This is a genomic window from Parapedobacter sp. SGR-10 (assembly GCF_011030405.1).
Taxonomy (GTDB): Bacteria; Bacteroidota; Bacteroidia; order Sphingobacteriales; family Sphingobacteriaceae; genus Sphingobacterium.
In genome coordinates this window covers 115,343-173,013 of sequence record NZ_JAAJTJ010000001.1, presented here as the reverse complement: position 1 = coordinate 173,013, position 57,671 = coordinate 115,343, and the positions used below count along the sequence as shown (strand labels likewise).

Genomic DNA, 57,671 nt, shown 5'->3' with positions numbered 1-57,671 from the left:
GGAGGAGATGTCTGATGCGGTAGAGGAGAAGGTGGAAAAAACGCAAAGTATATTGCGATCGTTGTTTTCTCCTACAAAGCTATCGACCTATCTGGTGACTAGAAATCTTCCCTTTGTGGCTTTTTTGGCCTTCTTGGGGTTGGTCTATATCTCCAATCGGCATTTGGCCGAACGAACGGTGAGGAAGATAGATCGATTGGGTAAGGAGGTGAAGGAGCTGAGCTGGGATTATAAATCGTTGTCTGCGGAGTTGATGAAGTTGACCACGCAGACTGAAATAGCCAAAAGGGCGGATACATTGGGCCTAAAAGAGCGCATGGAGCCGCCAATTAAATTAGAGGTGTTAAAAGAGAAAAAATAATAACTGTAACGTGAATATTAGAAAAACCATATTGGTCAGAGTGTACTTGGCTTTTGGGCTTATGGTATTCGGTGCGTTGGCGGTATTTGCCAAGCTCATTCACTTGCAATATATAGATGGGGGCGAGTGGCGTGCTATTGCAGACAGTCTGACTATTCAGGAACGCGTGGTTGAGGCGGCCAGGGGAAATATCTATTCCGATGATGGCAGTCTGTTGGCGACCTCTGTTCCGGAATACGAACTTCGCTTTGATGCGATGGCTATTCCGGAGGAGTACAACGATGTATTCAATTCCAGGGTAGATTCGTTGGCCTTTCGTTTGTCCGATTTTTTCAAGGATCGTTCCTCCCGGCAATATCTGGCCCTTCTGCGTGAGGCCCGGGCCAAGAAGCAACGTTATGTGTTGATAAAGAGGGCTGTTTCGCATCAGGATTTAAAAATCGTGAAAACATTCCCTTTGTTCAACAATTTTAGAGAAAATAAAAAGCGGTTTTCCACCAGTTTGGTGGCAGTGCGTCAAAACAAGCGCATATTGCCATTTACGAATCTGGCGGCTCGTACGATAGGTTACAAGACGGATGAGGTTCGGGTGGGATTGGAAGGTGCATACGGAGATTATATCGATGGCAAGAGCGGTGCGCAGATGATGCAGCGTATAGCAGGAGGAGTGTGGGTGCCTCTGAATCGGGAAATCGAGGTCGCTCCTGTGGATGGATCGGATATCATTTCGACCATCGATGTCAATATGCAGGATATGGCACAGCGGGCTTTGGAAAAGCAATTGAAAATCAGTGATGCTGATCAGGGCTGTGTGATACTCATGGAGGTGAAGACGGGAGAGGTGAGGGCTATCGCCAATTTTACGCGGGATAAGGAGGGTGTGTATCGCGAGAAGTATAATTATGCCATCGCGCATGGTGCGGATCCGGGATCGACGTTCAAACTGGCCTCTTATATGGCTGCTTTGGACGATGGTTATATCGATACCAGTACGGTTGTAGATATTGGCAACGGGACTTATAAGGTGCCTGCGCATACTATCCGGGATTCGCATGCGCCAAAGAAATCGCAGATCACCGTCAAAGAGGCTTTTGAGGAATCGTCGAATGTGGCGATTACCAAGTTGATCAATACGCACTATGGCAATCAGCCTGCACGGTTTACGTCAAAATTGCACAGTTGGGGATTGCATCAGCCTTTGGGATTGCAGATCCCAGGAGAGGCTCATCCTATCGTGAAGACGCCTAAAAGCAAGAGTTGGAGCAAGCTGTCCTTGGTACAAATGGCGTATGGCTATGAACTCAAGTTGACTCCCTTGCAGACGCTGGTTCTTTATAACGCTGTGGCAAACGATGGAAAGATGGTTGCGCCTTTGTTTGTAAAAGAGATACAGCATTTGGGCAATACGGTGCAACGCTTCGAGGCGCGCGTGATCAATAAGCAGATTGTCTCCAAACAGACGTTGGGAAAAATCCGAGGCATGCTGGAGGGTGTAATGATTGAAGGAACGGGTAAGAGATTGAGCAGTCCGTTGTATACGGCGGCGGGCAAGACGGGTACGGCGCAGATGGCGGATGATTCCAGAGGGTATGGTGCGAGGAGATATCAATCTTCGTTTGCAGGGTATTTTCCGGCAAACAATCCAAAATATTCGATGATTGTGGTTATTCGTAATCCACGCAACGGTTACTATGGAGGTTCTGTTGCGGGTCCTGTATTCAAGGAGCTAGCCGATATGGTGTATGCCAATGACTTGTCTTTGCAAGGAGGATTTGCACATCGAAAAGTAAATTTGGCCGGTGAAACCATGCCGTTGACCTTGGTCGGATCCAAGGAGTCTTCCACCAAAGTCTACGAAGCATTGGGGTACACGAGGTTCAATTGGAACTTGCTGGCGCAGGGAGTGTCGGATTCGACCAAAAGAGGGATGCCATTTGTGGAAAGAAATATCAAGGAAGGGGTGGTGCCGAATGTGATCGGAATGGGGCTGGTGGATGCACTGTTTGCTATGGAGAATGCAGGATTTAAAGCCCAAGTGTATGGCAAAGGAAAGGTCGTATCCCAATCCTTGATACCGGGAGAAAAATTAAAATCGGGAACTCAAGTAGCCATTCAACTGAATTAAAAAAAATGATACTAAAAGAACTATTACATGCTGTTCCGGTGATACAGGCCGAGGGTCCTCTGGATATAGAGGTTGGCTCGCTGTGCTTTGATTCCCGGCAAGCAAAAGCCAATAGTTTGTTTGTAGCTGTCCGGGGGGTACATACGGATGGCCATTTGTATGTTGAAAAAGCTATTTCTTTGGGTAGTACCGTAGTGGTCGTTGAAGAATTGCCCGAAAAACTTGAACAAGAGGTAAGCTATATCGTAGTAGCGGATACTTCCTATGTATTGGGGATATTGTCGGCCAATTTTTACGATAATCCGTCCAAGGAGTTGAAATTGATAGGTGTAACGGGTACAAACGGAAAAACCACCGTAGCTACGCTGCTCTTCAATCTATTTCAAAAATTGGGATATGGTGTAGGATTGCTTTCGACGGTAGAAAATAGGATAGGAACGGAAGTTGTGCCAGCTACATATACGACACCGGATCCATTGGCGTTGAATGCGTTGTTGAGAAGGATGGTGGATGGTGGATGTGATTATTGTTTTATGGAAGTGAGCTCACACGCTATCGTACAGCAACGTATTGCCGGACTGCGTTTTGCAGGTGGCATATTCACCAATATCTCGCACGACCATCTTGATTTTCATCAGACATTTGACAATTATATTAAAGCGAAGAAGAAGTTTTTTGACGATTTGGACAGGTTTGCTTTTGCTTTGACCAATCAGGATGACAAGAATGGGCAGGTCATGCTGCAAAATACCTTTGCTCACAAAAAGACATATGGGTTGCAGCATATCGCCGATTTTAAAGGCAAGGTAATAGAAAGCCATTTTGACGGCATGCTGTTGCAGGTAGACGGACAGGAAGTATGGGTCAAATTGGTGGGCAGTTTCAATGCTTCCAACCTATTGGCCGTGTACGGTGCAGCTATATTGCTTGAGCAGGAAACGATGAAGGTGTTGACGGCCATGAGTGAGATTTCCGGTGCAGAAGGACGCTTTGAGGCTGTACGGTCGAAGACGGGTATCACGGGAATCGTTGATTATGCCCATACACCGGATGCAGTGGGAAATGTGCTGGAAACCATCAAGGACCTGTGTATTCCCGGACAACAGATCATTACGGTATTGGGCTGTGGTGGAGACCGGGATAAGGCCAAGCGCCCGGAAATGGCCAAGACGGCTTTGAAATATAGCGATAAGCTGATCATTACCTCCGATAACCCACGTACGGAAGATCCTGCACAGATTATCCGGGATATGGAGGCGGGTATAGCACCTGAGCAAAAAAAGCATGTCTTTAGTATTTCGGATCGTCGGGAGGCCATCCGTGCGGCATGTCACTTGGCAGCGAGTGGAGATATTGTCCTGATAGCCGGCAAAGGGCATGAAAAATATCAGGAAATCAATGGTGTGAAATATCATTTTGATGACAAAGAAGAATTAGAAAATTCATTTAACGAACAATAGACGGTATGTTGTATCACTTATTTACATGGCTACAAGAGCATTTTCATATCCCAGGAGCTGGATTGTTCCAGTATATCTCCTTTAGGACAGCTATGGCCGTTATTGTTTCGTTGATTATCACGACGGTGTACGGCCGTCAATTGATCAATCTGCTGCAACGTAAGCAGGTGGGCGAAACGGTAAGGGATCTGGGCTTGGAAGGTGAAAAGAAAAAACAAGGTACGCCTACGATGGGTGGTTTGATCATCATTGCCGGTATCCTTATCCCTACACTGTTGTTTGCCAAATTGGACAATATCTATGTTCTGGTCATGATCGTGACGACGGTATGGATGGGAGCTATTGGTTTTTTGGATGACTATATCAAGGTGTTTCGTAAGAATAAGGAGGGATTGGCCGGACGGTTTAAGGTGATTGGACAGGTCGGTCTGGGTACGCTGATAGCCTTTACCATGTACTTTCATCCGGATATTGTGGTACGGGAACAAGTGACGAACCCTACTTCTTCAAAGCCTGTGGAGATTGTCATTAATCCGCAGACGGGAGAGCGAACCTATGCAGAGAATCTCAAATCGACAAAAACGAACATACCTTTTTATAAGAACAATGAGTTTGATTATGCCAAGGTGTTGGATGTTTTTGGACTAACGAGCAGTACGGCGACATTCATCTTGTTTTTGGTGGTGGTTGTATTTATTGTGACGGCTGTGTCCAATGGTGCAAATATCACAGATGGTATTGATGGATTGGCCACGGGGACGTCGGCTATCATCGGGATTACTTTGGCGATATTGGCGTATGTGTCGGGCAATATCATCTTTTCGGACTACTTGAATATCATGTATATCCCCAATTCGGGTGAGCTCGTGATATTCGCAGGAGCATTTGTAGGAGCTTGTACGGGATTTCTGTGGTACAATGCCTATCCGGCACAGGTGTTTATGGGTGATACGGGTTCTTTGGCCATCGGGGGTATTATAGCGGCATTTGCCATATTGATACGCAAAGAGCTTTTGATCCCGGTATTGTGCGGTATTTTCTTGATCGAAAACCTATCGGTCGTCATGCAGGTGTCCTATTTTAAGTACACCAAAAGGAAATACGGCGAGGGCCGGCGTATCTTTTTGATGTCACCCTTGCACCATCATTATCAGAAGAAAGGCTATCATGAGGCCAAGATTGTCACACGGTTTGTGATCGTGGGAGTCATTCTGGCTATATTGACCATTGTGACGTTGAAGGTGAGGTAGAGCGAGGTTTGGGTTGTGAGGTGCGAGATCGGAGAATTTGAAAATTTGGAAATGAAGTAATTTGAAAAATGTTGGTCTAAATACTAACATCTAAATACTAAAGTACTAAATAAAAAATGGGAAACATAGCAAATACATACTATCCGCAATCAGGACGTCTGGTTATTCTAGGCGCAGGAGAGAGTGGTGTGGGTGCAGCCATCCTGGGAAAGGATAAGAGCTTCGATGTATTTGTGTCCGATATGGGGATGATTGCGGAGGCTTACAGGGTACAGTTGGAGCAGGAAGGGATTCTTTTTGAAATGGGCAAACATACCGAAGAACAGATATTGAATGCTGATTTGGTTGTAAAGAGCCCCGGTATTCCCGAAAAGGCTCCATTGATCAAAAAACTCCGTGAAAAAGGAACTCCGGTGATTTCGGAAATAGAGTTTGCGGCGCAATATACAGATGCGAAACTGATCTGTATTACGGGTTCCAACGGCAAATCGACCACCACGATGCTTACATACTATATGTTTCAAAAGGCAGGTGTGAATGTGGGTTTGGCAGGCAATATCGGAAAGAGCTTTGCCTTGCAGGTGGCTCGTGAGCAGTTTGATGTGTACATATTGGAGATGTCGAGTTTCATGTTGGACGATATGTACCATTTTCGGGCGGATGTGGCTGTGCTGCTGAACATCACACCGGATCATCTGGACAGGTACGATTACGATATGGAAAAGTATGTGAATTCGAAGTTCCGTATCATCCAGAATCAGAGGAGCAGTGATTATTTTATCTATTGTGCAGACGACGAGGAGACAATGAAGGCATTGCCCCGTTTTGACAGCAAAGCGACACAGTTGCCGATGTCGCAAAAGAAAATTTTGGCACAGGGAGCATCATTGGACAAGGACCATAATATTATCATTCATATACCTAATAGAGAAGCATTTGCTATGAACATTGAAGAGTTATCATTACAAGGAAAGCACAATACCTACAACAATATGGCCTCAGGCTTGGTGGCAAAGGCTCAGGAATTGCGCAACGAAACGATGAAGGAGAGTATGGGATCGTACGTGAATATAGCCCATCGGCTGGAACACGTGGCCTATATCGGAGGGGTGAATTATATCAATGATTCAAAAGCCACGAATGTCAATTCTGTATGGTATGCTTTGGAAAGTTTTTCGCCGGATATTATCCTGCTGCTAGGTGGTGTGGATAAGGGCAATGATTACGAGATGTTGCGTGATCTGGTACGGCAGAAGGTCAAAGCGATCATCTGCATAGGCAAGGACACATCGCGTATACACGATGCACTGGAAGAAGAAGTAGAGGTCATTGTGAACAGTGCATCGATGGAAGATGCTGTGCGTATAGCTTCGCATTTGGCAAAGAAAGGGGATACGGTACTGCTTTCACCGGCATGTGCCAGCTTTGATTGGTTCAAGAATTACGAAGAAAGGGGAGATAAGTTTAAAGAGGCGGTGATGGCCTTATAGTAAGTGGACAGTCGTCAGTTATCAGTCGTCAGTGGAGAGCTGATCACTGACAACTGATCACTGATAACTAAAATAAAATGGAACAGGTATTTTCAAAATTAAAGGGCGATAAGTGGATATGGATCATCGTGATTATTTTGTCGGGATGGTCTTTGTTGGCAGTATATAGCTCGGTGGGTACCTTGGCTTACAAAGAGGGCAAGGGTACGGAACTTTATTTGGTCAAGCACTTTTCCATTATCGTGGCGGGATTGGTGTTGATGTACTTGTCGCATAAGCTGGACTATAAATGGTATGCGGGTATCTCCAAGCTGCTGATGATTATTACGATTCCATTGCTTTTGTACACATTGCTGTTCGGTAGTTCAGTCAATGAAGCCTCGAGGTGGGTTACGATCCCGGTCATCAACCAGACTTTTCAAACCTCGGATTTGGCCAAATTGGCGTTGATTACGTTTTTGGCACGGATGCTGTCCCGCAAGCAGGAAGAAATCAAGGACGTCAAAAAATCGTTTATACCGATTATGGGGGCGGTTTGTCTGGTATTTGTTCTTATTGCATGGGCCAATTTGTCTACGGCACTGATGTTGTTTGGCGTCAGTATTTTGTTGTTGATCATCGGCCGTGTCAGTATCAAGCAGATCGCCATTGTATCCGCAGGAGGTTTGGTATTGTTGATGATGGTCATGCTATTGGGCCCTCGGAGAGCGACATATATCAGCCGTATAGAAGGATTTTTTAAGACCGAGGAAGTCACGACATCGAATGTGCCTTTTCAGGAAGATAAAAATTATCAGGCCAACAATGCCAAGATTGCGATTGCAACGGGTGGCTTGTTTGGTAAAGGTCCGGGCAACAGTGTGCAGCGCAATGTATTGCCACATCCGTATTCAGATTTCATCTTTGCGATTATCATTGAGGAATACGGTACGGTTGGAGGAGTCGTGTTGCTGTTCCTTTATCTGGCACTGATGTACCGCTGTATCCGTATTGTGACGATGAGCCCCCGGGCATTCGGGGCATTTTTGGCGGCCGGATTAGGGTTTAGTCTGACCATTCAGGCACTGGCCAATATGGCTGTAGCTGTAGGTTTGGGACCCGTGACAGGTGTGCCGCTACCTTTGGTCAGTATGGGAGGGACATCTATCCTCTTTACCAGTGTGGCTTTGGGCATTATCCTGTCCGTGAGCCGCAGTATCGAAGAATTGAAAGGTAAGCAGCAATTGGAGGAGGAGCCAAAGGTCAAAAAAGTAGTGATCGGAACGGTGGCGTGATGATGTGGAAATGAGATAATTTGAGAATTTGAAAATGAGTGTAAGGTTTAAAGTTTGAGTATACTGATCACTGACGACTGATCACTGATAACTAAAATATATGGGACGTAAAATAATCATAAGCGGTGGTGGTACAGGAGGTCATATCTTCCCGGCGATAGCTATTGCGAATGCTTTGCGTCGTATAGAACCTGATGTTGAAATCCTGTTTGTTGGTGCTCTGGGCCGGATGGAAATGGAAAAAGTACCGGCGGCTGGTTATGAGATTGTTGGTCTGGATATACAGGGGATCAACAGGCAGTCTCTGCTCAAGAATATTGTTCTTCCGTTCAAGATGCTCAAAAGCTTGTGGAGGGCCCGAAAGATTATCAAGGATTTCGGAGCAGAGGTAGCCGTAGGTGTAGGAGGTTATGCTTCGGGCCCACTGCTGATGATGGCGAATATGATGGGGATTCCTACATTGATACAGGAGCAGAATTCATATGCGGGCAAAACGAACAAAACACTGGGGCGAAGGGCGCGTAAAATCTGTGTAGCATACCCTAAAATGGAGCAATTTTTTCCTTTGGACAAAATTTTGCTGACCGGGAATCCTATCCGTCGATCTTCGGTAGATATAGAAGGTAAGCGGAGGGAAGCACTTGCGGCTTTTGGATTGGAAGAAGGTAGAAAGACGATTGTAGTCACAGGAGGTAGCTTAGGGGCCAAGACGTTGAATGGGTTTATGCTAGAGTCCATAGACAAAATTGCTTCGCGTTCTGATCTGCAGGTGATTTGGCAATGCGGAGGTTATTATTACGAGCAGATGAAAGAGATCTTGGCGCTTGAGCGGACGATTCCGGACAATGTAAAGCTGATGCCCTTCTTGCAACGTATGGATTATGCATATGCTGCGGCGGATGTCATTATTGCCAGGGCAGGGGCAGGGACTATTTCAGAACTCTGTGTGATAGGCAAGCCAGCTATACTTGTGCCATCGCCCAATGTGGCCGAAGACCATCAGACAAAAAATGCACAGGCATTGGTCGATAATGGTGCAGCCGTATTGGTGAGGGATTCTATTGCCCGGGATAGCCTATTTGATGTTGTTACAGAGCTTTTGGCCGATGAGGAGCGTTGTGCTATACTCGGTGCAGAAATAAAAAAAATGGCTTTGCCGGATGCGGATGAAGTCATTGCAAAAGAGGTGTTGGGGTTGATTGTTTGAGGGATTTGAAAATGTGAGGATTTGAAAATTTGGAGATGGAAATGAGTTTTAGGTTTTGAAAGTTAGAGTTGGGACTGATCACTGACAACTGATCACTTACCACTAAATAAAATAAAGAGATGAATGTTGATCAAATAAAGCGGGTATATTTAATCGGTATCGGAGGTATCGGCATGAGTGCTCTTGCTCGTTATTTCCATGCATCAGGATGTACTGTGTACGGATACGACAGGACGGAGACTGAGCTGACGACCGCGTTGGTCGATGAAGGGATTGCGGTGATATACGAGGATAATGTGGACTTGATCCCTGCAGAGTTTGCTCAGCCATCGGTAGAGAGCTTGATCATTTTCACACCCGCCATTCCCAAGGATCTGAAGATTAAGAACCTTTTTGTCGATCGTGGCTTTACGGTATATAAGCGTTCAGAAGTTTTAGGTTTTCTGAGTGCCAATCGCTTTACTATAGGTGTGGCAGGGACGCACGGCAAGACCACTACCTCGACCATGATCGCCCATGTTCTTAAAGATTCGGGTTATGACTGTTCCGCTTTTTTGGGCGGAATAAGTTCCAATTATAATACGAATGTGCTTTTCGGGCAGAATAATGTGCTGGTTGTTGAAGCTGACGAGTACGACCGCTCGTTCTTGACCTTGCATCCTAATATTGCTGTGGTGACTTCGGCAGATGCCGACCATTTGGACATCTATGGAGACCAGTCGCATCTGATCGAATCTTTTGAGCTGTATCTGGATAGAGTGGTTGAAGGCGGGACAAGCATTGTCAAGATAGGTCTGCCCTTTGTCGGAGATATCAGCTATAGCCGGGATTCGTCCGGAGCAGATGCTTATGCCATGAATATCCAGGTGATCGATGGGGATTTCTACTTTGACTATGTCCAGGGCGAAACCTGTATAAAGGATATCAAGTTGGGTATTCCCGGCCTGCACAACGTCGAGAATGCGGTAGCAGCCATCACGGTTGCTTTGCTGTTGGGGATAGACCAAGAGAAAATTGTACGTGCGTTGGCCAACTTTAGGGGAGCCAAGAGAAGATTTGAGTATATTGTCAAGGGTGATCGGCATGTGTATATAGATGACTATGCACATCATCCGGAGGAATTGCGCGCATTCTTGAGTTCGATGCGTAGGCTCTATCCGGAGAAAAAACTTACTGCTATCTTCCAACCTCATTTGTATAGTCGTACCCGTGATTTTGTGGATGACTTTGCTGAGGTGCTGGGGATGGCGGATGAGCTGTGGTTGATGGAAATTTATCCGGCACGCGAACTGCCAATAGCCGGTGTAAATTCAAAGTGGCTTTTGGAAAAAATCAATTTGGATACTAAATATTTAATGACACTGCAGGAAATATTGGATAGGATAGAAAACGAAAAGCCTGAGCTTATAGTCACCATGGGTGCGGGCGACATAGACCGATTGGTAAAGCCAATCAAAAAGATTTTGGAGAATATATAGAACATGAAGCGCATAAGATGGCATATCGTATGGTACACGTTGGTTGGGATTTGTTCCTTAGCCGGTCTTGTGATGCTCATGGGACTTGTTTCCAGAAAGAGCGATGCACAGCTGTGTACATCGCTCAAGGTCATTGTGGAAGGGAAAGAAACATTTATCGATCAACAAGAGATTATGCGACTGATCAATGACAGTTATGGTGCTGTCATCGGAAAAGAGCTGAAAGGGATTCCGGTAGAAAAGATCGAAAAAACATTGAAGCAATTGCCTTATGTGGCCAGTGCTTCAGTACATACAGATATGGATGGGCTCATGCAGGTGACGGTCCGGCAGCGTGAAGTCGTTCTACGGGTTATCAATCGGAACGGAAAGGAGTATTATGTTGATACTCAGAACAAGAAGATCCCTGTCACACTCAAGTATGTGCCACACGTGTTGGTAGCCAATGGAAATATCAAGGAGGGCTATGGCAAACCATTGGAACCCATCGAATCGACTTTGGTCAAAGACCTGGTGAAAATCGTACACTTTGTCAAAGGCAATGACCTGTGGGAAAACCAGATTGTACAGCTCTACGTCAATGATCATCGGGATATCGAACTGATCCCCAGAGTAGGAAAGGAAGTGCTGTTGATAGGCAATGCAGACTCCCTGGGTTACAAGTTGGGTCGGTTGGAGGTCTATTACAAGAATATCTTGCCTAAAGTAGGTACAGAGGCTTATGAGAGGGTCAATGTCAAATATGATGGACAGATCGTATGCGAACGTAGAGCAGGATGGTTTATGGACAGTTTACAAATGAAAATCAACGCAAATAATTAGAAATACAGCAAAAAATACAGCATATGAAACCAAGAATGACAGAAAATGAGAAAGAGAATCCAATCATAGTTGGGTTGGATATCGGAACGACGAAGATTTGTGTCACTGTGGGACGCCGTAGTGGGACGAACAAAATCGAATTGCTTGGCGTGGGCAAGGCTGAGTCGGTCGGTGTGCACAGAGGTATGGTCGCCAATATACAGAAGACCGTTTCCAGTATCCGTGAGGCTGTGTCCGGAGCAGAAGGACAGTCTAATGTGGACATCAAAGTCGTCAATGTGGGTATTGCCGGACAGCATATCAAGAGCATTCAGCACAGGGGTATGTTGACCAAAGGGGATGACGATGAGATCATACACGGCGATATCGAAAAATTGATTTCGGATATGTACAAATTGGTTTTGCCTCCTGGCGAGGAAATTATTCATGTGTTGCCACAAGAGTTTACGATAGACAACGAGCCTGGTATCAAAGAGCCTGTGGGTATGGCTGGACGTCGTATCGAAGCCAATTTTCATATTATTTCGGGGCGTGTGACCGATATTCGCAACATCAAAAGGTGTGTGGACAATTCGGATCTGGAAGTATCCTCATTGGTGTTGGAGCCGTTGGCTTCATCTGAAGCTGTATTGGATGAAGAGGAAAAAACGGCCGGTGTAGTATTGGTCGATATAGGTGGAGGTACCACAGACGTAGCCATCTTCCACGAAGGTATCATTCGTCATACGGCTGTCATTCCGTTGGGTGGAAATATCGTGACAGAGGATATCCGCCAAGGCTGTGCTGTATTGCGTAATCAGGCCGAGCAGTTGAAAGTCCGTTATGGTTCCGCATTGGCCGATGAAAATAAGGACAATGAGGTCATCTGTGTGCCGGGCATCCGGGGTAGAGATGCCAAGGAAGTTTCTGTCAAGAACCTGGCCTTTATCATACAGGCTCGTATGGAAGAAATCATTGAGCACGTCTATTACGAAATCAAATCTTCGGGGTATGAAGACAAATTGATTGCCGGAATTGTTATTACGGGTGGAGGTGCACAACTGAAGCACTTGCGCCAGTTGGTAGAATATATTACGGGAATAGAATGTCGGATCGGATATCCAAATGAGTACCTGGCAAAAACGGACCTGTTGAACAAGCAGACTTTTGAGGAAATGCAGAGCCCTATGTATGCAACCAGTGTAGGCCTATTGATCAAAGGTATCCAGGATTATGAAGAGGATGAGAAGTTGCAAGAGGAAAAAACATCCAAAAAATCACGTAAGGAGACGGTAAAGGATATTGCAGAAAAGCAAAGCAAAAGAGAAGGTTGGTTTACAAAAATTATTTCGGAATTCATCAAGGATGAAGGCCAATACGATGATGATACGTTCATCGGGAAGAAATAATTTTCAACAAGCGCATGACTTTTCCACAAATTCACAAATGTGGAAAAATCATGTGGATATTATTGGTAATATTACATTGAATTGTTGGGTTTGGACGGTATAACGAGCCCTACGGATTTAAAGAACAGGATTTATGTCGATACAATTTGAAATGTTAAAGGAACAATCGTCTATCATCAAGGTAATAGGCGTAGGCGGTGGTGGCGGCAATGCTGTCAACCACATGTACAAGCAAGGAATCAGCGGTGTGGATTTTATCGTATGCAATACAGATGCCCAGGCACTTGAATTGAGCCCTATTCCCAATAAGGTACAGTTGGGAGCTAGCCTTACCGAAGGAATGGGAGCTGGTGCAGATCCTGATGTAGGCGAGAATTCGGCCATAGAGAGTATTGATGATATCAAAAGGATGCTGGGTACCAACACCAAGATGTTGTTTATCACGGCCGGTATGGGAGGTGGTACAGGAACAGGTGCCAGTCCGGTTCTGGCCAAAGCCGCCAAGGAGATGGGTATCCTTACCGTAGCTATCGTGACGACACCTTTTGCATTTGAAGGCAAAAAACGCCGTTCGCAGGCACAAGAAGGATTGGATGAGTTGAGAAAGTATGTAGATTCTTATCTGGTGATTTCCAACGACCGTCTGCGCGAGATATTTGGCAATCTAACGATGACTGCCGCTTTTGCCAAAGCAGATGATATCCTGACCACAGCGGCCAAAGGTATTGCTGAGATCATCACGATACCGGGTTATGTCAATGTGGACTTTAAAGATGTGCGTACTGTAATGAACGATAGTGGTGTAGCTATCATGGGCAATCATGTCGCATCGGGAGACAGTCGTGCGCTTGAAGCCGTGACAGGTGCATTGGCTTCACCGTTGTTGAAAGATAACGAAATCGAGGGGGCGCGCTATATTCTTTTGAACATTACGTCGGGGACCAAAGAGGTAACCATGGATGAGGTAGCCATTATTACCGACTATATACAAGAAAAGGCAGGGTTGACCGCGGATCTGATCTGGGGTAACTGTATCGATGAGACGCTTGGTGAGGAACTGTCTGTGACGATCATTGCGACAGGTTTCCAGACTTCTGAAGAGCGTATCAAAGAGCGGGAGAATGAAAAAGTGGCCTTGCCTTTGACGCCAGAACCGACAGCGTCGTATATCAAGCCGATTGTTCAAAACCAATTTGTGGAAAAGCAACCAAGTCCAGCTGAATTTGTGAAGCCGGTACAGATGCCCCAAGCTGCACCTGTAGCTGCTCAGGCTCCACCACAGGCCGATTTGTTTTCACCGAGCAATGCACATGCGCCGCAGACAAGCCATGCGCCTGCTGCAGAGGTAGAAGATGAGGTCGTGCGTTATACTTTGGAAGACGATGCGGCTTCCGAAAACACGGTCGAAGAAGAAGACGATACGCATGGGTTTGAATTGAAGACATCTCCTTCGGTGTTTGAATTTAAGTTGCCAACGGTGTTCGATACGTATGAGCAGAACAATGCCGAGGTAGAACATGAAGTAAATAGTATTGTCAATGAGGATATGCCTTCTGCAATGGTAACCGAAAATACTGTAGAAGTGAAGGAAGATGTCAATTTTGAGGATCAGTTGCTGAAGACCAAAGAGCGTATTCTGCGTTTGAAAGAATTGAGCATGAAATTGAAATCTTCGAATGGTTTGCAGGAACTGGAGAATGAACCGGCTTACAAAAGAAAGCAAAAGACCTTGGAAGATGTGCCGCATTCATCCGAATCACAGGTTTCGAGATTTACCTTGTCTTTTGATGAAGGGGCAACGGAGATCCGTTCCAATAATTCCTTTTTGCACGACAACGTGGACTAAGGATATAAAAGCAAAAAAGGCCCGGTCATGACCGGGCCTTTTTTGCTTGATGTCAGTTACTCCACCGCGTGCAGTTTAAACAGTTCGATGAGTTCAGGAATATTATTGACTTGCAGTTTTTCGAATATCCTGCTTTTATAGGTGCTGACTGTTGACGAGCTTAGATTCAGCAAGGCAGATACATCGAGTATACCTTGCCCGCTGATGAGATGCTTTGCTACATCCATTTCCCGGTTGGATAGTTTGTACAAAGGATTGCTCATCTGTAGGTTTGATTTGTTGGAGATCAACTTTTGCACATACAGATCCTTGACAGTTTCGGACATGTATTTGCCCCGGTCTTGTATGTGTTGAATGGCGACTGCCAATTCATCCATGGCCGTGTTTTTGTTCAAGTAGCCTACCGCACCAGCCTCAATATAACGCAATGCGTAGATATTTTCGTCATAGGACGAGAATACAAGGATTTTCAGATCGCTTTGTGCGGCCAATAGTTCTTTTATGGCCTTGATATTGTTGCCTCCGGGCATATTGATGTCCAATAGTAACAGGTCAAACCTGTTCGATTTGAGGTGATCTAATATTTCGTTGTATGTGGTGGCGTGCGTGATTTCGACGTCTTTATAGGCTCCTTGGATAATGACCGAAGCCCCAAGCCTTACTATGCTATGGTCGTCTGCGATAAGTACTTTCTTCATGCGGGTATGATGTTGAAAATGTTTTTAAAGTGGAGACTGATGTGGCTGCTTTCAGTTGCTGCTTGTTAATATAAAACGTAGATGTAGTTGTATATTATGCATACTTTTTGTTGCAAATATAAAGTTTTTATCATTATAATTGTAATGAACTAATAAAAATACGCAATATGGGGTTTTTAAAAGAATTTAAAGAGTTTGCAATGCGTGGCAGCGTAGTCGATTTGGCTGTCGGTGTTGTGATTGGAGGTGCCTTTGGCAAGATCGTCACCTCCTTGGTAGATGATATTATCATGCCTCCGATAGGTTACCTTACTGGAGGTGTAGACTTTTCCAAGCTCAAGTACGTGATTACTGCGGCCAATGCAGATGCCGGTGTGGAAGAAGTGGCTATAAGCTACGGAAACTTCATCAATGTCATCATTCAGTTTCTTATCATTGCTTTCTGTATTTTTCTTGTGATCAAAGGAATAAATGTCTTGAAGCGCAAAGAGGAGGTAGCTCCGGAAGAGCCTGCTGCTCCATCGAATGAAGAGGTGCTGTTGGCAGAGATCAGGGATCTTTTGAAGAACAAATAAGTTGAATAGCCACGGGCTGAAGCCCGTGGTAATATTTGTTTTTTAATTTGAATGTTTTAAAAAAAACACTACCTTTGCATTCCTCTTAGGAACAAAAATATTAAAAATATAACACAGCGTCATGAAAAGAACATTTCAGCCTTCGCAAAGAAAAAGAAGAAATAAACACGGATTCAGAGAGCGTATGAGCACAGCTAACGGTAGGAGAGTATTGGCTTCCCGTCGTGCAAAAGGTAGAAAACGTCTTACTGTTTCTGACGAATACCGTCATAAAGGATAATTTCTTTTTGCGCCGGTGACTTCCTTGCTGTGCCACTTCCGGCCAAAATAGTCATCGATATGAAAAATACGTTTACAAAAGAAGAACGGTTGTGTAGTAGAGGTCTGATAGACAAGCTATTCCATGACGGTTCTTCTTTTGTATTATATCCTTTTCGGGTTGTCCTTCTGACCGTTGACCATGAGTTGCCCACTGGAGTACAGGTGATACTGTCGGTTTCGAAACGTAAATTCAAGCATGCCTATATGCGCAATAGGATAAAGCGCAAGATGCGGGAGGCGTACCGTTTGCAAAAGGGTGATATTTTGTATCCCGCCATCCGTTTGAAAGCGATAAATTTGCTGTTGGCCATACAGTATGTTGCCCATGAGGACCTTTCCTTTGATCAATATCAACTCAAAATGAACAAAGTCTTAAACCAGATCGTCCATGAGGTTGCTTAATACAATAGGAAGGAGTGTAGCCTACTTGGTTCAATCTGTTTTTTTATTGTTGATAAAGGTCTATCAATTGTTTATCTCTCCACTGTTGGGTGCCAATTGTCGTTATACGCCGACCTGTTCGCAGTATGGCAAAGAGGCCATCCTCAAGTATGGGCCTTTCAAGGGCGGCTGGCTGGCCATCAAGCGAATAGCCCGGTGTCATCCTTGGGGTGGACATGGACACGATCCGGTTCCTTAAACGTGAAGCTTTTATGAATACACAATATATCCTGCAAATAGACACGGCTACGGAAGTTTGTTCTGTTTCGTTGAGTGCCAACGGAGAGGTGGTGGATACTGTGCAGACGGAAGTACCCAATCAGCATGCGTCCAGACTGACGGTTTTTGTTGAAGAAATCTTGCAGCGCAATGATGTAGCTTATACAGATTTGGCGGCTATCGCCGTGAGTATGGGGCCAGGCTCTTATACAGGCTTGCGTATAGGTGTGTCTACGGCCAAAGGGCTATGTTATAGCCTCGATCGGCCTTTGATCGCAGTCAATACCTTGAAGGCCATGTACGATGGTTACCGTCGTTCTGTCCCTAGTACTTCTTGCGACTTGTATTGTCCGATGATCGATGCGCGAAGGATGGAGGTGTATATGTCGGTGTTTGACGATGAAGGTGGGTTGATATCTCCCACAGCAGCAGTTATTATAGATAGAGATAGTTTTGAGGTGTATAAGGACAAGAAAATTGTGCTGTTTGGTTCAGGTGCGAATAAGTTTGCACAATTATTTGAGGATGATCCTACCGTCACGGTCGATGCAGGATATAAACATTCTTCGGCCTATATGAGTGAGGTCGTTTGGCAGAAGTATAGGAAGCAGGATTTCGAAGATCTGATTTACTTTGAACCTTTCTATTTGAAAGAGTTTGTGCCGACTACGCCGAAGAAGTAAGTTGCCATCTTTAGCTTATGCTAGCGCACGAATCCCTTCGTGTGCTTTTATATCTGGGCACACGAAAGGATTTCCTATGGAGAGCTCGCTTCGCTCGGTTCGTGCGCCAGCGTTGGGGACCTTTTTAGCCTCTTATGCTATTTACAACCACTTTTTCTTCTTGAACCAAAAGTAGATAATGGCGGATAAAGCAATCATTAATAGCATCACTGCCGCGTATCCATATTTCCACTCCAGCTCTGGCATATTCTCAAAATTCATACCGTACACGCCCACGATAAATGTGAGGGGCATGAAGAATACCGAAATGATGGTCAGCATACGCATGATTTCATTGGTGTGGTTCGATTCGATGTTGAAATAGATGGAAAGTAGCTGTGCTGTATTTTCGGCAATGTTGCGATACAGCGTATTCGTTTTTGAAAAAAGGTCACGCAGATCCTGTGTATAGATATTTTGGTATTGTGGCATGTGAAAATAATCGACAATATCTTTGTAGTGGGTTAATACACTTCGGATCACATCGATTTGCCTTTTAATATAATAGAGTTTTTTTAGAAAAGGCTTGCGGCGGCGATGTAGAAAGACGATTTCTTCGTATTCGTCTAGTTTTACAGACATCTTGTCCAGTACAATATCTTCGAAAGTCTTCAATGCTGAAGAAGTGAGCGCATTGACCAGGCTTTTGCTTGATTGCAGTTTTTTATTGCTCTTGTCGAGGTTTTCCAGGTTCTTCAGAAATTCTATCTCTTGCCGATGGGCGGTGATCACAAATTTTTCCGAATAGAAAATAGAAATGCGTTCTGTTATTTCGATTAATGAATCCGATTCGTCATCAAAGTTTTTGGGGATGGAGCGTATGATCAGAAAATGGTAATTGTCGAACTCCTCAATCTTGGGAAGATGGCCTATTTCGATACAGTCCTTGATGGATGCTTCATGGAGGTTATATTTAGCCTTTAGTTCGGCAAAATCCTCAATCGCGGGATTGGTAATATCAATCCAATCGAAGTGATGTTCGGGTGTTTGGAGAATGGATACGATCATGGGCAAAACTTAGATACATAAAAATACGAATGCCTGCGGTAAAAAACGATTATTTCCTTATCCTAATTTTTTCCAAACCACACAACAGTATATAGGGTTATAGCTTAAAATCCAATATAAACTTCATCAAAGATACAGCACTGTTGAGCTTAAGTTTGTGCATGATATTCTTACGATGGGTCTCTACGGTGAAAAGACTGAGGAACAGCTTGTCCGCAATTTGTTTGTTGGTGAGTTCTTCTTTTATCAGTTGTATGATTTCTATTTCTCGTTTGGTGAGGTTAAATTGTTGGGCAATTGGGTTGGTATAGGCATTGTGTTCTGGCAGGTGAACGATTGGGGGAAAAGACAATTTGCCCTCCATTACGTCAGCAATCGCTCTTTGCAATTCTTCGATGCTACAGTTCTTTAAGAGATAGCCTGAGGCACCTGCACGCCGGGCCTTTTCTATGAGATGGGCGTCATTGTAGGAAGACAGCATGATGATCTTTATCGCTGGATAGACACGGTTCATGTATTTTAGGACTTCCATTCCTCCGATTCCCGGCATACCAATGTCCAGTAAGATAATATCGGGTTGTTGGTCGGAAACCATTTGCAAAACCATGTTTCCGTCGTGGGCTACAAAGATATCATAGTTGTTTTGCTCCTCTGCCAACAATGTAGATAAACCCGAAATAAATAGCAGATGATCGTCCGCTAGTAGGATGCTTGTTTTATAAGTCATGTCTTTGAGTAGGTAGTGTTATGATTATCGTCGTTCCGCTTTCGCCAGAATCGATGGCATGCGAGCCGTGAAAAAACAGTATCCTGGATTCGATATTACGTAGACCCATTCCCTTTTTACAGGTAGAGAGATCAAAACCGATTCCATTGTCTTCCACCATTATTTCGATATAGTCATCGTACGAATTGAGCTGGATGGTGGCTTCGGTAGCTTTCGAATGTTTGACAATATTCGTTGACAATTCTAGTAAAATACGGTAAATCATCAATGTTTGCTGTTTCGTAAAATATCCGTCAATTTCGTCGGCGATGAAGTGAAAACGGATATTGCCCGTTGAAGAAAGACGATTAAAATACGCTGACAACAATTGGTTGAACTCAGTTTTCTCAAATTCGGGAGGCATGATGTCATGTGCTATCCTCCGGGTCATATCCGAAGTGGTATCAACCAATATATTTAGATGGTCTGCCACCTTTCTTTCGACTTTCAACCGTTGTATGGCCACTTTCAGCGCGGCAAGGTTGCCCCCCAGGTCATCATGGAGATTTTGTGCAAATCGTTCTTTTTCCTCTTCCTCCACTCTTAGGATTTCCTGTGCCACGGTTAGCTTATGGTCTTGTAATTCCAATGAAAGGCGCTCTTTTTCTCGCTTCAAGAGATGGTACCTGTACAAAATGCCAAAGCAGATAATCATCGCTTCAATTACCATTCCCATGGCTAATGGAGTAGGTGGCATCAGGATGGTATGCCAGTCAAGCCATCCCAACGTATTGACAATGGTCAGAACCCCACCGATAAGCAGAACAAGCACGGCACACAAGAATAACCAGGCTAAACGATATCCCTGACGGATTTTTTCAATACAACTTAGGAAGATTACAAGAAAACTACAAAAATGGACCATCCTTAACACTGAATAGTGAATGTCGGACCATGCCGCGGGCCATCTAGGCACACCAAATATCCATTCCAGCAAAAAACACACCGCATTGGCTATAATAAACACGATTGTAGGCCAGTACATCTTACTGTTTTTAGCGGTTTGCCTCAAAAATCGTTGCATAATGAGCAATAGAAAGACCAAGTATAAGAAATTTGCTGAGAATCGACTTGGGTATATAAACTGTGGGTGATCTGGGAAGAAGAATTGGAAATCCATGGTAACCATGCTTGTTAGACACCATATCGCGACGATGGCGTATAAGGCATAGAGCAGGTGGATGCGTTCCTTTAGAAATAGAAAAAGAAAGAAGTTAAAAGCACCGCAAATCACAATGATGCCAATGAAAATACCCAGTGCGGTATAAGACCGATCGTTTTGCAGCTTCAATTGTTGCGGAACAAGCATCAAGGGCATGAACACCATCAATTCGCCTTTGGCATCGACTGATAGGAGGTATTCCTTGACTTCTTTCGAATCAAACTGCAAAGGAAATACGTAGGTAAAAAACGGATAGGGTCTACTGGAAAATGGATAGCCGCTACCTGTGGTGTGGAGGTGCTGTGGGCCCGATTCAGTATGGTGATACAAAGCGATCTCATTGATGGTATGGTTGCCAAAGATAAATGCTAATTCAGTCTCATGATCTGAGTCATTGGTGACAGAAAATCTCATCCATAATTTTCCTTTTGGTCTACCAAAGTTGTGATAGCGATCTCGATCCACCTCAAACCAGTCGAGACCCTCCACATCAAGATCACTCACGGGCTGATCTGTGTTCGTGGCAAATGCAAATTGGCAGCGATCCATCATGAAAAAAAGTGTTCCCTCTTTTAGCTCATCGATGTAAATCGTCTTTTGTCCATAGGAAAAAGCCGGTAAAAGGGTTGCCATGATAAGAGCAAGCAGACTTATATGAGAATTTCTTTTCCAAAAGAAAGGCATGGCCTATGACAATTTGGTTCAGGTTACAAAATCGGAAAAAAAATTGTAATTAGGGCGCGTAAGTCAACGGTATTTTATAAGATACCAACAAGGTGGTAATTCACCTTCTAAAAAAAGTATTGATGAAATTAAACCTCTAAAGAAAGCCCGGCGTGCCCGATTTGTGCTAGTGTATGCCTGCCTACCACATGCCTCCTGTGCTTAAATTGGACAAATTCTAAAAGAATAAAAGCAATAAAAAAGCAGCGTATAACTTTCTACACGCTGCTTTCAATATCTTAGCCATTCTGCCGGTTTATTTTTTCTCAGTTGTCTTTTTTGCGTCGTACTCTTTGTTCAATGCAGTCAGAACCTCTGTCGTAATATCCAGCTTCGGGTCAGCATACAATACGGCAGGATTCGTTTTCGAATAGGTCAGCACAAATTGATAACCTTTTTCTTCCGCATGTTTTTTGAGGTATTCGGTGATGGCTGTGTAGACAGCGTTGAATTCTGTAGCTTCATCTTGCGCCAAAGAGTTGGAAGCATTTTGGTTCAGCTGAGCCAATTCCTGTTGCTTGCGGGCAAGGCGTTCTTCAGTAGCTTGGCGTTCTGCTGCACTCATCGTTGCTACATTCTTTTCCGCTTCGGCTACCTCGCGTTGGAAAGCCTGTCCTTTGGCTTGCAGATCATTTTGAGCTTTTTTTGCTTTTGCTTCCAATTTTGTCCGGATATCCTTGAAATATGCGTATTGTTCAGAAAGTGTATCCGAATTTACGTAAACGATTTTTTCTTTTTTGACCACTTCCACCTTGGTGCTGTCGTTGCCCGCGGCAGGTGTACCTGAACCTGCGCCCTGATTGCACGATGCCAGGCCAATAGCTAGCGCCAATCCAAAAGCTACTTTGTTGAAATTTGATAAATATGTATTCATTGTTGTCTATTTTCGTAATAAAGCAACAAACCTACTATAAAAAAATTAAAATTCCATTTTATTCGTACACAATCCGTCAAAAAAAGTTGTTGGATCACGAGATAGCAATGTTTTTATACTTGCTAAAATCGATGATTTTTGTTACCTTTGAAAGGTAAAAATCTGATTTTTAAAATAATTGCATGAGCGAAGAAAAAAAGAATCCAGGTACGTATTCGGCGGATAATATCCAGGTATTGGAAGGGTTGGAAGCTGTACGTAAGCGACCCTCTATGTATATTGGTGACACAGGGCCTAAGGGCTTGCACCATTTGGTGTATGAAGTCGTAGACAACTCCATAGACGAGGCTGTAGCAGGATATTGTACAGAGATATTTGTCACGATACACAAAGATAATTCGATTTCGGTAAAGGATAACGGTCGTGGTATCCCGACCGGTATCAATAAAAAAGAGAATAAATCTGCATTGGAACTGGTCATGACCGTTCTGCATGCGGGAGGTAAGTTTGACAAGGATACCTACAAGGTCTCCGGTGGTCTCCATGGCGTAGGGGTATCCTGTGTGAATGCCTTGTCTACACACTTGAAAGCCGAAGTGCATCGTGAAGGAAAGATTTTCCATCAGGAGTACGAGCGAGGTAAGCCGATGTATGAGGTCAAGGAAGTTGGTAAGTCCGATGTGACAGGTACAATTGTGACGTTCACCCCGGATACGGAGATCTTTACACAGACTGTTGTCTACAATTACGATACACTCGCCAACCGTCTGCGTGAATTGGCTTTCCTGAACAAAGGTATACGCTTGACATTGACCGACGAACGTGAAACCAACGATGATGGTTCGCAGAAATCGGATGAGTTCTATTCCGAAGGTGGATTGAAGGAATTTGTCAAGTTTTTGGACGGCAACCGTACTCCGCTTATTCCGGAGCCGATTTATCTGGAAGGTATCAAACAAGGGATTCCGGTAGAATTGGCGTTTCAGTACAACGATACCTATTCGGAAAACGTGCACTCGTATGTCAACAATATCAATACGATAGAAGGTGGTAGCCATGTGGCAGGTTTCCGTCGGGGTTTGACACGTATCCTCAAGAAATATGCGGATGATTCGGGTTTGCTGAAAAACTCGAAGGTCGAAGTGACCGGAGATGACTTCCGCGAAGGGTTGACAGCCGTTATTTCGGTCAAGGTCGCTGAACCTCAGTTTGAGGGACAGACCAAGACCAAGCTTGGTAATACCGAGGTGATGGGTGCTGTAGATGTTGCTGTGGGTGAAATTTTGGGTGTATACCTTGAAGAAAATCCACGTGAAGCGAAGACTATTGTCCAGAAAGTCATTATTGCTGCCCAGGCACGGGCAGCCGCACGTAAAGCGCGTGATCTGGTACAACGCAAGACGGTCATGAGCGGTTCGGGATTGCCTGGAAAATTGGCAGACTGTGCGAGCAACGATCCAGCGCTGTGCGAGATCTTTTTTGTCGAGGGAGATTCAGCAGGTGGTACGGCAAAGCAGGGCCGTGACCGGAACTATCAAGCCATCATGCCGTTAAGGGGTAAAATCCTGAACGTAGAGAAGGCCATGGAACATAAGATCTATGAGAACGAAGAAATCAAGAATATGTTCACGGCGCTCGGCGTATCGGTAGGGACCGAAGAGGACCCGAAAGCATTGAATACGGCTAAGCTTCGTTACCACAAGATCATCATCATGACGGATGCTGATGTGGACGGTAGCCACATTGCGACATTGATATTGACTTTCTATTTCCGCTATATGCGTGAGCTGATCGAGAAAGGTTATGTCTATATTGCTACGCCACCGCTTTATCTGGTCAAGAAAGGAAAAGATTCGGAATATGCCTGGACTGAAGACCAACGCCTTGCTGCTATACAGCGTCTGAAAGGGGCAGGTAAAGAGGATAGCGTACACGTACAACGTTATAAAGGTCTTGGTGAGATGAATGCGGAGCAATTGTGGGATACTACAATGAACCCTGAGTATCGTACTTTGCGCCAGGTGACCATCGAGAATGCCGCTGAATGTGATCGCGTATTCTCCATGTTGATGGGTGATGAAGTCGCTCCGCGTCGCGAGTTTATCGAGCGGAATGCCCGGTATGCGAAGATCGATATTTAACTCGCTTTATCTAAATAGGCCCTGCCAGTGCACGAATCCTTTCGTGTGCCAGTGTAAGTGTTAATGTAAGACTTCCAAAGTTTCTAAAAACTTCGGAAGTCTTTTTTATGCAAAATCTTCACCATTATAGTTAAACAAAATTTGCTTATATAGAAAACTTTAGGCTGTAATTCTTATTAAAGTTTAATTTAATTTCCTTTGTTTAATTAATTTTTCCTACATTTAGGGAGATCAATTGTACTAGGTTATGGTTTGCAGACTGATTCCTTCACTTCTGTTTGCCCTGAACCTTCACGCTCAGACTTTCAATGCAGCTCCGTTTTTGGGTATGGGCAATACGGGATTAGGACAAACCGCAGTCTATAGTATCTCGAACAATCCGACTGGCATTGCTTCGTTGGACGAAGTGCAGGTAGCGGCAGCCTATCAATATCATTTTCTATCTTCCGAAATCCGTACACAAGCTGTTTATTTTGCGATGCCCCTTTCGGAAACCCATACCCTCGCTCTCGGTGCCAATAATCATGGGTTGCAAGGTGTTTCCAGTTTGCTGACACTGAGAGGAGCGTATGCCCGATGTTTTGGACAGTCATTTTCAGCAGGAATATCTGTCAATTATCATCGCTATTACGTCAAAAATTATGACAGTGACCATACGGTTTCTCTTGATTTGGGCTTTCAGTATGCTATAGATGAAAGATTGATACTAGGTGCATTGGCACGAAATGTCAGCAGGGCTTCTTATCGAGATGATGTCTTACAATATGTGCCGACCGAATACGGAATGGGATTTTGTTATACACTTGTGGAGGGGCTGCGTATCGCTTCAGACGTATATTACGATCCTCATACGAAGTTTGATTATCGGGGAGGTATAGAGTATGGGATTGATTCAAGGATATTCCTACGAGGCGGAGCTGCATCACATCCCTTACAATATTTTGCCGGGGCAGGCATAGTTTGGAAGAATATTCGAGCGGATATGGCTTCTTCCTTTCATCCACGGTTAGGCACTTCTCCGCAATTGGCATTGGCTTATGGTTTTTAGGTGTGGAATCTATATCGCCCTCTCGCTGTTGTGTGTGACACTACCTTGTTTTTCACAACAGGAAGCCGTGGATCTGGAAGAATTGTTGATGGAAGCCTTGCCCGAAGAGCTCTCCGAAGACGTGGATATGAGCGAAGTGATAGACCGCCTGCTGGATTATCAAAAGAAGCCCTTGAACCTCAATACGGCAGATGAAAAACAATTGGCCGACTTGGTTTTCCTTTCACCCAAGCAGATCGAAAGCCTGTTGTACCACCGGATGATAGCAGGCGAATTTTTGTCTATCCTCGAACTGCAAGGTATCCGTGACCTGGATTTTCAGACAATCCAGTTGTTGCGGTTGTTTGTGGATGTCAAACCACCTGTCCTGTGGAAGAACCTAAAAACCAAAGATGTGTGGAAAGAAGCCGATCAGATGATATTGTTGCGCTATGGGAGAATGATAGAAAAGCAGCAAGGCTATATGATCGAGGATGAGAACCGTTCCCGGTATTTGGGTGATCCCAATCGCTATTCCGTCCGCTACAGGCTGAATTATGACAACAAAATTCGTCTGGCGTTGAATATGGAAAAGGATGCCGGGGAGCCTTTTTTTCAGGAAAAACAACGTTTGGGTTTTGATTTCTATTCGGGACACTTGGCCGTCCAGGAGATAAACCGCCATGTCAAACAGATTGTCGTAGGAGACTATGCCTTACAGTTTGGGCAAGGCTTGATCCTGTGGAATGGACTCAGTTTTGGTAAAAGTGCCTGGATCAGCAGTGCGGCGCGGCAAGGTCGGGGATTGGTGCCCTATTCCTCGATGAACGAAAGCAATTTTCATCGCGGCATATCGGGTACATTCGCTTTGGGACAGTTTGAGGTCACACCTTTTGTGTCGTACAACAGGTTGTCCGGTAAGGTAGAACCTTCCGAAGAGGGAGGGGCTACGATCACGACTATCAACTACTCTGGTCTGCACCGCACCCCTACAGAGCAGTCTTACCGAAAAGCCATAGGACAGCTTAACTATGGGACGAATATTGCCTACAGCTATCAACGGCTCAAGGTGGGATTGACCTACCTGTCTACCTCCTTTACCGGAACGGTAGAACGCGGAACAAACCTCTACCAGCAGTTTGATTTCGAGGGAAAATCTCTACAGCAACTGGGATTGCATTACAATTATACCTACCGCAACCTCTATCTGTTTGGTGAAGCAGCCAAGAGCTTTGGCGGTGGATCGGCCGTCAATAGCGGTATTCTGGCGAGTCTGCACCCCAAGTTGTCCGCGGTCGTTCATTACCGGAATTATGCGCGGGACTATCGGCAGTTTTACGCCCGTTCATTGGGCGAAGGTTCGCAGGTCGGGAATGAAAAAGGCGTGTATTCAGGACTTGTCTACCATCCTAGCCGCAAGATAGAGTGGGTCGCCTATATGGATGTCTTTCACTTCCCCTGGTTACGGTACCGTGTGGATGCCCCGAGCCAGGGTACGGATTTTTTGACCCAATTTACTTACTCTTGGTATAAGAAGGGAGCGATCAAGGTGCGGTATAGGCAGAGGTTACGGCAGGAAAACCTATTGCCCGATACACGGCATGAGAATCTTCTGGCCGATGTAGTACGCAACCAGTTGCGGTTAGAGTTTCAGTACAAATGGAGCGATACATGGTCTACGCGGAGTCGGTTGGAAGGAAGTCGGTATGACAAAGAACAGGAGGAGAACGCACGTGGATGGCTGATTTACCAGGATGTGGCCTGGCGGGGCTTGCGGGGCAAGGTGCAGAGTAATGTGAGGATGGCATTTTTTGATACGCAAGGGTACAATGCGAGGATATATGCCTATGAGAGTAATGTCCTCTATGCTTCGGGATTTCCGATGTACTATGATAAAGGTATACGTGCCTATTGGAATGTACGCTGGCGGTTACTGCGGAAAATGGATCTATGGGCCCGCTATGCCATCACGAAATATGCCGATAAGGAGGAGATCGGCTCGGGGTTGGACAGGATAGACGGAGACAAACGTTCGGATATCACAATACAGTTGAGATGGCAGTGGTAGCACAAAATATATTGAGACTTTCGCTTGGTAAAGTTCCGGTTGCCAAGGTGTTGTTGCCCTATGTGTCGGGGATTCTGTTGGCACAATATCTTGCGGTGGAATTCCTCGGAGGAGCGTGGGTATGGACGATGCTGTTTTTCCTTGTGTTGATCAGTATAGGGTTGAATTTTTATAGCCGCGGACGCAAGGTATGGAAGATCCTACAAGCCCTATCTATCTTCCTTTTTTGGGGATTGCTGGGGTATTGGTCGGTCATCAAGACAAATCCTGTCTATCAACAAAACTACTTTTTGTCCATGGAGGCGGGGCAGTACACCGGACAGATCATCGATGAACCTGTCTTTCGGGAGAAAAGTATTCGGTTTCCGTTACGGATCAAGTCAGCCCAAACTGCGGATTCTTCCTTTCGTGTCACTGGCACTATTATGGTTACGCTCGCTAGAGAGGAAAAGGACAGTGTGCAGAATCCTTTACAATATGGCGATGTCATTGCCATTAAAAATACGATCAAAGCTGTGCCGCCACCTTACAATCCTTATGAATTTGATTATCGCACTTATCTGGCCAATAAGGATATCGGGTATCAATGCTACTTGTCATCCGATCAGTATAAGTTGGTTTCCACAGGAGAAGGCAATTTCCTGGTGTCTTGGTCTTTGCAGTTCCGCCAGCGGCTGATTGAGAAATTTGAAACTTACCAACAGGACAAGCGTGCCTTTCAAGTGGCCATAGCGCTGATTTTTGGTTACCGCTCGCAGATCGATGCTGCGACGTTGCGTGCGTTTACCAATACAGGGACGATCCATGTGCTGAGTGTGTCGGGCTTGCATGTGGGTTTGGTGTTTGGTTTTTTGACCCTGTTGTTGGGGTGGATGGACAGGTTTCGCTATGGCAAGGTGTTGCGCTGTACGGTGATCTTGCTATCGGTATGGTCTTATGTGATTCTGACAGGTATGGCTCCGCCGATTCTGCGTGCGGGTATCATGATTTCTTTTTTTCTGCTGTCCCTTATGGTGAGAAGGAAGCAGATCCCTCTCAATACACTTGCGGCTTCGGCATTCTTTATCCTACTGTTTTCCCCGAAGGCATTGTTTGACGTGGGTTTTCAGCTGTCTTATATGGCTATGTTGGGTATTCTGCTGCTGTATCCTTTGCTGTGTACGCTCTATCTGCCCAACAATAAATATTTGGCGTGGGTAGTCGAGTATTGCTATGTATCTGTGGCGGCACAACTGTTTACCCTACCTTTTGTGCTGTATTATTTCGGACAGTTTCCGAACTATTTTTTGCTGGCCAATCTGTTTATTGCCTTGCCGAGCACGGGGATCATGTATGTAGGGCTGTTGCTGGCCTGTTGTCCGATTGCGGTGCTTAGTGCCTTTTTCGCTAAGGTATTGGACTTTCTGTTGGTGTTTTTGTTGGAGGGTTTGGGTTGGATAGAGCGTTTGCCCTTTGCCACTGTACGAGGTATTGATTGGCCGGTTCCGCTGCTGTTAGGGGGATTGGTATTTGTGCTTGCTACGGTAGTTGCATTGAACAGCAGGAGCAAACGGGCCGTATTATTGGGGGGGTGCATGATCGTGGGAATGGTTTCGATAACGGGGTATACGTCTGTACACAAGAGCCGTTATTCGGGTATGAAAATATATAATATGCGTTCGGCTTTTGCCTTGGCGCATATCGACCGGGGAAAGGTGCTGCTGTATTCTTCATACGATTCCCTCATGCATCCTAATCTGCAATTCAGTGTGTTGCCCGATCTGATGCGGTACAGCGATGTAGACAAGATCGAGTTTGTCCGTATAGGCGGAGAGGGCAGACAGAATAGTATCATCCACATAGGCGAGTATCGCGTGGCATTGGTCGAGGATAGATGGCGGGCAGAGGGATCGGACTCGGTGGATATAGTGGTGTGGCGCAAGAATAACCGAGCCACATTGGATAGTATACGGAAAAATCTGAAGGCAGGGGGGATGGTGATTTTGGATGGTAGCAATAGTGATAAATATGTGTCGGACTTTGAAAAAAAGGTCAATGCGAAAACTTTTCGTGTGTATGGGCTGAAAGATAATTTTGCGTATGTTTGGGATAGGGATTAGCTATGGAACAGGACATACATGCCGTATTAAAACAATATTGGGGGTACGATACTTTCCGCCCGTTGCAGGAGGATATTATCCATTCTGTCTTGCGGGGGAAGGATACCCTTGCGCTGATGCCTACGGGTGGGGGCAAGTCCGTTTGTTTTCAAGTGCCTGCATTGGTGCAGGAGGGGATATGCATTGTGATCAGTCCGTTGATCGCCTTGATGAAGGATCAGGTCGAACACCTCCGTGCCAATGGTATCGAAGCGCTCGCCATCTATTCGGGCATGAGCTATAGGGAGGTCGACATTGCCCTGGACAATTGTGTTTATGGTAAGATCAAATTTCTCTATCTGGCTCCCGAACGCCTGCACTCTGATCTGGTCAAGGAGCGTATACGCTACATGAAGGTCAATCTGTTTGCTATAGACGAAGCCCATTGTATCTCACAGTGGGGGTATGATTTTCGACCATCTTATCTGCAATTGCACCAATTGCGGGAGTTGCATCCTACGATTCCTATATTGGCCCTGACGGCTACGGCAACCCTTCGCGTCGTGGACGATATACAGCAGCAGCTTCACTTTAAGGCTCCGAATGTATTGAAAATGAGCTTCGCCCGCCCCAATCTGGGTTATATGGCCCTGGATGAGGAAAACAAAATGGGCAGGATGTTGCGTATCGTCCATAAAATGGGCGGCACAGGTGTGGTCTACGTGCGCAACAGACGGGAGACACAGGAGGTAGCCCGCTATCTGCTCAATCACGGTATACCATCCGATTATTACCATGCGGGACTTTCTATCAAGGATCGGGAGCAAAAGCAAGATGCCTGGACAAACAACAAGATCAGGGTCATTGTGGCCACGAATGCGTTCGGCATGGGGATAGACAAGGCTGATGTACGTTTTGTGATCCACCTGGACATCCCCGATTCGTTGGAGGCCTATTACCAGGAAGCCGGACGTGCCGGACGGGATGGCAAGAAGGCTTTTCCTGTATTGCTGTATCAGCAGGAAGATAGGGACAGGCTCTGGGATTCGTTGCAGTCCAGTTTTCCGCCCGTGCTCTTTATCCAGCAGGTCTACCATCATCTGCACAATTATTATCAGATAGCTTATGGCGCTGGCAAGGATCTGACATTTGACTTTGATCTGGTCGCCTTTGCGAAGAAGTACGATCTTGATGTGCTGGAGACGATCAGTGCGTTGAAGTTTTTGGAGCGTGACGGTTGGCTGTCCTTGTCGGATGCGGTGTACATTCCCTCCCGTCTGAAGTTTGAAGTGGATTTTCAGGAGCTGTACAAGTTTCAGGTGCAGTCGGTCAAATACGACCCGTTGATCAAGGCTATTCTTCGCACTTATGGAGGGGTATTTGATTTCTATGTGCCGATCAATGAGTACGAGTTTGCCAAGAAATTGCATGTTTCCTATGAAACCATCGTCGGTATGCTCAACAGTTTGCAGCAGCAGGAGATCCTGTCCTATCACAAGAGTACGGATCAGCCACAGTTGCAGTTTTTGCAGCATAGGGTGGATTATAAAAACCTGTATATAGACACCGATTTCATCCGAGAGCAGAAGGATATCAAAGAAGAGCAGCTCAAGGCCATTTACCACTATCTCGATACCAAAGACTGCCGAAGCCAAGCCTTATTGGCCTATTTTGGAGAAGAGGATGCCGAGACCTGTGGCGAATGTGATCTTTGCCTCGTGCGAAAGCATAAAGCCGATCAGGAGCTGAAGATAGAACAACAGATACGGGTGCTTTTGTCGGAAAAGCCTCTGCATCTGCACGATTTGATCGATTCGATCTCTGTTGGGGACGAAAGCATACGTATACAGATCCTACGCCGCTTGGTAGACGATGGCAAGGTGGAGGTGGATGAGGAGGTGTATTCGTGGATTCAGCCTGTTTAGGATTCGATGGATACCCGGAACCAGCATGGGCTAATTGATGGTATAGCCGATAGCAAGGTCAATTTTTTGCAGGCGATGCTGATTTGAGATTGTCTTTTTGGCGTCGGGAGAACCGCCTTGTTGGTCAATATCGGACGTGTATTTGATTTCGGTACGTATCCTCTTGCCATGTCGATAGCCTATGCCTCCAGATAAGATGAACGAAGAGGATTGGTAATTTCCGTCATAAGTATGCGTAAAAGAAGAGGAAGTATAGCCTTTTTTGTGCAGTTCTCTCTTTGTTCCGGCAAGAAACCGAATGCCAAACATCGCAGTCGTGTATAAGCTACTCGCGCTATTGATGTGGTAATAATATCGGCCTCCCACAGGCACATTGAGTCCCTTGTATTTGTATGTGGCATAAAGAAGGTCGCTGGCTTTGTTTTCGTCATTAGCCATGGAAAAATTTGGATCTACCAATACACTGAATTTTTTGTGGAGTCTCGGGAAAATATATTCGACCTCAATACCTGCCTGTGGAACAAAAAACTCATGCTTTATGTCCAAAAAAGTTTGTGTGGCAAAGCCTACGCCACCCTTTAGTGTAATATTGAATTTGGATTGGTTTTGATAAACTTTTGTAGCGGTATTGTTTCCAGATACACATGCGTTGTATGCCAAGAAATAGTTTGTTAGGCTACTGCGACTGTACCTCATATTGGATGTGTTCAAAGTAGATGTTGTGCAGCTAAGTTCTTTGGTGAGTTCCTCTTTGTATTGTTCGTTTTTGGCTATAATTTTGGGTCTGATATAAAAGGGTTTATAGAGTAAGGGTTTGGGTGAACCGTTCCCCTTGGAGTAAAAAAAGTTGACCTTTTCCTTGTCTTCGTGCGATAACAGGGAGGCTGGACCCTCTACCTCATATTTAAGGAAAACTGTGTTTTCAACGAAATCGAACTGACTGGAATCTGAGAGGTCAAAACCAGTGTGAGCGGATATTTCCAACGGTAAGTTTTCTGCACGGATAAACTTTGCCGTATTGTAAATGCCAAATTCTTTCACATCATGGACTGTCAGTTTTTTGGGTTTGTCTTCTGTCGCTAGTTTGTATTCAAAAGCCTCCGGATTGTGTATCCAATCTATATTCTTGATCAGGCATTCCGTTTTTTTGTTTGTGTTGTCTATGAAATAACCGTTTTGATATTTGCTTTGGCCATAGGCTATGTGGAAGTTTAGAAAAAGGGTTAGAGCTAATAATAGAGGGTATTTCATAAAATAATAGATTTGACCAAAGATAAAGATTTCTTTTGAAAGCGATTTTATTTTTCACCGAAAACGTTTACCTTTATTCGATAACCAACTTAAACAGTTTTTTGTATGGAACAATTTTTAATTTATTTACCCGCAGTACTTGCTGTATTAGGGCTTTTGTTTATGGTTTCCAAGGCCAGTTGGGTCGGGAAACAGGATTCCGGCGAGAGCAGGATGCAGTTTATTTCCAAGAGTATCAAAGAAGGTGCAATGGCTTTTTTGAAGGCCGAATACCGTATCCTTCTAATCTTCGTGGTCATTGCGTCGATTGCTTTATTTATTGTATCTACCTTGGTAGAGACCACACACTGGATCATTGTGGTCGCCTTTGTGTTTGGTGCATTCTTTTCGGCTTTGGCTGGTAATATCGGTATGCGTATCGCGACCAGTGCCAATGTGCGTACGACACAGGCCGCCCGCCAGAGCTTGCCACAGGCCTTGAAGGTCTCATTTTCGGGAGGTACCGTCATGGGATTGGGTGTTGCCGGATTGGCTGTATTGGGGTTGAGTATATTTTTCCTTTTGTTTATTAAGATGTTTGTGACCGAGGGAGGAAGTTTTTATAACGAGATGACCGTTGTGCTGGAAGCGTTGGCCGGATTCTCGTTGGGAGCCGAATCCATTGCTTTATTTGCCCGCGTAGGCGGAGGTATCTATACCAAGGCTGCCGATGTGGGAGCAGATCTGGTCGGTAAGGTCGAAGCAGGTATTCCCGAGGATGATCCCCGCAATCCCGCGACCATTGCCGACAATGTGGGTGACAATGTGGGTGATGTAGCCGGAATGGGTGCCGATCTGTTTGGTTCCTATGTAGCTACGGTATTGGCTTCCATGGTATTGGGCAATTATATTATCAAGGATATGTCCGAGGCTACAGGGACGGTGTATACCGATGCTTTCCACGGTATGGGGCCTATACTTCTGCCCATCGTGATTGCCGGGGTAGGAATATTGGCGTCGATCATAGGGACATTCTTTGTCAAGGTATCCAGCAATGATGCCAAAGAGGCGCAGGTACAAAAGGCGTTGAATCTGGGCAACTGGACATCGATCATCTTGACCGTCATCGCGTGTTTCTTCCTGATCCAGTACATGCTTCCCGAAGTTATTCAGATGAAGTTTTTCGGTGAAGGAGTGAAAGAGGTTTCACGTATGAATATTTTCTATTCGACGATTGTGGGATTGGCCGTAGGTGGTTTGATCTCATCGTTTACCGAGTACTATACTGGATTGGGTAAAAAACCTGTGTTGAATATCGTGAAAAACTCTTCTACGGGAGCGGCGACCAATATCATTGCCGGTTTGGCGACAGGGATGATCTCTACGTTCTCATCGGTATTGTTGTTTGCTTTTGCGATCTGGGGTTCGTACTCGCTGGCTGGGTTCTACGGTGTGGCTATTGCGGCTTCAGCCATGATGGCGACTACGGCCATGCAGTTGGCTATTGATGCATTCGGGCCTATTGCGGACAATGCCGGAGGTATTGCCGAGATGAGTGAGCTACCGAAAGAAGTGCGCCAAAGAACGGATATTCTCGATTCGGTCGGTAACACTACCGCTGCGGTGGGCAAGGGATTTGCAATTGCTTCTGCGGCATTGACAGCCTTAGCTTTGTTTGCGGCTTATGTGACCTTTACAGGTATCGATGGTATCAATATTTTCAAGGCCGATGTATTGGCCGCCTTGTTTATCGGCGGTATGATCCCGGTGGTTTTTTCAGCCCTGGCTATGCAGTCCGTGGGCAGGGCCGCGATGGATATGGTCAACGAGGTGCGTCGCCAGTTTAGAGAAATCCCCGGTATCCTCGAGGGTACAGGCAAGCCTGAGTATGGCAAGTGTGTGGATATATCGACCAAGGCGGCTCTGCGCGAAATGATGTTGCCGGGCGCTATGACGATCATTACACCTATTATCGTCGGTTTTGTGATGGGCCCGGAGGCTTTGGGTGCTTATATGGCAGGTGTAGCCGTATCGGGTGTGCTATGGGCAATCTTCCAAAACAATGCCGGTGGTGCCTGGGACAATGCCAAGAAATCCTTTGAGGCAGGAGTCGAGATCAATGGCGAGATGACCTACAAAGGTTCGGAAGCCCACAAAGCCGCCGTGACAGGTGATACGGTAGGAGATCCTTTCAAGGATACCTCTGGCCCATCAATGAATATCCTGATCAAATTGACTTGTCTGGTGGGATTGGTCATTGCTCCGATTTTGGGTGGACATACTTTGGATAATGCCAAGAAGAAAGACAAGGTAGAGACCAAAGAGAAGATCGTGAAGGTGGAAAAGGAAAATGTTTTTACAACATTGACCAGAAAATAAAAATATGTATATATTTTTGTAGAGACGCAATGCATTGCGTCTCTACAGTATACAAAGGGCCGACTATAATGTCGCCCCTTTTTGTTTATATATCGGGAAAGATGGATCGCCAATGTAAATTATCCTGAACAGAAACCGCTTTTGTTTGTTCTTGTGATACAGACAACAAAATCTTACTATTATGATACAAGCAAAATTTCAAAATTGTATAGAAGCCTGTCAGAAATGTGTAGCAGTCTGTCACCAATGTGCCATAGCGTGTCTGAATGAAGATCATGTAGCACACCTTAAAAACTGTATCCAGCTAGATTTGGAATGTGCTGCTATTTGTGAAGCGGCAGTAAGCGTAATGAGTATGGATGGACAGATGAGCGAAGACCTTTGCCGGATATGCGCAGATATATGCAACAGGTGTGCAGATGAATGTGAAAAGCATGCAGCCATGGGTATGGAGCACTGTCGCGAATGCGCCGAGGTCTGTCGTGCCTGTGCTATCGCTTGTGAAGAGATGGCAGCAGCTTAGGAACTCTAATCGGATAGATTTTAATAAATAGTGGTGCGCATATAGTCTGCTGTACCTGTAGTTTATGATTGTATCATACATATGCTTGTATTAACATATGGAACAATCGTAGAGGATGTGGAATGGCCTAAAGAATTTGCGATCTTTGTGTAAGTTTATTTTTTTTGTTTTGAAAGTATACTATTATGGATGAATATTACGTTCCTCCCCAGACACGCATAGGGCATGTTCATTTAAAAGTTTCTGATCTAGACCGTGCTCTTTCATTCTACAGGGGTTTATTGGGGTTTGAACTGACAATGACGTACGGAGATCAGGCTGCGTTTCTTTCAGCAGGTGGCTATCATCACCATATAGGGCTGAATACCTGGCACAGTAGGGGGCTTCCACAGGCACAGCCTTATACTGTTGGCCTCTATCATATAGCTATTGTTTACCCTACCCGAAAAGATCTGGCTGTCATCTTTAAAAGACTACGCCATGCACGCTATCCGCTGACAGGAGCGAGTGATCATGGTGTGTCAGAAGCTCTGTACCTTGACGACCCCGATGGCAATGGTGTAGAGCTGTATTGGGATCGGCCGAAAGAACTTTGGCCGCTTAAACCCGATGGATCCTTAGAAATGTACACCATGGCACTGGATCTGGCCGACCTGTTACAGGAGGCTGATGAATAAATTTACAAAAACGTGAATAATCTTTATTGTAATAATTTTTATTACAATAAAGATGTGCTTACCTTTGCTTTCGATATGAACAATACAAGATTTGCGACAGTCATCCATATTCTGACACTTTTAGCCAGGAGCCCCGGCCAATGGCTGAGCTCGGACTGGATTGCAGGCAGTATCCATATCAACCCCGTCATTGTCCGAAAAGAACTGGGGATCTTACAGGAACGGGGATGGGTGACGAGCAGGAAAGGCAAAGAGGGAGGTTCCATGTTGGACGTTCCATCCGATCAGATTACCTTAGCAGATATCTATCAGGTCGTTAAAAATGCAAACATCTTAGGGAAGAAAAATCTTGACCCCAATCCAAAATGTCCCGTAGGGAAAGATATTAATGATGAACTGGACAGTCTTTTTCTCGAAATGGACAGGCTCATCGGCACATCACTCCAACAGAAGACATTGCAAGATTTTGTGAAACAGTTTGATTGAAATTTTTTTATACATAAATGTAATATAAGTTGTTACAAATTAGGTTTGATTAATATGAAGATAGGAATTACAGGTGCTACCGGGCAACTAGGTCGTTTGGTAGTGGAAAAGCTAAAAAACAACGTAAACCCCAAAAATATAGTTGCTTTGGTACGTTCGCCGGAGAAAGCTGTTGATTTGAATGTCGAGGCCAGAGCGTTCGATTACGGCCAACCAGACATTTTAGCGGATGCGCTGACAGGGATCGATCATTTGCTATTGATTTCGGGAAGCGAAGTTGGCCAACGTTTCGCACAGCATCAGAATGTGATCGAAGCAGCCCGTAAGGCGAACGTTAAGTGGATTGTGTACACCAGCCTGCTCCATGCCGATACGTCGAGCTTGAGCCTGGCGACAGAACACCAGCAGACAGAGGAATTATTGAAATCCTCGGGAATACCCTACACTGTTCTGCGGAATGGATGGTACACCGAAAATTATACCGCCTCCATTCCGGGAGCTTTGGCAGCAGGTGCGTTCGTAGGCAGTGCCGCCGATGGAAAGATTTCATCAGCAGCCCGTGAGGACTATGCCGAAGCAGCTACCGTTGTCTTGACTAGTGAAGGGCATGTGGGCAATGTCTATGAACTGGCGGGCGATGCAGCTTATACCTTGCAGGATCTTGCCGCAGAAATATCCAGACAGACAGGCAAGCATATTCCCTATAACAACCTGTCCGAAGAAGAATATGCTGAAGTGTTAAAGTCAGTGGGCCTGCCCGAAGGATTGGCTTCGGCCATAGCAGGTTGGGACGTAGGTGCTTCCCAAGGCGACTTGTTTGACGATAGCCATCAACTGTCCAGATTGATCGGACGCCCGACCACTTCTTTGGCTGATATTGTTGAAAAGGCTTTGGTCTAATCATCATGCGCTATGTAGAGACTTTCTCCTAATGTTTGTCGAAGGCAAATGTAGGAGAGGGTCTTCGGAATTTTTGCCCTGTTATTCTAATTTGCCTTCCGCTTCCAGAATGGTTTTTTAGGCTTCTTGTCGCTACCGATGAGATAACCATAAGGCTGTAGGTAGGGGACGCGGTCGCAAATAATCTTCAAAATACCTGCAATAGGTATAGCCAGTATCATTCCGGGGATGCCCCATACCGCTTCTGCCAGGACCAGACTACATATTGTAAATAGAGGATTGATATTGACCTCATTGCCTACCACGAGTGGTTCCAGTAGGTAAGTTTGTATAAATTGTACGACGATGTATATAGCCAGCACACCCAAAATCATGTCAGTTTCTCCTCCTTGAGCCGTTACCCCCAGTATTGTGATCGCTGTACCCGTTAGGTTTCCAATGAAAGGAATCAGCTCCAATAACCCATAGACGATAGCAAAGAACAAAGCATTCTCTACTCCAATAGCGGTAAAGCCGATCCCGTAGAGGATCCATAGTGTGACGATCATTTTGGCCAGTCCCGTCATGTAGCTGGCAGCCACTTGGCTTGCCGAATCTACGATCTCTAGCGTGCGTTCCCGACGGTTCAGATCGGTTATTTTCAAAAGGAAATTCTTCAATCGAGCCCGATAGAAGAGAAAAAGATATGTATAGACAAATACCAGAATAACGTCTATAGACAGACTAAAAAAACCGGCGATAACCTGTTGTGCCATTCCGCCATTGCCCGATCCGTTCTTGATCTGTTCTTCTGCGATGGCTTTCTGTTCGCTAGGAGCTATACCAGATCTTTCCCTAATCCATCCCTGTAGGTTGGAAAGCATCTGAGAGAGGTTTTTTTTCATATCGTCCAGTTGCTCCGCAAAACTTTGTAGCTGCCAGTTCAGCAGAAAGACGAGGCCAGCAAGACAAGCTGCCAGAATAACGACCGAGAGGAGTGCACTGGCCCATCGTGGGAGCCCCTTATGCTCCAATCGTGTCGAGGGGACGACAAAGAGCATGGATAAGATAGATGCAATAGCTATCGGAGCTAATACTTCTTTGCCGAAGTACAAGATAAGGACGGTCAATACAATGAATAAAGAAACCTGTATCCCTTTAGAAAGTGTTTTATCCATGCAGTTTCAGTAAATAAAAGATTTGTAAACGTACTCTTTTCAAGAATATAACAAGCCCAGACAAAAAAAGTTGTTGAGAATCAAAAACATTCTTCCTTTAAAAAATGGAATTTTAGTGAACTATATTAATATTTTGTAGCATATAATAGGTATATTTACTTTTTAGCAAACTATAGATTCATGCAGGACCATAAGCTCGCCGTTTTGATTGATGCCGACAACGTGCCTTACGCCAATGTGAAGGAAATGTTGGAGGAGATTTCCAAAAATGGCACACCCACCGTCAAACGGATATATGGCGACTGGACAAAGCCCAATCTCTCCGGTTGGAAAAATGTATTGCTCGATAACGCCATTACGCCCATTCAGCAGTATAGCTATACTACCGGCAAAAACTCTTCGGATAGCGCATTGATCATCGATGCGATGGATATTCTTTATTCCGAAAAAGTGTCCGGATTCTGTATCGTTTCGAGTGACAGCGACTTCACCAGATTAGCGATAAGACTGAGGGAGGCGGGTATGCTCGTGATCGGCTTGGGCGAGAAGAAGACACCGCCGCCCTTTATTGCAGCTTGTAATAAATTTATCTACATCGAAATTCTGAAGCCCGTAGAGAGGGAGGAAGATGTTAAGGTACAGACAAAATCTGTAACCAGATCGAAGACCAAACCTGTTCGAAAAGCTATAGATAAGGTAGATAAAGAAACAGTGAAGCTTATCGTAAATAGTGTCAACGATCTGGCCGACGAGACAGGATGGGCTTTGCTCGCTTCTTTGGGTAATTTGATTTCCAAAAAGAAACCTGATTTTGACCCGCGAAACTATGGATTCAATAAGTTGTATGACCTTATAAAGCATGTCGACAGGTTTGAAATTGATGAAAGAGATTCCGGAGGGCATAAACATGTCAAGCATATTTACTTGCGCCTGCGATGACGATGATGTGTACCGGATCGGATTCGTGTATAATCACCATTTTCTGTGTTGTCATTGGGTCGGCTGTCCACCCACGACGACAACTTTAAACTGTATCCCCGGTGCTGTAGGTGCGGCATTATTGGAGTAATGCATCCGCAAAGTTACAGATCCTTTTTTGATACCATAAGAAAAATGGACTGTCCGGCCGCTTTCGTAATAAGAAAGGGGTAAGGCACTCCAGGGATCGCCCCAGAAAAAACCTCCATACACCTGTACACTTCCTCCATTTAAGACCTCATCGGTAATCTCGGGAAGGTCTAAGGAAGCCGTGACGTAGTTTGTGCCATATAAAGTCGTCTGCCTCCAGGTAATATTTGCCGGTAGGAATATCTTAGAAACAACATTGGCATTTCCGGCGGGACCTGCTGGACCTTCTGGTCCTATTTCTCCTTTTTTGCAAGAGGCCAGTGATAAGACCAGCATGAGCAGTACAAGCAATTTTTTCATAGCTTTTCGTATTTGTTTTAAGCAAATAAGCTACATTTTTCTTTTCCCTTTTTCCAAAATGAGCCAACAGCTTATTTCAACGCGTGAAAAGCCAATTTCACTTAGTTATAATTGGTTATTTTTGCAGGAACGCTTCGGTAGGATCTGGACTCTCAGTACCGCGTCTACGTGTGTATCTTTCTTGTTTCCAGAAAAAGCTCGATCCGATTGACATCCTCTATATGGCACAGTGCTAGTTTTTTACGGACATCTTTTGGGGTGAATGAAGAGAAAAATATCGACTTGGTATGCAAAAATCCTATTCGTAAATTGGTACTTTTATCAAAAAAAATAAAAACTGCTGAAATATCCATGTAGCGGAGGTTAAGTAGACAGGTAAGCTGATCTGTTAAAAAACAAACTGCGAAACCTACCTATCGCTGATGGATGCTCATGTGTGTCTTTTATAACGACAATAAGTGGCAAATAATCAGATATATATGCATACGTACAATTTCGACGAGATCATTGACCGTAGCGGCACCAATAGTGTCAGTTTTGAAGGTTGGAGACAATCTATGTTTGGCTCGGACAAGAATGCGACATTTCCTTTTGACGACAGTGATTATATCCGGTTATGGGTAGCCGATATGGACTTTGCTACACCGCCAGAGGTCTTGGACGCTATTCGGGAGCATCTGGATCGCAAGATCTTGGGATACACCCGTATATACGACGATAGTTATTTTGCGGTGCTGTCCTCTTGGTTTCGTAGACGATATGAGTGGGCCATCCAGGAAGAAGATCTGGTGATCTCTCCGGGGATCGTCCCGGCACTCAATCGCCTGGTAGGATTGCTGACGGAGCCGGGAGAAAATATCCTGATCCATACCCCTGCTTATGCACCTTTTAAACATGCCGGGGACTATCACGGGCGGCAGGTATTTTACAGTCCCCTTGTCCAGCAGGAAGGTTATTATACGGTGGATTTTGAAGATATGGAGCGACAGCTGGCGGATGGAGCGAAGAACATAAAGCTTTTTATCCTGTGCCATCCGCACAATCCTACAGGCAGAGTGTGGAGTGAGGAGGAACTGCGCAAGATGGGTGACCTCTGTCGGCGCCACGGCATTTGGATCATTTCTGATGAGATCCATTGTGACCTTTTGCGCAAGGGACAGCAGCATATCCCTTTGGCGAGACTTTTTCCGGACAATGATCGCATCATCACCTGTACAGCCCCTAGCAAGACATTCAATCTGGCCGGGAGCCCGATGTCACATCTGTTTATCCCGCACAAAGCAGTGCGGAAAGAATGGCTGCGTTTGTATGCCGAGGTACTATCTCCATTGAGCATCGTGGCTACACAGACGGCCTATGCTTCCTGCGAAGATTGGTTGGAGCAGTTGAAACAGTATTTGGACAACAATTTTGCCTTCCTGCGGACACAACTGGAAGCGGAGGTACCGAAAGTGCAGTTCTATATTCCGCAGTCTACTTACCTGGCTTGGGTAGATATCTCTGCCTATCTGGAGCATAGAGCAGATAAAAACAATGTAGCGATGGACTTTGCACGGCATGGGGTGCTGATAGAAGATGGCAAGATGTTCGTCCACAATGGCGAAGGGCATATCCGCATCAACATCGCCTGTCCTAGGGCTGTCCTGGCCGAAGGGATCAAACGAATGGTGAAGGCATTGCACAATTTGTAAAGGGGGGCAAAGTGCTGATCGCCTGACTTGCACAGGTGGACAAGGCTTACAGCAGCCCTACACCTCCCACCCTGTACCGTAGCCCGACCTCGTGTGTATTGGTCGAAATACGTTGGTTCAGCGTATGGCTCTTGCTGGCGAACTGGTAGCTGTAGCCGAGACCAAAGTTGCCAAAGTTAAGCTGCATCAGCGCCGACAGGTCTCCCTGGTTCTGCACCCCCATGCCCAGACCCAGTTTGCGTGCCATGAACAGCAGCACACTCACGTCGTAGCGCGGTGCCAGATCATCCATATGGCTTACCAACAGCGAGGGACGAAGATGAAAAGCCTCGTCCAGACCGATCAAAGCACCGGCAGTGATGTAGTACACGTTACGGAACTCGTAGTCAACGTTGTCCTGCCTACTCAGCGAAAACCTCGGCATCGATATGCCAAAGTAATAGCGGTCCGGACGGTAGTAACTCGTGCCGATACTTAGAAACCCACTTGTCTCCCGGACATCCTCCCTAAATGAGGGGTCGTTTTGATCGTCGATACCCATATAGTTGCCCTGGAAGTGGATCAGACCTCCCCCCATGGACAGGCTCAGATACTCCTCCTCGGTGATACGGACCGCCTTGGCCACATAACCCGAGAACTCTGTTTCTTTTGAAACACCCATAGCCGCATGCTTCGCATCCAGACCTACCGTCAGCAAGGCAAAAAACAGGGAAAATCCTCGAAGTACATGGTTTTGTACATCAAAAAAAGATAATTTCGGCCGATGTACATCATTTTGTACATTCAAAAAAACACCGATCCCCTTACTATCACGATTCCTGCCTCTCTCCACATCTTAACACCGGGCACACGTGTGCTCGAATTTGATTTTGCCCTATATTATTTACTTAATATTTCTCGTTATTCAATAATTTTTATACCTTAATGTATTTTCTCTGCAAAAACCAATAGTATTGTGATTATCAAGTCAAGATACAGGCCTGCAATCCGACGTGGGATAAGGATTGTACTGACAGCATTTGTCCTGTCGGCGGTGTCTATGATTGTATTCTTTCGCGATCATGTATTTTTATACACGGCAGGCCTATCCGGGGATGATATATTCATAGTGGTGGCCTATAGCTTGATACTGTTTGGGTATGCCTTGTTCATCTCTGAGCTGTATGGGTATTGGTATCGGGATGGTGGTAAAGGAAATCCCCACCTCTGGTTTTCGGCTTACGTGCTGTTGGCCGTGCTCGTCGTCGTGTCTGCCAATACATTGTTCATCCAGGTGTTGGTGAAAAACGAGGTACCCAATCTCCTGCGGTACCCGCCGTATTGGCAACGGGAGTTCCCTTTTTTCTTGGTTCCGCTTCTCTTGTATACCCTGTTGGTGCATAGGGTTGCCGCCTGCCGTATACTGTTGAGAGGAGGGAGCGTCAGGGATCTAAGGGCGAGTGCACAATGGACGCTGTGGCTGTCTAGCCATGAACCCTCTTTTTTGCTGGCCTATCTTCGCTCGCGGCATGGATCGTCCGCTAGCCAAGGCCGGCCTATACGGCCTATGGATATTGTCGCTATGCTTTATGAGCAGGGCAGTTATTTTCTGCTGCTGTCGGACGGTGAAAAACTGCTGACGGGCCTCACGCCCAAAGACCTTGCAGGATGGTCGATGGGGGGATGGTTCGTCCGGGTGCAGCGGAGCCGCTATCTCAATATGCTGTACTTCGAGCCGGAAGCGGCCCTCAGCAATGAGGTGCGGCTCAACGCGACAGCCAAGAAAGGGCTGAGCGTACAAAATAGGGAACGGATCGAAATCGGAGGAGGAGTGAACCGTAGATGTCAAAAGCATGTACACGTTTTTTGGGAAGCATATAAAGACTGGCCCGTAGAGGGATGGGAAGAGCCCGTGGATTGCTGGCCGGAGCAACAAAAATAGATAAAAAGAAGATTTGCTGTATCAGATGGCCCCGGTCCCGGACATGGACTCGAGGGCCGAACCATAAGTTATAAACCGGTCTGTGCAGGGGCGGCCAGCTTTGCTGTGCCCGTCCGGGATTTCGGTGTAGGGCCACAATCTTTGCTAACCATGGAAAAGATAATGTCCGAAATAGTCGTCATACTCCGCGATATCCGCGACCGTCTGGACCAGGCGCAGTATACAGGTATGTACAATCAGAGGCAACCCTTGCAGTGCCGCAGGAAATGGACGAAACAGGAGGTCATGGACGACCTCAAGATGAGCGAGTCCACCTACAACCGCAATCTCCAGAAAAAACTCCTGGTCCCGATGAGGCTCAGCGGGTTTGATATGTATTTTGAGGAAGACCTTCTTGCGGCACTCGAAGAGAGCAGGAGGAAAGGACGGATATAGTCCCGGAGGGTCTCGCTTCCGCCCGACCGGTTTCTCTCTGTTTTGTATGTATACATGTTGTCGATGTATAGGTACATGTGTACGAAGTATCCGTACATCCTGCATATGTACCTGTACTTCTTTCTCTTGTATATGTACATGTCGCCGGGATACGTGGTGCACGGCTACATGTATGCATACATCTGCTACAAGTATGGTGTCTTGGCGGCTATGTACCTGTACATGGCGCTCATGTATGCGTACATGTACGACGTGTCAGGATTCATGTCGTACATGTATGCGTACTTTGGCAACATGTAGCCTTACATATGCTGTATGTACCCCTACTTGTCTTGCATGTACAGGGGCTCCGTCTGCATGTACAGGTACATAGGATCAATGTATACATACATCAAGCGGCTATCGTATGATTTTGCCCTGTGGTTGCCTTTTTTTTTGTCACATTCTGTCAATTTCTCTCAAATCCTCTCAAAACTTCATTTATGAGATGAACGTGTATTACGTTTGTCCTGTTCGATCTCGCGAGGAGAACAATAAACAGATCAGCGGTATCACTGGCCAACTGATTACTGAAGACTGATCACTGACAACTAAAAGAATGGCAACTAAATTCAAAGCGCTCATCGGCTTTGCACGGATGAAAGACGATGAGCTCGTGGTGCTCGCTAACACGGTTATCAGCGCCATGACGGACAACACAAATTTTGCACAACCATCACCGGCCCTGTCCGACGTACAGGCCCTGCTGGATGATTTTACGGAAAGGCTCTCTGCGGCGCGCAAGCGTGGATCGCCCGAAGAGACAGCATTGAAAGACGAGAGTAGGCAGCCGCTCGAAGCGGAGCTGCAGAAGCTGGCGTACTATGTCAATGCCGTAGCCAATGGCCATCTCTCCACCTTGCTGAGTTCGGGGTTTCCGACCAACGGCGAACGTATTCCGGCATTGGTACCCTTGCGCGTCGGGAACGTCAAGATGACCGACGGTCGCCAATCCGGGCAGGCTCGTCTGGATTTTGCAAAACAGCGTAATGTATTGCTCTATGAGTACCAGTATCGCAAGGTCGGTGACCCCGAGTGGAGCGATCGTATGGCCACGAGTTCTTCCAGGGCCAATATCATCGCCCCGTTAGAAGTCGCGCATCGCTATGAGGCCAGGGTACGGGCAGTCAATACCCAAGGTACGGGCGATTGGAGCGATATCGCCAGCATATTGGTGAGGTAAGAGGAGAATTAACAATACGTAGAGACGCAAAATCTTGCGTCTCTACAAAACAATATCAAAAAACAAATAACCACATGCTGGCGCGAGCGTGTCGCTCGTGTCCCTTTATTCAATACCCACTACTCAATACTAACACCATGACAACACACACCCTCGTCCTCCAACGGAAATACGGAGCGCAGGGAACCAACGGAACGATCACCTACCGAGGTGAGCACATCTGCCACACGATAGAGCTGCCGTGGTACAACAACATTCCCCGTCTGAGCTGTATCCCCGAGGGACGGTACAAACTCGAAAAAAGGATGTACAGCAAGCACGGCGAACAGATCGGTATACCTGCTGTACTGGGCCGGGAAGCCATCCTGATCCACCCTGCCAATGATGCCATGCGTGACCTATTGGGCTGCATTGCCCCGGTCACGACCCTCACGGGCGAAGGCCGAGGTACCGACAGCCGCAAGGCACTGGAAAGGCTAAAAGCCCTTGTCTACAGCCTGTGGGATATGGGAGGGGAAGTGTTCTTGCAGATCAAGGATGAAGGAATAAGGATCAAAGATGGAAGGAAAAAGATTAAGGATCCAGTTTTGGGAGTACCGTCCGTTTGTCTTCTCATAACCTTTGTGAAACGCTATCCCCCTCAAGAGGGGGTAGGGGGAGGAAAGAAGGACACGCGACAGGAGTCGCGCGCTCGGCAGCGATGGGAAAAAGCACGTCATCCCGATCTCGAATCGGGATCTGCTCCCTACAAGGTACTTGCGTACGAATTATGTAAAACCGTAGAGACGCAAAATGTTGCGTCTCTACAAAACAATATCAAAAAACATGTACATGAAAAAAATCATCAACACATTGAGCAAGGCCGTACAGGTGGTACTGGCCGCTCCGGTCAAATTGCCTGCCAAGGTCGTGCAGGTCGTCAAATATGTAGCCGTGGCACTCGGCATCCTCGAATCCGTGATCGGGAAAGAGGAACAGCGGCAACCCCAAATAGGAGAGGAGGATGGCGGTGAGACCGCTGACTAACGTACAGACGGGTACCCTTGGCGGTACCCTCTGCTCGATCTTTGTGAGTATCACGGTGGACGATGTCGTCAAGACGGTGGTTTTAGCCGCTCTCGGAGCCATTGTCAGCTTCGGCGTCAGCAAGCTGCTGCAAGGTAGGTGAGGGTAGCATAAGGGCTATCTATAATACTTCTTTCCAAATTGATACGAGCTCCCGGGGTGCAAGCTTCGGGAGTTTTGTGGTTTGCTACTGGCTTAATTTGTTTACTAGACTAAGCATTTTTATTGTATTTTGTTTACTGCAATAAGCAATTTTTCTTGTTTTTGTTTGTTAGGATAAACAAAATGGAAGACTTAGATAAAACAGATAAGCAGATCAAAGGTCTTGATAAGGCGTATGTTGTAGCAGATGATATCACGCATGGTTTCCATCATAAGATTCCGTTATGGCTCTTTGGCTTTTTGTACTGATATGTCAGTCTGCGTAAGAGTTGTCAACCATATGATTTACAAGTTGATGAGTATCCATTAGCCAGTGGTAGAGTGACCAATCCACCCTCCACCCTCTTACAGCAGAACAACAGTTTTAGATGCCTGCCTGTAGCGATAGGCAGGCATTAGTCCTGCCGCGTGGTATCACAATATTGCAAATACACACAAATTTAGCTAAGTTTAGCCTTGAAACAACAGCACAAAGGATGGTCGCCATACATGCTATATTCGTCACGATACTGTTATTGTGCAGTGTACAGGGCCTGCCTCAGGGGCGGGACACCACTGCGCGCATAGATACGGCAGACAAGATATCGGCTCAAGCCCAAGACCTGTTTGATATCAGGCAGCAGCAGCGGGAGGACTCTATACAGCGGCGCGCGCTGGAGGAACAATTGCTCTCGGTCAAGATGAGCGAGCGCCAGGAAAAACAGAAGCTACTCGCTGAGATCAATGTCCTCAGGAGCCGCGACTCTATCCTGTACGCCAAGCGCAAGCGAACTGTAGACTCACTACGGTCGCTGAACAGTGGTACTCCGGTTGCACCTTTTCGCGATACACTGTTTCGAATATACACCTACGTAGGTAGCTATAGCCCTAGAGAAAGGGCGGCATCTATCGAATCCCGTATCCGGTCACTGGCCGAAAACTACAAATTTGAGCCCGACTCGCTGACACTGTCTCATCAGGAAAACAATTGGGTCGTATTCTGGAATGACCAGATGATCGCCAGTGTGGACGAGCACGAAGCGATGTGGGCCGATGTCTCCACCGAGCAGCTGGCCCGAGACTACTTCACGAAGATAAAAGAAAGCATCGACGGGTATAGAGAGGAGACGAGCCTCAAGAGACTCGCCTCGGGGATCGCCTTTGCCTGCCTCATCATCCTGACGGTCACGCTCATCATCATTGGTATAGGAAAGATGATCGGTTGGATCAAACGTCGGCTGCTTGCCTCGCGCAACAGGATTTTCACCGGATTCAAAATAAAGGGGTATGAACTCGTCTCTCCCAATCAGCAGGTCAAGTTTTTCTGGACCATCCTACACGTGCTACAGTGGATACTCATCCTGACTTCGGTATATCTGGCGCTTCCGGTGCTGCTCAACCTATTTCCCAGTACCGAGGGGTATGCGCCCATCCTGCTAGGCTACTTCATCAAGCCGCTCAAAGACGTCGTCAAGGCCATTTTGGGCTATCTCCCCAACTTGATCACCATCGTCGTGATATGCTTTATCTTCAGGTACCTCCTCAAAGCGCTGCGTTTCTTTGCCACGGAGCTGCACGAAGGTGTGCTGAGCATCCCCGGATTCTACCGCGAATGGGCAATGCCAACCTATCAGATCCTGCGTGTCCTTTTGTTCGCTTTTTTATTGATCGTGATCTTTCCGTATCTGCCGGGATCCGAATCGCCTATATTCAAGGGGGTATCAGTCTTCATCGGCGTGCTCTTTACCTTCGGGTCGGCCGGAGCACTGGGCAATATCGTGGCAGGTTTGGTGCTGACCTATATGCGGCCTTTTTCGGTCGGTGACCGTATCAAGATCGGTGAGGTAACTGGCGATATCATCGAAAAGAGCCTGCTCGTCACACGTATACGCACCACCAAGAATGAGGTGATCTCGATCCCTAATTCGCAGGTCATGAACAGCCATACGATCAACTACAGCATGGATGTCGAAGAAAATCCGCTCATCGTCTATACCCATATCACGATGGCCTACGAGATACCGTGGGCACGGGTGCACGAGCTCGCCCGACAGGCCTGCGACAGGGTGGAGTTCCTGGAGAAACAACCGGAGCCCTTCATCCTGCAGACCAGCCTGGACGACTTCTACGTGACCTATCAGGTCAATGCCTATACGCGCAACCCGCACCGGCAGGCGCTGATCTACTCGGAGCTGCACAAAAATATACTCGACGTATTCCACGAAGCGGGCATCGAGCTCCTGTCCCCCCACTTCCGCGCTGTGCGCGATGGCTCTGCCCTTGACATGCCGAAAACCGATGACAGCGAAAAATAAAAAAGGCGACACAGCTCTCGTATGCGGAGGAGGGATACGGTCGTCAGACTGCAACACGGTATCCAAACCTTGGTATTGCGCTTGCCAGTGAAGCCGTCAAACCATTGATCACTAAAAATAATGTTAATACTTTGATGATGAAGACCTCAGATTATCCGATGAAAAGTAGTTTTGAACGCAGGCTGCATGGGTACGCATCGATGGTGCTATGTATGCTACTCTATACATTATTATCGTTAGGTACGTATGCACAGCCGCCCAACTTGAAGCCTGGCTTTGACGCCAGTGAGTGCGAAGATATTTTTAAACTTAATTTTGCATTCTTGGATACGGTGCGAACGAATGAATTCTTGGGTTTTGTCGATGGTTATACCATTCATTACCGCTCGGCGAGTGTGGGACTGGACAACTCCGCAGACCTTTGGATAAGGCAAGATTCGACGGTAGTGATCATGCTACGTGGCACGACTGCCAATATGGGCTCTATACTCGAAGATTTTTATTGCGCCATGGTGCCTGCCCAGGGTACGATCACGCTCGGGCAAGACAAGACATTCGACTATCAGCTTGCAGACGATCCGCGGGCGGCCGTGCATGCGGGGTTCTTGATAGGCTTTGCGTATCTGGCGCAAGACTTACGGCCACTGATAGATGAACTGTATGCACGTGGGTATCGTGGCTACCTCATCGGAGGACATTCGCAGGGTGGGGCGATATCGTACTATGTCAGCGCCTGGCTGATGCAATTGCGCAAAAAGGGGATATACAGAGACATACACGTAAAAACCTATGCAAGCGCTCCGCCGAAGATGGGGAACATGTATTTTGCGTACGACTACGATAATGCCAATCGCTCCCAATGGAGCTTCAGTATAGTCAACACCGCAGATCCTATCCCCGAAATGCCCTTTACAACCCAGCAGGTCGATATAGACATGAACGAACCGAACCCGATTCTCAATCTGATGCAACGTTTTGACGATCTTCCTCTTTTCAAAAGATTGGTGCTGAAAAGTGCATTCAAAAAAATGAGAAGGAAAGCAAAACAATCTTCGGATGCTTACCAGAAATATTTAGGTCGATATCTAGGGGATATTATACATAGGTCGCTTCCGGAAATGAAGTTGCCACAGGTTGTTCCGACGACTTACTTTGTGCGGCCCGGTGTCCCTATTGTATTATCTGCAAACGCAGCTTATGGAGATTATTTCAAGGATGCTCCAAAATATTTCCATCACGGGGTAGATCCATATAGGTTTTTATTGCGTCAATACTACGGTTCATTGCCGGCTTTTGTACCCATGGCGGAAGAATATAAGTAAGGGTATATACGGGGCCAGGCCATATACGACCACGGCGAAGGATGTGCTAATGTAAGCCGTTGATCAGTCTCCGTATCGAAGCCAGGGCCGCACTGATCTGGTTCTTGACCGTGTGGCGGGAGATATGAAGCTTGTTGGCTATCTCGTTGTAGTTGTAGCCCTCGTCCCGCATCAGATAGATGGTCTTGCGCTGCGGGGGCAATCGGTCGATAGCCTGTTGGAGCTGTGCATGAAACTCTTTTTCTTCAAGGCTATTGTCCTGCTCGACGACGACCTGCTGCATGGATTCCCAGATGGCCTGCTTGAGCCGCGTGTCCGATGAAACTTTGCGCAGGTGGTCCATCACTTTGTTGCGGGTGAGGATAAATAGGAACGATTCGACGGATTTGATCTCATGAAGCTGAGACCGTATCTCCCACAATTTCATGAACACATCGTGCACGATATCTCGGGCGATGTGTTTATCTTTTGTCAGGTGGAGCGCAAGCTTGAAAAGGGACTTTTCGTACGAAAGAAATATATCGTTGAACAGAAGACGCAAGGACTCCTCCGCTGTCCGGCTATCGCCCGAAGTGTGGAAATCCGTATTCGTACGTATGTCAATACCTTTGGCCTTCATGTTTTGTTATCTTATCTTCGCGTCATGGTCTGTTAACACAAAATAAATCTACGCATAATTTTGCATTATCACGCCTTTTTCCAAATTCCTTGCCATGGAATTATTTTTTTCAGGTTTTTCATGCAAATATGACAAATATAAAGAATGTAATTTAAAGTCTATAATATTAGTAGATTATTTGAAGCTGTTCATATAAAATGAAGGAATAAATTATACAATTTTTTAATGCGCCTCTGTCGCCGGCGCATGGCGACTTAGTTATGTGTTCGTGTTTGTTTTCATAGGCACACATGCTTTCGCTTCGCTCAGGTTGGTTTGCTCCAAAGTAAGCAAAGAGCAAGACTTTGCTTAATTTGTTCCAGCCGCCACGTTCCATTCCCGAAGCGCCATACAAGGTCTCCAACACACAAACCTCCGCTCTGGACTGTGTATAGCTTGCATACTGCAAAAATGTAAGGCCGTCAAGACGGGATCTCCACGGGCTTGCTGTCCAAATGAATCAAGGTCGTCCTAAGTTACTGCCGGCTATGCGTTTTAGTGCAAGAAACGTATTGACCTGCAAGTAAAGCAGTTTCATTGTGAATAGCGAACCGTCCATTTCACCAGCATCGGGAAGAATAGCCCTGCAACGGGAGGATTGTGGGAAGGGTTGCCCATAGCTCTGTTCAGTTTTGTCGATGGATTGGTGGGCAAAGGCGCTAGGGAGACAAAACCCAGGGCAGCAGTTGCAGGGCTATTGAGCGTCGGGATTAAGCGACAAGATGCCTTGAAATGGACACAGCACCTTGGTCCTTGGGTGCTTTCCAAGGACTAGGCCCCCGCGGCCAATGAGCGGAACGAAAGTGCCTAAATTATACCTTCAATTATTTCAAAAAAAAATCCCCCACCCCAATAGGACATCCCCTTTCGAGCTTCGTCTTTAGTATAGATGACAAGATGAAAGAAAGAATTAACTATTTACTGCGGCAGTATTTTTACAATAGATCGACCCGTCCGGAGCTGGATGAGCTATTTGCGGTGATCCAATCCGCCAGGTACGACGAGGACCTGGCCGTGTTGATAAAAGAACTGTACGAAGAACTTAAGCGGCAAGACCCTTCTCTGACCTATGTGGATCATAATGGTAAGCTGTTGGATTTTTCGGAGTTTGCGACGGAGAGTGACCGTCGATCCTCTGATCAACCCAGAAAACCATCCGGTCGTACGCTAAAAATATATGTCGGTATGGCTGCTTGTGTAGCCATGTTGCTATTGGGATTTTTCTACGGACAGCAGTCTAAAGAGCATAAACCCGAAGAGCATGTACGGATCATCAATAGTGTGGCGAAGGACGAAAACAAAGTGCTGATCTTGGATGATGGGAGCAAAGTGTGGATCAACTCTTCTTCCAGACTGGAGTATCCGCAGCAATTCAAGAAAGGCCAGCCCCGGGAGGTGACCTTGATAGGCGAAGCCTATTTTGAAGTCGAGCGGGCCGAAGACTGGCCCTTTGTCGTGCATACGGGCGATATACAGACCAAGGTGTTGGGCACCAAGTTCAATATCAAAGCGTATCCGGGGATGAAGGATATATTGGTCACGGTCAAGAGTGGCAAGGTCATGGTAAGCAAGCAGAGCGAAATCCTGGCTACATTGGTCAAGAACCAGGAATTGCGGGTTCCGCTCGTACCGACTGCCATCATACCTGCGATCAAAGGCAAGGAGCTGAAAAATAAAATAGCCGGCAGTTGGACAGAAGGGTACTTGGAATATGAGGACGAATCCATCTCTTCTATCATCGCCGATCTGGAGCGTTTTTATAGGCTCTCCATACAGCTGCAACATACGTCTCTGGGCGACAAGGTCATCACGATGTCCGTACTGAAAGATAGTGATCCCTCCTATGTGCTGGAGATCCTGACGACATTGACGGATACCGATTTCAAGAAAGAAGGAAATAACTATATAATTTTTTAACCTAACAATGTAAAAAACAGCTTATGAAGTAAATCAGACACATAAAAATAAAGAAAGCCACCTCGGCTGGTCCCCGAGATGACTTCAGGATTCAATAAACAGATTACGTTATACTAAATCATTTTCAAAATTATGCATTTAATCCTAAACAAGTGCAATAGGAGATTATTAATGAAAATATCCTCGTTAGCAATATTATTGACATGGTTTGCTACAGTCGTAGCAGCCAGTTCGACGGCCCAGAACCTGGCCGGGATAAAGGCTTCATTGCCTTCAGGTACGATATCCCTAAAGGATGCTTTGAAACAGTTGGAAAAACAGACAAACATCCGGTTCACCTATGTGAGCAGTGATGTCAACAGCTATAAGCAGTCCCGTGTGGATCATCGTAGTGCAAATGTAGCCATGATCTTGGACGATCTATTGGAACATACAAACCTCGAATACCAACAGGTCGGCAAAACCGTGATCATCAAAAAAAGAAGTGCAGCCCAAAGTCATCCGGCAAAGACGGAGACCCTGTCGGTCACGGCACAGCAGCAACGTCGCGGGCGTATCCTCAGCGAGGAAGGCAAGCCGATTGCAGGTGTGACGGTACGGATAAAAGGTACTTCCAAAGTGACTTCGACAGATCAGGAAGGGGTATTTGTGGTCAAAGAAGAAGGTCCGGTGACCTTGACCATTTCGTCTGTAGGCTACCAGACACAGGAGATCGAATATACAAGGGATATGCAAGACATCATCCTCGCCTCGGATTTCGGAAACCTCGATGCGGTGACGGTCATCGCATACGGTACGACGAGCAAGCGCGTCAGTACAGGCTCTACGTCGAGCATCACGAGCGCAGAATTGTCCCGTGCGCCGGTCAACAACGTGTTGGAAGCATTGCAAGGTCAGATCGCCGGTCTGGATATCAATTCCAGTAACGGCTTGCCCGGATCATCCTTCAATGTGCGGTTGCGTGGGATAAACTCTATCGATGCGAGCAGTGCACCTTTGTACATCGTCGATGGGGTACCTTTCTTTTCCGAATCGCTCACTATGTTTACGGGGGACAATGGCAATCACAGCCCTATAGCGGGAATCAATCCAAGCGATATCGAGCGCATCGACGTACTCAAAGATGCCGATGCCACGGCCATCTATGGTTCTCGCGGTGCCAATGGCGTGATCTTGATCACCACCAAGAAAGGTACGGCAGGCAATACGCGTGTGAATTTCAATGCCTATACAGGTGGGGGCAAGGTCACCAATATGGTTGATATGTTGCCTACGGCCGAATACCTGGAGCTAAGAAGAGAGGCTTTTCAAAATTCGGGTGCTACCCCTGACCCGGATCTACCGGACCTGTTCGAATGGGATCAGAACCTGGATCAGAACTGGCAGAAAAAGATGATGGGCGGTACAGCAAAAGTAACCGAAGCGAATGTATCCATAGGCGGGGGGTCGGAGACGACCAATTTTCTGCTGAGCGGTACGCTACGGAACGAAACGACTGTACAACCGGGGGATAATGGCTACAAAAAAGGCTCCGGTATGCTGAGCGTCAACCACAACTCGGCCGATGGCAAATTCTCTGTAGCAGCTACGGCCAATTATACAGGAGACTTCAACAATGGTATGGCGACAGACATCAGCCAATATTATGATCTACCACCCAATATGCCGATCTACAATGCCGACGGATCGCTGTATTGGTATGGCAATCTACAAAACCCCTACGCGCTGTTATTGCGCAAGCAGGAAACGCGCAATAATACCTTATTAACCAGTGGTACAGTACGTTACAGCCCGATCCAAAATCTGAATCTATCGGCTACGATCGGCTACAACAATACGACGCTCAATCAGTTGAGGATGCTTCCGTTGGCTTCCTTCAATCCGACTGCAGGCGCGGTCAGTACATCGCATGTGGGCAACGGATCGTATGCCTCGTATAGTATCGAGCCGCAGGCAAATTATACCCTGCAATTGGGCAAAGGTACACTGGACCTGTTGGCTGGGATGACCTGGCAGCAGGGCGTGAATGATGGCAACTATTTCATAGGGGAAGATTTTACACTGGACGCGCAGCTCAATAATATCGATGCGGCGGTCGAGGTACGCTCTGAAGCTATGCGTTATAGCAAATACAGATACCAGGCAGGCTTTGCGAGGGCAACCTACAATTGGGAAAATAAATATATCGTCAACGGTACGTTCAGAAGGGACGGTTCTTCGCGTTTCGGACCGGATCGTCGGGTAGGCAATTTTGGTTCGGTAGGTGCAGCCTGGGTATTCACCGAAGAGAGCTTTCTTCGAGATAACCCATCTTTCCTGAGTTTCGGTAAATTGCGTGGGAGCTACGGTGTGACCGGAAACGACCAGATCGGTGATTATGGATTTATGGATACATGGAGTTTCAATACCTATGCATACGATGGTGTATCGGGGCTCTATCCGACACGTGTCGCCAATCCGCTCTACAGTTGGGAAACAACACGTAAGCTAGAAATCGGATTGGAATTGGGGTTCTTGAACAATAGGCTGACATTGAATGTGAACCGTTACCTCAATAAGACAGACAACCAGCTTATCACGCGCAAATTATCGCCTCAGACAGGTTTTGAAGGTTATACCGCCAACTTACCCGGTATTGTTCAGAACAGGGGATGGGAATTTGAAGTGCGATCGATCAATGTCAAAAACAATGACTTTGAATGGAATACATCCGCTAACCTGACGGTTTCTACCAGCAAGCTGCTCGCTTATCCGGGATTAGAATCTTTTGAGCCCTATGAAAGGGAGGGTTATGCGGTAGGATATCCCATGGAGAGCGTGTACGGTTATAAGTTTACCGGCGTAGACTCACAGACCGGTATCGCACAGTTTGAAGATGTGAGCGGCGATGGAGAGCTCAATCCCGAACTGGATGATATGTACGTAATGGGGACACGCCTACCAAAGTTTTTTGGTGGTCTGAACAACAGTTTGACGTATAAGAATTTTAACCTTAGCTTCTTGCTTCAGTTTGTCAAACAGGAGGGAGAAATGCTCAACTACGGTTATATGGCATCATCGGCATTGGGGATTATGTCCAACTTTGATGTTTCTGTCCGTGACCGGTGGAAGCAAGCCGATCAGATCACGGATATTCCGAGGTCAGCATCCACTTCGGCAGATGAGGCGTATAGTACTTACAATACGTATTACCGCCATTCGGATGCACTATGGGGAGATGCTTCTTATATCCGGCTGAAAAATGTGATGCTGAGCTATGATTTTACCTCTCTATTGCCTATGCTTAAGACGCAACGTATCAGTCTATATGGGCAAGGTCAGAATCTTCTGACTTTCACCAAGTACGATGGCTTTGATCCTGAAACAAGGGGACGAGTCATGCCACCATTGCGGTATTATACATTGGGTATTCGTTTTACGTATTAAAAAAATTGATTAGATATGAGATTCTTTAAATATATCGCGCTTGCCTGTATGAGTCTAGGGCTTGGCGCTTGCGAGAGTTTTTTGGATGTGGGTGTGCCCAAGGATGAGGTTGCCGCAGATTTGGCCTTTTCAGATGACAAAGCCGCCACGGCATCGGTGACAGGTGTGTTCTCACGTATGAACCAGTTGAATTACCAATTTGCCAATGTCCTGTCGATGATCCTGCCGGCCATGGAGGCAGATGAGTTTGCATATGCAGCTCAATATGCTATTTATGACGAATTTAAAAATAATGCGGTATTGCCGTCCAACCAGTACGTGAGTACACTTTGGTCACAACCTTATCAATACATTGCACAGGCCAATATGTGTATAGAGGGGTTAGAGGCTTCTACGGCTTTGTCACCGGAGGTCAAAAGCCAACTGATCGGAGAAGCCAAATTCTTAAGGGCTTTCTGCTACTTCTATTTGGTCAACAATTTTGGGGATGTCCCGTTGATATTGGGTACCAATGTGGCGGAAAACAATGTCAAGGGCCGCTCGTCCGAAGCTGAGGTGTACGATGCGATCATCGACGACCTGAAGGACGCCAAGAGTAAGCTCTTTGACGCGTACCCAAGCGGAGAAAAGGTAAATGTAGGAGGTGAACGTATTCGTCCAAATAAAGGAGCAGCGACGGCACTCTTGGCCCGTGCCTATCTCTATACAAAGAAGTGGGATCTGGCGGAGATCGAAGCGACCGAAGTCATCAACAATCCACTGTACAAGCTGATGCCTACGGCAGATATGAACGATGTCTTTTTGAGAAACAGCGATGAGGCTATCTGGCAGATTCAGGCCGTCAATACAGCGGGAGGACGCAATACATGGGAAGGCTTCCTGATCATACCCGCCAATCTGGAGACGGGTACGGTTCTTTTCCGTTTGATTCCCGGTTATCTTTACGATGCTTTTGAGCCTGGAGACGAACGCCATGAGAATTGGGTAGGTAAGATCACGACAACGACAGGTACTACGCATAAATATCCGTATAAATACAAGGCTCGCTTTGCGGTCACACCCATAGCGGAATATACTATGGTGCTGCGGCTAGGTGAGCAGTACCTGATTCGTGCCGAGGCACGATACAACCAGGAAAAGTACAGTGATGCAGAGGATGATCTCAACGAGATACGCCAACGCGCGGGACTGACACCACTATCCTTGGGCAATGATGACAATGCCGTACGGGAGGCGGTCGAACAGGAACGTCGCGTAGAGCTGTTTGCAGAATGGGGACACCGTTGGTACGATCTGCGACGTTGGCCAAGTACCACCGGATCGGCTGGG

51 protein-coding genes (2 of these 51 running past the window's edge) are annotated in these 57,671 nt (G+C 46.2%); 41 read left to right on the top strand and 10 right to left on the bottom strand.

Annotated features, from left to right (window positions below):
* From G5B00_RS00790 to ftsZ, 11 genes are all read left to right on the top strand, one after another.
* On the top strand, positions 1 to 361 hold the 3' portion of the coding sequence (locus tag G5B00_RS00790) for an FtsL-like putative cell division protein (protein WP_163871340.1). Its footprint begins 50 nt before the window's first position; only the last 361 of its 411 coding nucleotides appear in the window; its start codon lies beyond the left edge, outside the window; its stop codon occupies positions 359 to 361.
* A gap of 10 nt (positions 362 to 371) precedes the next feature.
* Positions 372 to 2,486, top strand: coding sequence for a penicillin-binding protein (locus G5B00_RS00785; RefSeq protein ID WP_163871339.1), 2,115 nt, complete (start codon positions 372 to 374; stop codon positions 2,484 to 2,486).
* 5 nt (positions 2,487 to 2,491) lie between these two features.
* On the top strand, positions 2,492 to 3,946 hold the full coding sequence (locus G5B00_RS00780) for a UDP-N-acetylmuramoyl-L-alanyl-D-glutamate--2,6-diaminopimelate ligase (RefSeq protein WP_163871338.1): 1,455 nt from the start codon (positions 2,492 to 2,494) through the stop codon (positions 3,944 to 3,946).
* Positions 3,947 to 3,951: 5 nt separating this feature from the next.
* Positions 3,952 to 5,196, top strand: coding sequence for a phospho-N-acetylmuramoyl-pentapeptide-transferase (gene mraY, locus G5B00_RS00775; RefSeq protein ID WP_163871337.1), 1,245 nt, complete (start codon positions 3,952 to 3,954; stop codon positions 5,194 to 5,196).
* Positions 5,197 to 5,312: 116 nt separating this feature from the next.
* Positions 5,313 to 6,686: a UDP-N-acetylmuramoyl-L-alanine--D-glutamate ligase gene (gene murD, locus G5B00_RS00770; protein WP_163871336.1), complete on the top strand. Its 1,374-nt coding sequence runs from the start codon at positions 5,313 to 5,315 to the stop codon at positions 6,684 to 6,686.
* Positions 6,687 to 6,763: 77 nt separating this feature from the next.
* On the top strand, positions 6,764 to 7,960 hold the full coding sequence (locus G5B00_RS00765) for an FtsW/RodA/SpoVE family cell cycle protein (protein ID WP_163871335.1): 1,197 nt from the start codon (positions 6,764 to 6,766) through the stop codon (positions 7,958 to 7,960).
* Between the two features lie 100 nt (positions 7,961 to 8,060).
* On the top strand, positions 8,061 to 9,167 hold the full coding sequence (gene murG / locus G5B00_RS00760; protein ID WP_163871334.1) for an undecaprenyldiphospho-muramoylpentapeptide beta-N-acetylglucosaminyltransferase: 1,107 nt from the start codon (positions 8,061 to 8,063) through the stop codon (positions 9,165 to 9,167).
* Positions 9,168 to 9,286: 119 nt separating this feature from the next.
* Entirely contained in the window at positions 9,287 to 10,645 is a 1,359-nt protein-coding gene (gene murC, locus G5B00_RS00755; protein ID WP_163871333.1) for a UDP-N-acetylmuramate--L-alanine ligase, read from the top strand.
* 3 nt (positions 10,646 to 10,648) lie between these two features.
* Positions 10,649 to 11,467 carry a cell division protein FtsQ/DivIB gene (locus G5B00_RS00750; protein WP_163871332.1) on the top strand — a complete coding sequence of 273 codons (819 nt, stop codon included), beginning with the start codon at positions 10,649 to 10,651 and terminating at the stop codon, positions 11,465 to 11,467.
* Between the two features lie 23 nt (positions 11,468 to 11,490).
* Positions 11,491 to 12,855: a cell division protein FtsA gene (gene ftsA, locus G5B00_RS00745; RefSeq protein WP_163871331.1), complete on the top strand. Its 1,365-nt coding sequence runs from the start codon at positions 11,491 to 11,493 to the stop codon at positions 12,853 to 12,855.
* Positions 12,856 to 12,988: 133 nt separating this feature from the next.
* Positions 12,989 to 14,701: a cell division protein FtsZ gene (gene ftsZ, locus G5B00_RS00740; protein ID WP_163871330.1), complete on the top strand. Its 1,713-nt coding sequence runs from the start codon at positions 12,989 to 12,991 to the stop codon at positions 14,699 to 14,701.
* Between the two features lie 56 nt (positions 14,702 to 14,757).
* Here ftsZ and G5B00_RS00735 read toward each other — a convergent pair whose 3' ends face one another.
* Positions 14,758 to 15,399: a response regulator transcription factor gene (locus tag G5B00_RS00735; RefSeq protein WP_163871329.1), complete on the bottom strand. Its 642-nt coding sequence runs from the start codon at positions 15,397 to 15,399 to the stop codon at positions 14,758 to 14,760.
* 167 nt (positions 15,400 to 15,566) lie between these two features.
* Here G5B00_RS00735 and mscL point away from each other — a divergent pair, with 167 nt between their 5' ends.
* From mscL to tsaB, 5 genes are all read left to right on the top strand, one after another.
* Positions 15,567 to 15,974: a large-conductance mechanosensitive channel protein MscL gene (gene mscL, locus G5B00_RS00730; RefSeq protein ID WP_163871328.1), complete on the top strand. Its 408-nt coding sequence runs from the start codon at positions 15,567 to 15,569 to the stop codon at positions 15,972 to 15,974.
* A 121-nt stretch (positions 15,975 to 16,095) separates the two neighbouring features.
* A complete protein-coding gene (gene rpmH / locus G5B00_RS00725) occupies positions 16,096 to 16,254 on the top strand; it encodes a 50S ribosomal protein L34 (RefSeq protein ID WP_003002285.1) in 159 nt (52 codons plus the stop codon).
* A 59-nt stretch (positions 16,255 to 16,313) separates the two neighbouring features.
* Positions 16,314 to 16,697: a ribonuclease P protein component gene (locus G5B00_RS00720; RefSeq protein WP_163871327.1), complete on the top strand. Its 384-nt coding sequence runs from the start codon at positions 16,314 to 16,316 to the stop codon at positions 16,695 to 16,697.
* Entirely contained in the window at positions 16,684 to 16,935 is a 252-nt protein-coding gene (yidD, locus tag G5B00_RS00715) for a membrane protein insertion efficiency factor YidD (protein ID WP_163871326.1), read from the top strand. The genes G5B00_RS00720 and yidD overlap by 14 nt, the downstream gene beginning before the upstream one ends.
* Positions 16,936 to 16,948: 13 nt before the next feature.
* Positions 16,949 to 17,638 (top strand): tRNA (adenosine(37)-N6)-threonylcarbamoyltransferase complex dimerization subunit type 1 TsaB, encoded by a 690-nt coding sequence (gene tsaB, locus G5B00_RS00710; protein WP_163871325.1) that lies wholly within the window; start codon positions 16,949 to 16,951, stop codon positions 17,636 to 17,638.
* Positions 17,639 to 17,779: 141 nt separating this feature from the next.
* Here the strand turns inward: tsaB and G5B00_RS00705 are convergent, their stop codons facing one another.
* From G5B00_RS00705 to G5B00_RS00690, 4 genes are all read right to left on the bottom strand, one after another.
* A complete protein-coding gene (locus tag G5B00_RS00705; RefSeq protein ID WP_163871324.1) occupies positions 17,780 to 18,685 on the bottom strand; it encodes a CorA family divalent cation transporter in 906 nt (301 codons plus the stop codon).
* Positions 18,686 to 18,782: 97 nt separating this feature from the next.
* Positions 18,783 to 19,412, bottom strand: a complete 630-nt coding sequence (locus tag G5B00_RS00700) for a response regulator (RefSeq protein WP_163871323.1) — start codon at positions 19,410 to 19,412, stop codon at positions 18,783 to 18,785.
* Positions 19,402 to 21,246: a 7TM diverse intracellular signaling domain-containing protein gene (locus G5B00_RS00695; RefSeq protein ID WP_163871322.1), complete on the bottom strand. Its 1,845-nt coding sequence runs from the start codon at positions 21,244 to 21,246 to the stop codon at positions 19,402 to 19,404. Before G5B00_RS00695 ends, G5B00_RS00700 begins: the two co-directional genes overlap by 11 nt.
* Positions 21,247 to 21,592: 346 nt before the next feature.
* The gene (locus G5B00_RS00690) at positions 21,593 to 22,210 is read right to left on the bottom strand and encodes an OmpH family outer membrane protein (protein ID WP_163871321.1); all 618 of its coding nucleotides are present in this window, start codon (positions 22,208 to 22,210) and stop codon (positions 21,593 to 21,595) included.
* 182 nt (positions 22,211 to 22,392) lie between these two features.
* Here G5B00_RS00690 and gyrB point away from each other — a divergent pair, with 182 nt between their 5' ends.
* From gyrB to G5B00_RS00665, 5 genes are all read left to right on the top strand, one after another.
* Positions 22,393 to 24,351, top strand: coding sequence for a DNA topoisomerase (ATP-hydrolyzing) subunit B (gene gyrB, locus G5B00_RS00685; protein WP_163871320.1), 1,959 nt, complete (start codon positions 22,393 to 22,395; stop codon positions 24,349 to 24,351).
* A 247-nt stretch (positions 24,352 to 24,598) separates the two neighbouring features.
* Entirely contained in the window at positions 24,599 to 25,399 is an 801-nt protein-coding gene (locus G5B00_RS00680; protein ID WP_163871319.1) for a conjugal transfer protein TraF, read from the top strand.
* On the top strand, positions 25,389 to 27,446 hold the full coding sequence (locus G5B00_RS00675) for a helix-hairpin-helix domain-containing protein (RefSeq protein ID WP_163871318.1): 2,058 nt from the start codon (positions 25,389 to 25,391) through the stop codon (positions 27,444 to 27,446). The genes G5B00_RS00680 and G5B00_RS00675 overlap by 11 nt, the downstream gene beginning before the upstream one ends.
* Complete coding sequence (locus G5B00_RS00670) at positions 27,434 to 29,545, top strand: ComEC/Rec2 family competence protein (RefSeq protein ID WP_163871317.1); 2,112 nt, start codon at positions 27,434 to 27,436, stop codon at positions 29,543 to 29,545. Before G5B00_RS00675 ends, G5B00_RS00670 begins: the two co-directional genes overlap by 13 nt.
* 2 nt (positions 29,546 to 29,547) lie before the next feature.
* Positions 29,548 to 31,449, top strand: a complete 1,902-nt coding sequence (locus G5B00_RS00665; protein ID WP_163871316.1) for an ATP-dependent DNA helicase RecQ — start codon at positions 29,548 to 29,550, stop codon at positions 31,447 to 31,449.
* Positions 31,450 to 31,479: 30 nt separating this feature from the next.
* Here the strand turns inward: G5B00_RS00665 and G5B00_RS00660 are convergent, their stop codons facing one another.
* On the bottom strand, positions 31,480 to 32,700 hold the full coding sequence (locus G5B00_RS00660) for a hypothetical protein (RefSeq protein ID WP_163871315.1): 1,221 nt from the start codon (positions 32,698 to 32,700) through the stop codon (positions 31,480 to 31,482).
* 105 nt (positions 32,701 to 32,805) lie between these two features.
* Between G5B00_RS00660 and G5B00_RS00655 the strand changes: the two genes are divergently transcribed.
* From G5B00_RS00655 to G5B00_RS00635, 5 genes are all read left to right on the top strand, one after another.
* The gene (locus G5B00_RS00655) at positions 32,806 to 35,058 is read left to right on the top strand and encodes a sodium-translocating pyrophosphatase (protein ID WP_163871314.1); all 2,253 of its coding nucleotides are present in this window, start codon (positions 32,806 to 32,808) and stop codon (positions 35,056 to 35,058) included.
* Positions 35,059 to 35,239: 181 nt separating this feature from the next.
* Entirely contained in the window at positions 35,240 to 35,581 is a 342-nt protein-coding gene (locus G5B00_RS00650; RefSeq protein ID WP_163871313.1) for a four-helix bundle copper-binding protein, read from the top strand.
* Positions 35,582 to 35,766: 185 nt separating this feature from the next.
* Positions 35,767 to 36,258, top strand: coding sequence for a VOC family protein (locus tag G5B00_RS00645; RefSeq protein WP_163871312.1), 492 nt, complete (start codon positions 35,767 to 35,769; stop codon positions 36,256 to 36,258).
* A 75-nt stretch (positions 36,259 to 36,333) separates the two neighbouring features.
* Complete coding sequence (locus tag G5B00_RS00640; protein WP_163871311.1) at positions 36,334 to 36,744, top strand: Rrf2 family transcriptional regulator; 411 nt, start codon at positions 36,334 to 36,336, stop codon at positions 36,742 to 36,744.
* Positions 36,745 to 36,798: 54 nt separating this feature from the next.
* Positions 36,799 to 37,644, top strand: a complete 846-nt coding sequence (locus tag G5B00_RS00635; protein WP_163871310.1) for an SDR family oxidoreductase — start codon at positions 36,799 to 36,801, stop codon at positions 37,642 to 37,644.
* 86 nt (positions 37,645 to 37,730) lie between these two features.
* Here the strand turns inward: G5B00_RS00635 and G5B00_RS00630 are convergent, their stop codons facing one another.
* A complete protein-coding gene (locus G5B00_RS00630) occupies positions 37,731 to 38,801 on the bottom strand; it encodes an AI-2E family transporter (protein ID WP_163871309.1) in 1,071 nt (356 codons plus the stop codon).
* A gap of 180 nt (positions 38,802 to 38,981) precedes the next feature.
* On the opposite strand from G5B00_RS00630, the gene G5B00_RS00625 reads away from it, so the two are divergent.
* Positions 38,982 to 39,740 carry an NYN domain-containing protein gene (locus tag G5B00_RS00625; RefSeq protein ID WP_163871308.1) on the top strand — a complete coding sequence of 253 codons (759 nt, stop codon included), beginning with the start codon at positions 38,982 to 38,984 and terminating at the stop codon, positions 39,738 to 39,740.
* A gap of 51 nt (positions 39,741 to 39,791) precedes the next feature.
* Here the strand turns inward: G5B00_RS00625 and G5B00_RS00620 are convergent, their stop codons facing one another.
* On the bottom strand, positions 39,792 to 40,229 hold the full coding sequence (locus G5B00_RS00620) for a hypothetical protein (RefSeq protein WP_163871307.1): 438 nt from the start codon (positions 40,227 to 40,229) through the stop codon (positions 39,792 to 39,794).
* A gap of 479 nt (positions 40,230 to 40,708) precedes the next feature.
* Between G5B00_RS00620 and G5B00_RS00615 the strand changes: the two genes are divergently transcribed.
* On the top strand, positions 40,709 to 41,920 hold the full coding sequence (locus G5B00_RS00615) for a MalY/PatB family protein (protein ID WP_163871306.1): 1,212 nt from the start codon (positions 40,709 to 40,711) through the stop codon (positions 41,918 to 41,920).
* A gap of 46 nt (positions 41,921 to 41,966) precedes the next feature.
* On the opposite strand, the gene G5B00_RS00610 is transcribed toward G5B00_RS00615, so the two are convergent.
* A complete protein-coding gene (locus tag G5B00_RS00610; RefSeq protein WP_163871305.1) occupies positions 41,967 to 42,752 on the bottom strand; it encodes a type IX secretion system membrane protein PorP/SprF in 786 nt (261 codons plus the stop codon).
* 123 nt (positions 42,753 to 42,875) lie between these two features.
* Between G5B00_RS00610 and G5B00_RS00605 the strand changes: the two genes are divergently transcribed.
* From G5B00_RS00605 to G5B00_RS00575, 9 genes are all read left to right on the top strand, one after another.
* Positions 42,876 to 43,841 (top strand): hypothetical protein, encoded by a 966-nt coding sequence (locus G5B00_RS00605; RefSeq protein WP_163871304.1) that lies wholly within the window; start codon positions 42,876 to 42,878, stop codon positions 43,839 to 43,841.
* Positions 43,842 to 43,991: 150 nt separating this feature from the next.
* Entirely contained in the window at positions 43,992 to 44,276 is a 285-nt protein-coding gene (locus G5B00_RS17990) for a hypothetical protein (protein ID WP_205966236.1), read from the top strand.
* A 63-nt stretch (positions 44,277 to 44,339) separates the two neighbouring features.
* Entirely contained in the window at positions 44,340 to 44,576 is a 237-nt protein-coding gene (locus G5B00_RS17985; protein WP_205966235.1) for a hypothetical protein, read from the top strand.
* 298 nt (positions 44,577 to 44,874) lie between these two features.
* Positions 44,875 to 45,498 carry a fibronectin type III domain-containing protein gene (locus G5B00_RS00595; protein WP_163871302.1) on the top strand — a complete coding sequence of 208 codons (624 nt, stop codon included), beginning with the start codon at positions 44,875 to 44,877 and terminating at the stop codon, positions 45,496 to 45,498.
* 137 nt (positions 45,499 to 45,635) lie between these two features.
* Complete coding sequence (locus tag G5B00_RS17980) at positions 45,636 to 46,511, top strand: DUF5675 family protein (RefSeq protein ID WP_205966234.1); 876 nt, start codon at positions 45,636 to 45,638, stop codon at positions 46,509 to 46,511.
* Positions 46,508 to 46,666, top strand: a complete 159-nt coding sequence (locus tag G5B00_RS00585; RefSeq protein ID WP_163871196.1) for a hypothetical protein — start codon at positions 46,508 to 46,510, stop codon at positions 46,664 to 46,666. The genes G5B00_RS17980 and G5B00_RS00585 overlap by 4 nt, the downstream gene beginning before the upstream one ends.
* 182 nt (positions 46,667 to 46,848) lie before the next feature.
* The gene (locus G5B00_RS18240; protein WP_255453769.1) at positions 46,849 to 46,974 is read left to right on the top strand and encodes a hypothetical protein; all 126 of its coding nucleotides are present in this window, start codon (positions 46,849 to 46,851) and stop codon (positions 46,972 to 46,974) included.
* Positions 46,975 to 47,201: 227 nt separating this feature from the next.
* Complete coding sequence (locus tag G5B00_RS00580) at positions 47,202 to 49,019, top strand: mechanosensitive ion channel family protein (RefSeq protein WP_163871301.1); 1,818 nt, start codon at positions 47,202 to 47,204, stop codon at positions 49,017 to 49,019.
* Between the two features lie 134 nt (positions 49,020 to 49,153).
* Entirely contained in the window at positions 49,154 to 50,341 is a 1,188-nt protein-coding gene (locus G5B00_RS00575) for a lipase family protein (RefSeq protein WP_163871300.1), read from the top strand.
* A 46-nt stretch (positions 50,342 to 50,387) separates the two neighbouring features.
* Here G5B00_RS00575 and G5B00_RS00570 read toward each other — a convergent pair whose 3' ends face one another.
* Positions 50,388 to 50,960, bottom strand: a complete 573-nt coding sequence (locus G5B00_RS00570; protein ID WP_163871299.1) for an RNA polymerase sigma factor — start codon at positions 50,958 to 50,960, stop codon at positions 50,388 to 50,390.
* Positions 50,961 to 51,609: 649 nt separating this feature from the next.
* On the opposite strand from G5B00_RS00570, the gene G5B00_RS00565 reads away from it, so the two are divergent.
* From G5B00_RS00565 to G5B00_RS00550, 4 genes are all read left to right on the top strand, one after another.
* Positions 51,610 to 51,774 carry a hypothetical protein gene (locus G5B00_RS00565; protein ID WP_205966233.1) on the top strand — a complete coding sequence of 55 codons (165 nt, stop codon included), beginning with the start codon at positions 51,610 to 51,612 and terminating at the stop codon, positions 51,772 to 51,774.
* 122 nt (positions 51,775 to 51,896) lie between these two features.
* Positions 51,897 to 52,916, top strand: coding sequence for a FecR family protein (locus tag G5B00_RS00560; RefSeq protein WP_163871297.1), 1,020 nt, complete (start codon positions 51,897 to 51,899; stop codon positions 52,914 to 52,916).
* 171 nt (positions 52,917 to 53,087) lie between these two features.
* Entirely contained in the window at positions 53,088 to 56,342 is a 3,255-nt protein-coding gene (locus tag G5B00_RS00555) for a SusC/RagA family TonB-linked outer membrane protein (protein ID WP_240894338.1), read from the top strand.
* A 15-nt stretch (positions 56,343 to 56,357) separates the two neighbouring features.
* Positions 56,358 to 57,671, top strand: the 5' portion of a protein-coding gene (locus tag G5B00_RS00550; RefSeq protein ID WP_163871295.1) for a RagB/SusD family nutrient uptake outer membrane protein. It continues 108 nt past the right edge of the window; the window shows 1,314 of its 1,422 coding nt (coding positions 1-1,314); it begins with the start codon at positions 56,358 to 56,360; the stop codon falls past the right edge of the window.

Excerpts from the sequence above, each read along its gene's own strand:
- G5B00_RS00665 (WP_163871316.1), top strand. The coding sequence starts at position 29,548 with ATGGAACAGGACATACATGCCGTATTAAAACAATATTGGGGGTACGAT.
- G5B00_RS00570 (WP_163871299.1), bottom strand. The coding sequence starts at position 50,960 with ATGAAGGCCAAAGGTATTGACATACGTACGAATACGGATTTCCACACT.
- murG (WP_163871334.1), top strand. The coding sequence starts at position 8,061 with ATGGGACGTAAAATAATCATAAGCGGTGGTGGTACAGGAGGTCATATC.
- G5B00_RS00660 (WP_163871315.1), bottom strand. The coding sequence starts at position 32,700 with ATGAAATACCCTCTATTATTAGCTCTAACCCTTTTTCTAAACTTCCAC.
- G5B00_RS00560 (WP_163871297.1), top strand. The coding sequence starts at position 51,897 with ATGAAAGAAAGAATTAACTATTTACTGCGGCAGTATTTTTACAATAGA.
- G5B00_RS18240 (WP_255453769.1), top strand. The coding sequence starts at position 46,849 with ATGGAAGACTTAGATAAAACAGATAAGCAGATCAAAGGTCTTGATAAG.
- G5B00_RS00765 (WP_163871335.1), top strand. The coding sequence starts at position 6,764 with ATGGAACAGGTATTTTCAAAATTAAAGGGCGATAAGTGGATATGGATC.
- G5B00_RS00695 (WP_163871322.1), bottom strand. The coding sequence starts at position 21,246 with ATGGCAACCCTTTTACCGGCTTTTTCCTATGGACAAAAGACGATTTAC.
- G5B00_RS00670 (WP_163871317.1), top strand. The coding sequence starts at position 27,434 with ATGGCAGTGGTAGCACAAAATATATTGAGACTTTCGCTTGGTAAAGTT.
- G5B00_RS17990 (WP_205966236.1), top strand. The coding sequence starts at position 43,992 with ATGGAAAAGATAATGTCCGAAATAGTCGTCATACTCCGCGATATCCGC.
- G5B00_RS00640 (WP_163871311.1), top strand. The coding sequence starts at position 36,334 with ATGAACAATACAAGATTTGCGACAGTCATCCATATTCTGACACTTTTA.
- G5B00_RS00575 (WP_163871300.1), top strand. The coding sequence starts at position 49,154 with ATGATGAAGACCTCAGATTATCCGATGAAAAGTAGTTTTGAACGCAGG.
- G5B00_RS00630 (WP_163871309.1), bottom strand. The coding sequence starts at position 38,801 with ATGGATAAAACACTTTCTAAAGGGATACAGGTTTCTTTATTCATTGTA.
- mscL (WP_163871328.1), top strand. The coding sequence starts at position 15,567 with ATGGGGTTTTTAAAAGAATTTAAAGAGTTTGCAATGCGTGGCAGCGTA.
- G5B00_RS00680 (WP_163871319.1), top strand. The coding sequence starts at position 24,599 with ATGGTTTGCAGACTGATTCCTTCACTTCTGTTTGCCCTGAACCTTCAC.
- G5B00_RS17980 (WP_205966234.1), top strand. The coding sequence starts at position 45,636 with ATGACAACACACACCCTCGTCCTCCAACGGAAATACGGAGCGCAGGGA.
- G5B00_RS00780 (WP_163871338.1), top strand. The coding sequence starts at position 2,492 with ATGATACTAAAAGAACTATTACATGCTGTTCCGGTGATACAGGCCGAG.
- G5B00_RS17985 (WP_205966235.1), top strand. The coding sequence starts at position 44,340 with ATGTATAGGTACATGTGTACGAAGTATCCGTACATCCTGCATATGTAC.
- G5B00_RS00675 (WP_163871318.1), top strand. The coding sequence starts at position 25,389 with ATGGTTTTTAGGTGTGGAATCTATATCGCCCTCTCGCTGTTGTGTGTG.
- G5B00_RS00720 (WP_163871327.1), top strand. The coding sequence starts at position 16,314 with ATGAAAAATACGTTTACAAAAGAAGAACGGTTGTGTAGTAGAGGTCTG.
- G5B00_RS00635 (WP_163871310.1), top strand. The coding sequence starts at position 36,799 with ATGAAGATAGGAATTACAGGTGCTACCGGGCAACTAGGTCGTTTGGTA.
- G5B00_RS00595 (WP_163871302.1), top strand. The coding sequence starts at position 44,875 with ATGGCAACTAAATTCAAAGCGCTCATCGGCTTTGCACGGATGAAAGAC.
- G5B00_RS00690 (WP_163871321.1), bottom strand. The coding sequence starts at position 22,210 with ATGAATACATATTTATCAAATTTCAACAAAGTAGCTTTTGGATTGGCG.
- G5B00_RS00655 (WP_163871314.1), top strand. The coding sequence starts at position 32,806 with ATGGAACAATTTTTAATTTATTTACCCGCAGTACTTGCTGTATTAGGG.
- ftsZ (WP_163871330.1), top strand. The coding sequence starts at position 12,989 with ATGTCGATACAATTTGAAATGTTAAAGGAACAATCGTCTATCATCAAG.
- G5B00_RS00750 (WP_163871332.1), top strand. The coding sequence starts at position 10,649 with ATGAAGCGCATAAGATGGCATATCGTATGGTACACGTTGGTTGGGATT.
- rpmH (WP_003002285.1), top strand. The coding sequence starts at position 16,096 with ATGAAAAGAACATTTCAGCCTTCGCAAAGAAAAAGAAGAAATAAACAC.
- G5B00_RS00650 (WP_163871313.1), top strand. The coding sequence starts at position 35,240 with ATGATACAAGCAAAATTTCAAAATTGTATAGAAGCCTGTCAGAAATGT.
- G5B00_RS00555 (WP_240894338.1), top strand. The coding sequence starts at position 53,088 with ATGAAAATATCCTCGTTAGCAATATTATTGACATGGTTTGCTACAGTC.
- G5B00_RS00735 (WP_163871329.1), bottom strand. The coding sequence starts at position 15,399 with ATGAAGAAAGTACTTATCGCAGACGACCATAGCATAGTAAGGCTTGGG.
- G5B00_RS00645 (WP_163871312.1), top strand. The coding sequence starts at position 35,767 with ATGGATGAATATTACGTTCCTCCCCAGACACGCATAGGGCATGTTCAT.
- G5B00_RS00580 (WP_163871301.1), top strand. The coding sequence starts at position 47,202 with ATGGTCGCCATACATGCTATATTCGTCACGATACTGTTATTGTGCAGT.
- G5B00_RS00625 (WP_163871308.1), top strand. The coding sequence starts at position 38,982 with ATGCAGGACCATAAGCTCGCCGTTTTGATTGATGCCGACAACGTGCCT.
- tsaB (WP_163871325.1), top strand. The coding sequence starts at position 16,949 with ATGAATACACAATATATCCTGCAAATAGACACGGCTACGGAAGTTTGT.
- G5B00_RS00700 (WP_163871323.1), bottom strand. The coding sequence starts at position 19,412 with ATGACTTATAAAACAAGCATCCTACTAGCGGACGATCATCTGCTATTT.
- G5B00_RS00615 (WP_163871306.1), top strand. The coding sequence starts at position 40,709 with ATGCATACGTACAATTTCGACGAGATCATTGACCGTAGCGGCACCAAT.
- gyrB (WP_163871320.1), top strand. The coding sequence starts at position 22,393 with ATGAGCGAAGAAAAAAAGAATCCAGGTACGTATTCGGCGGATAATATC.
- G5B00_RS00620 (WP_163871307.1), bottom strand. The coding sequence starts at position 40,229 with ATGAAAAAATTGCTTGTACTGCTCATGCTGGTCTTATCACTGGCCTCT.
- murD (WP_163871336.1), top strand. The coding sequence starts at position 5,313 with ATGGGAAACATAGCAAATACATACTATCCGCAATCAGGACGTCTGGTT.
- G5B00_RS00705 (WP_163871324.1), bottom strand. The coding sequence starts at position 18,685 with ATGATCGTATCCATTCTCCAAACACCCGAACATCACTTCGATTGGATT.
- ftsA (WP_163871331.1), top strand. The coding sequence starts at position 11,491 with ATGAAACCAAGAATGACAGAAAATGAGAAAGAGAATCCAATCATAGTT.
- murC (WP_163871333.1), top strand. The coding sequence starts at position 9,287 with ATGAATGTTGATCAAATAAAGCGGGTATATTTAATCGGTATCGGAGGT.
- mraY (WP_163871337.1), top strand. The coding sequence starts at position 3,952 with ATGTTGTATCACTTATTTACATGGCTACAAGAGCATTTTCATATCCCA.
- yidD (WP_163871326.1), top strand. The coding sequence starts at position 16,684 with ATGAGGTTGCTTAATACAATAGGAAGGAGTGTAGCCTACTTGGTTCAA.